Consider the following 57671-nt stretch of genomic DNA (forward strand, 5'->3'; position numbering starts at 1 on the left):
TTCCACGCGTTCCCATACCGAACACGACCGTTAAGCCTTCCAGCGCCGATGGTACTTGGACCGAAGGGTCCCGGGAGAGTAGGACGCCGCCAAGCACAACCAACAAGCGCGTTATCGATATGTCGATAACGCGCTTGTTTTTTTGTATGGTTACACGCATAATCGGAGGTTTGCGATTCCTGCCACGTCAAAAGCGTGTGAATGCTCATAAGGTGCTCGTGGCACGCTCTGGGCACGCGCTGTTGAACGAGGGTGTCTGCCCGCTCGCCCGCTCATAATGGAGCTGCAGGCCGTCATGGAGCCTCCAGGCCACCATTTCGTAGCTGCAGGGGACGACGTATCGAAGACAGGACCGGATTTAGGGCATAGCCTTGTCCGGTCCTGTTTTTTTATTTATTCGGTGAATATCAGCGTATTACATCACTCCAAACGATCAAGGGCATTGCGGGAAACGTGAAAAGGCTTAGAATGAAAGGGTAAACAAAATCAAAATCTGAACCTTTGAAAGAGGAGGGATATAAATGGCATCAGCGGACGAAAATAAAGGGTGGCACACGGCGGAGGATCGCGAGCCGGGGATTCAGGAAGACACATGGCCTGAAGCGAACGATGAAAAGAAGATGAAGCTGCTGCACTACCAGAAGCTCAATCGATTGGCCCTGAAAGGGCAGGTGGTGATGGTGGGCTCATCGCTGATGGAATTTTTCCCGATCAATGAGCTGCAGCAGACGCTGGCACTCCCATATTGCATCTACAATCGCGGGATTGCGGGCTATGTCACTGCGGAATTATTAGCGTCGATGGAAACTTGTGTTTTTGACCTTGAGCCTTCCAACATCTTCATCAACATTGGGACCAATGATATCAGCGCGCCTGATTATAAGCTGGAGCGTCTGCTTGCAAACTATGACGAGATTTTGACCCGCATCGCTACAAGGCTGCCCGATTGTAGGGTATTTGTCATGGCCTACTATCCCGTTAATGCCAAAGACGACTTTCCGTTTGTGTCCAGAGCTTCGATGGAGGAGATTTTTCAGAGAAGAACGAATGAGGCGATTCGGGAAGCAAACGATGCGATCAAGCAGTTGGCGGCCAAGCACGGGTATACCTTTATTGACGTAAATGACGGGTTGACGGATGCCGAGGGCCATTTGTACAAGGAGTATGCCATTGACGGCATTCACATGTTTCCTGACGGATACGCGGTCGTGTTACAAAATTTGAAGAAATATCTTGAACATCTCGACGTCCCGAAGGACGGTTGACGCCCTTGCGGATAACCTTGATTTTCAGGAAGGGGAGTTCTAATGGCGCCTATCCAAATAAAATTAGTACCAAGTCCTAATACTTGGTGTTATAATAGACGTAAATAAAAATGGAGGTGTCATCATGAATCAATCCAAGTCAAAAATAACGGCCATCGGGACGTATGTTCCCGACCGCGTCCTGAGCAATGCGGATTTAGAAAAGATGGTGGATACGAGCGACGAATGGATCGTTCAGCGGACGGGGATGAGAGAGCGCCGCATCGCTGCGGAGGATCAATTTGTATCCGATCTGGCAATCAAGGCCGTGGAAGATATGGTCAATCGATACGGTGTTACCGTGAAGGATGCGGATATGATTCTTGTGGCAACCAGCACGCCGGAGTATTCCTTCCCGAGCACGGCTTCGAGAGTCCAGTCCAAGCTTGGCATCGTCAGTACGGGCGCCCTTGATGTGAATGCGGCATGCGCCGGCTTCGTCTATGCACTGCAGATGGCGGACGGGCTTATATCCGGCGGTGCCTACTCGAAAATTTTGGTCATTGGCGCCGAGACGCTCTCCAAAATTACGGATTACACCGACCGAACGACATGTGTCCTGTTCGGAGACGGGGCCGGCGCGGTGCTGCTGGAAGCGGATGAGAGCCGGCCGGGCATTCTGGCGTCCACGTCCGGCACATTCGGCGAAGGCGGCATTCATCTATATAAAACCGCGCTGTCCGAAAAGATGGACGGCGAGGAGCTAAAGAGCGGCTGTCTCGTGCAGAACGGCCGCGAAATTTATAAATGGGCCGTCCGCAATATTCCGGACGGCGTCCGCGAGCTTCTGGATAAAGGAGGCATGTCGCCGGAAGACATCGACTGGTTCGTCCCGCATAGCGCCAACCTCCGAATGATCGAAGCGATATGCGAACGTGGGCCGATGCCGCTCGACCGGACGCTGACAAGCGTCGAATACCGCGGGAACACATCGGCCGCATCCATCCCGTTGGCGCTGCAGCTGGCTATTGACGAAGGCCGGCTGAAGAGCGGGGACAACGTGCTGCTCTACGGCTTTGGCGGCGGCATGACTTATGCGGGATCCATCATTCGATGGATGATCTAAGGCGATGGCCGACAGTGAACCTTTTTTATTCGAGAAACGCAGAGTTAAATAGCTAGAGCTTTCCATAAATCCGTCAAGAAAATTCAAGTCAGGATGATTCGGTCCTGGCTTGTTTTTTTATTTGCCCAACCTCATGTTTACCTTGGTTTTACATAATTATTACACTGCATTGACCCTTGCGACCCAGCAACAGGCTAGACTGATTTCATATAGGGAAGTTGGGGAAACAGTGTCTTCGGAGCTGTGGAATACAGCACGTTTTTCCGGTCTTGATGCATGGCAGACAAACGACCGGTGGTCCCCGAGAGGAGATTGTTTGATGAAGAAGATTTGGCTGCTCATGATTTCGCTGGTTGTGCTGGTGGCAGCGACAGGCTGCGGAACGAATGGCGGTGCGTTACACGTAGCAGGGGCAGGGGCAGGCCCAAAATCCGAGGGCACGATAACCATCGCCTGGCTTCAAGGCGAATCCGGGGCCGTGGTGAAGGAAGCCCGTGATGAGCTGGGCAAAGTGATCGAGAAAGCGACGGGTAAACAAGTCGAGCATGCCATCTTTACGGAGGATACGGATGCCATCGATGCGATTGTGAACGGACAAGCCGATCTGGCATTCATCGGGACAGAGGGCTATGTCAGAGCGAACGCCGCAAATCCGATGGTCCAGCCGCTGGTCGTCGCAAGCGGGGAAACCGGAACGCTCGAAGACGCTTTCTATTTTAGCTGGGTGAGCGTGCGACAAGGCGAGGAGGGGGCGTATAAACGCGGAAACGGTTATGCTTTGGAGCCTATCGCCGGTAAAAAAATATCATTTGTGTCCGAAACCTCCATGTCCGGGTTTAAGATACCTGCCCATGAAATGATCGGATCTTTGGGCAGGATGGACAAGTATCAGGATTTGACAACGGATGACTTGCTTCAGGGCGGTAAGGATCAGGTTTTTCGTGAAGTGCTGTACGGGGGAACGCATCAGGGCTCGCTTGAGAATTTATTGACAGGTAAAGCTGATGCAGCGGCCTTCTGCGATCGATGCGTGTCTGACGATATCGAGCTGTCATCCGGAACGGCGAATATGCCAGGGGCCGTGTATAAGGTCAAGACAGATGCCGCAGAGCCCCTTCATGCGCTGGCCGGCAAAGCGTTTACGATTATATCGGTCACACCCGTGCTGAATCCTCCCTTTGCGATCAATACGGATACCGTTAGCAGCGAGGATCAGCAAAAGCTGCTGGATGCCTTTACTTCCGATGAAGTCAGCGGGAATCCGCACATTTTCCTGCCGGAAGACGCGGAGGGATCGGGACTGTTCAAGCAAACATCTGGAATGGAGCGATTTCTTCCCGTCGATGATGCATGGTTCCACCCGATTCGGGAGCTAACCGATTAAGGGAGGGTATAGCCGTCCCGATCAGAGCGGGCGGTATTAGCAGTTGAAATAAGAAACCCAATCAAGACGTTATGCCTCTAGAGTGCATAAGGTCTTTTTTGTCGTGGATGAATTTCTTCCGGTTATCGAACTGAATCGTAATAAATTCAACCTGAATTCGGAAGTTTGCCTCCTCAAAATGTCGCCCGTCTCCCATTAGACTAAAAAAGAAAATAAGTTACATGAGAGGGGTAAAAGCATGAGCAGATTCAAAACATGGAGCGCATTGCTCCTGAGCATCATCATGGTCTTCTCACTGGCTGCCTGCGGTGGCGGCAATTCTGCGGAATCGCCAGGAGGCGGTACCAACCAAGAGGGAGGAGGCAGCACGAACGAAGGCGGCTCGAACGAAGGGAACTCGAATGAGGGCAGCTCTACAGAGAAAATCGAGCTTTCCTTCTGGTCGCTGGGTACGACCAACTATGAGGATTTGGCCAAGGAGTATACGAAGGAGCATCCGAACGTCACCGTGAAGTTCCAGAACACGTCCGATCAGACGGCCCATCATAACAATCTGACGACAGCATTGTCCGCCGGCTCGGGCGCGCCTGACATTTTCATGCTTGAAATCGCCTTCATGGAGCGCTTCATTAACAACCAGGACAAGTTCCACAACCTCTATGATCTCGGCGCGAAAGACATTGAAGGCAACTATCTCGAATGGAAATGGAAGCAGGCAACATCCGTGGACGGCTCCTTCCAGCTCGGCCTTCCAACGGATATCGGCCCTACGGTCGTGTATTACCGTACGGACCTGGCTGAGCAAGCGGGGCTGCCGACGGATCCGGAAGCCTTCAGTGCCGCAATCGATACGTGGGATAAGTTTGCAACCGTGGCGAAGCAGTTCAAGGATAAAACGGGCAAGCCGTTTGCCGACCTGACGGATCTGGTTTATAACGGCGTTCGCGACCAGTCGCCGGATCAGATCTATTTCAATAAAGAAGACGGCAGCTTTATCGGCGAGACCAACCCGCAAGTGAAGAAGGCCTATGATTTCACCGTCAAGGGCATCCAGGAAGGCTGGATCGGCAACTGGATTCTGTGGTCTCCGGAATGGCAGAAAGCGATTAATGACGGCGATTTCGGGGTCATGCTCGGCCCGGCTTGGATCGCAGGCACCATTCGCAATGCTGAGGACAGCGCAGGCAAGTGGAAAATCGCCCAATTGCCTGAAGGCGCAGGCAACTGGGGCGGCTCGTTCCTGACGCTGCCGAAGGAAGGGAAGCATCCGAAGGAAGCCTATGAATTCATCTCTTGGATCGTCAGCAAAGAGAACCAGCTGAAATCGTTTAAAGACAGCGGGTTGTTCCCATCGATTCCGGCCGTTTACGACGAACCGACGTTCAAGGAAGACCAGGACGAATTTTTCGGCGGCCAGGTGATTGCGGAAGCCTATGCCCAATCCGCGGAGCGCGTCAAGCCGGTATACTACGGACCGCTGCATGACCAGACGGACACGATTATTAAAAATGCGCTTAAAAACGTGCTCGAGAAGAAGGCTGACCCGCAAAAGGAATGGGAGAGCGCCATGCAGCAAATCAAAACATTGGTTGAGCGCAGCTAGGGCAGCGGGAGGGCTACCCACTCCCAACGCATGACAACCATATGAAACTTAAAGCGTCCGAATTCGAGAGGGGATCTTCTGAAGCATCCTCTCCCGGATTCGGATTTATCACTTACTTCCTGGAGGTGCATCCATGGCGGATACCGCTACAGCCGAACGGCCGCAGCCGCTGCCGCAAAAAAGGCGGTTTTTGACCGAGACCCGGCGCAGCCGTTTTACGGCGTATACATTCATTTCACCATTCTTTATTTTGTTCTCCATCTTTGGATTGTATCCCATCGTGTTTACCATCTATTTGTCATTCTATAAGTGGGACGCGCTGGGTCCGATGAAATATGTCGGCCTCAAAAACTATGAGTTCGTCACCGGGGATCCAACGTTCTGGATCGCATTCGGCAACACGCTCCTTATGGCGCTTATGGGTACCGTACCGCAGCTCATCGTGGCCTTGTTCGTTGCGGTCATGCTGAATTCTGCGCTGAACAAGTTCAAGAATACGTTCCGCGTCCTATATTTCATGCCGAATATTACGTCCATTGTGGCCGTTACGCTTGTCTTCAGCACGATGTTCGGCAACAACGGGATGGTCAACTGGATGCTGAACACGTTCGGCATGGAAAGCGTTCCGTTCAATTCCGGCTGGTGGGGCGTCAAAATCGCCATTTCGACCATGGTCATGTGGCGCTGGATGGGGTATAACGCCATTATTTTCTTGTCCGGGCTGCAGAGCATCCCCACCGACATTTACGAAGCCGCGAAGATCGACGGCGCCAGCCGCCGCCAGCAGTTTATATACATTACCATGCCGCTGCTTCGTCCTTTTATTCTATTCGTCACCCTGGTGTCCACGATCGGCGCGCTGCAGCTGTTCACGGAGCCGTATGTGTTCCTGGGGCAATCGGGTACAGGCTCCACGAGGCAGGAAGGGGTCACGATGGTCACCTATTTATACAATGAGGCGTTCAAGAACGGCTTCTTCGGAACCGCAGCTGCTACGGCCGTCCTTTTGTTTATCGCAACGATTGTGTTCTCCGTCCTGAATATGATGCTGTCGAGCCGGATGGGCGGAGATACGGGGAGGAAAAAAGCATGAGCACACTTTCAGTCACCCGCAAAAAGCCGGATGAACCCGGTATCGTCGCCAAGACGTTATTTTACGTATTCCTGATCCTCGGCGCCCTGGTTTCGATATTTCCGTTCTACTGGATGTTCGTCGTCGCAACCAACGGCAAGGATGCGGCCTTTCAAATTCCGCCGCTGCTTACGCCGGGAACGGCCTTTTTCGATAACTTCGCACGCGTGCTGGAGCGGACCGAGTTCTTCCGGGCGCTGCTCAATTCGGTCGTCGTATCGACGGCGGTTACCCTTTCGGTCGTATTTCTGTGCACGCTGGCCGGCTATGCCTTTGCCAAATATGAGTTTCCGCTGAAAAAAACGCTGTTCGTGTTCGTCATCGCGACCATGCTTGTGCCTGCCCAGCTCGGCGTCCTGCCGCAATATGTCATCATGGCCAAGCTGCAGTGGATCGACAGCTATAAAGCGCTGATCGTGCCCGCCATGGTCAACGCCTTCGGAATCTTCTGGATGCGGCAGTATATCGCCTCGGCCGTCCATACCGAGCTGATCGAGGCGGGCCGGATCGATGGCGGCGGCCATTTCCGCATCTTCTGGAACATAGCCATTCCGGTCGTTACGCCGGCGATGGCAACGCTTGGCATTCTGAACTTCATGAACGTGTGGAACGACTTCTTCTGGCCGCTCGTCGTGCTCAAGAACCGGGAAAACTATACGATCCAGATCGCGCTTCAGCAATTGTTCACGAACAAGGACGGCCTTGATTTTGGGATGATCATGTCCGCGACCTTCACGGCAACGCTGCCGCTGCTGATCGTGTTCCTGCTGTTTAGCCGCTGGGTTATCGCCGGCCTGACATCAGGCGCCATAAAAAGTTAATCGACAAGAGGGCATTCGACAAGGAATGCCGCCCGGCGCGAAGAATAATAGAGATAGAGATTGGGGGGAGAACCGGCCATGAAGCTCCGCCGAAAAATATTGCTGGCTATTATTCTGCTTGTCTTCATCCCCGTCATTGCGCTGGGCGGCGTATCCTATTACAGCTTCTCCGCAGCCATGGAGAAGAAGTCGAACGATTTCTATTCGATATCGCTCTTGGAAACGGACAGCAAGCTGAAATTCGCATTAAGCGAGATTACGACGATTTCCAATTCGGCGATAACCCAGCAGACCGTTCAGCAGATGCTGAAGCAGCCGGATTATCCGATCACATACGAGCGGCGGCAGGAGATCAATAACCTCGTCAATCATCCGATGATTGCGTCGTTTGCGCTGTATTCGAACGAACAGCTTGTCTATCATACAAGCGGAGGCATGCCGCTTGCCGAGCTGAGAGGGCAGGATTGGTATAAGGCGGTCGGGGAGGCGGAAGGGCGCCCGCTGTGGGTCGGGCCCGGCGAGAACGGCTCGGCCGAATCGGGTGCCCCGGTCTTGATCCAGGCCAGGATGATCAAAGACTATTACTCGCTGGAGGATATCGGAACCTTCGTGATTTACGTGAAGCCGGATCTGTTGGATCAGGTGTTCTGGGAAGCGGCAACGCTAAAGCAGGGGGACATCCTGCTGGTTAACAAGCAGGGCCGGATCGTCTTCAACAAGTCCGGGGAGCATATCGGGGAACGGGCGGAGTTTCCTTTTCTGGCCGAAGAGGGCGTGAACGGCAAAGGGCATTACGTCGACCGCTACTTAGGCGAGAAGTCGCTGATCACGTATATGCCTTCCCATAATAAGGACTGGTTTCTGGTCGCGATTACGCCGAGCAAGCTGATCGCCGCCGAATCGGTGTCCATCCGCAACCTTGCGCTGATCCTGGGGCTGATTTCATTGGTATCGGCTTTTTTATTCGACCGTTTTTTTGTCCGGCGCATGGTCCGAAGCATCATCAGCGCGGTGAACGGCATGAAGCGGGTGAAGCAGGGGATTTTCGTCCCGATTCCGCCGCATCACGGGGCGCAAGACGAGACGGGGCTCTTGATCGACGGCTTCAACCGGATGAGCACGCAGATTCAGGAGCTGCTGGCTCAAGTGGAGACCGAGCAGGCACGTAAGAAGGAAGCGGAGCTGCAGGCGCTGGTGGCGCAGATCAATCCGCATTTTATATACAATTCGCTGGAGTCGATTAACTCGATGGCTGTTCTGCAAGGAAACAAAGATATCAGCAAAATGGTGATCTCGCTCGGCAAGCTGCTGCGCATCAGCATCAGCGAGCACCATGAGCTCATTCCGCTCAGCATGGAGCTGGAGCATGTCCGGCATTATATGCGGATCCAGAAGTTCCGGTTTGAGGAAAAATTCGATTACGAGATCGAGCTTTCGGATTCGCTCAGGCACTTTGTCACCCAGAAGCTGATCGTGCAGCCGATTGTCGAGAACGCGCTGTATCACGGCATTGAGCCGATGGAGGAAAGCGGCTATATCAGCATCAAGGTATCCGAGCAGCGGGACGATATCGTCATTGATGTCACGGATAACGGACCGGGCTTCGACCCGGAAACGCTGATCGAGCTGTGGAATAAAGACCAGGGGCAGCTGAAAAAATACCGCGAGAACGGCGTCGGGCTCAAGAATGTCCACGAACGGCTCCGCATTCGGTTCGGAAGCCGATACGGCCTCATGATCTGCTCTTCGGCCGGCTACGGATCGATGATTCGTATTCGGATTCCGAAAATACTCACATGAAGGGGGAGCTCCACTTGAGATGGTTTTGGAATTGGGGCTGGATTGTTGTGTACGCCTCTCTTTTGGCGCTCTCCGTCGTGTGGATTACGCTGCGGCAGCATGAGCCGGCACAGGAAGCCGCACCCGAGAAAATAACGCTGACGTTCCGCCACTTCTGGAACAAGGAGCATGACAAGCCGGTGCTGGATATTTTCGAATCCATCGTGCGCACGTATGAGAAAGCGCATCCAAACGTGAAAATAAACTTCGAGAGCATCGATCAGACGATCCACCGCGAGCAGAAGCTGAAGAGCGAGATGGTGACGGGAACGCCGCCGGATATGTTCGTGCTGTTCGGAGGTGCGGAGATCATCCCTTACGCGAGATCGAACCGGCTGATGGATTTGACGGACTTTTTAAAGGAGAACGGCCTCGCGGATCAATTTAAGGATCTTCATCACTGGACGCTGGAAGGCAGGGTGTACGGTCTGCCGTTTGAAGGCCATGCGGAGCCGATTTATTACAACAGGACGTTGTTTCGGAAGCTGGGGCTTGAGCCTCCGGAGACGATGAGCGACTTGAGCGAGGCGATCCGGGTGCTGAGGGAGAACGGGCTGATTCCGTTTGCGCTAGGGAACGAGGACCGCTGGCCGGCCGGGATATTCGCGCAATATTTCATGGATCGCCATGCGGGTCCCGGGCTGATCGGCAGGCTGGTCGAGGGACAGGATGGGGTGAGCTTTCATAACGAGCCCTATCTTCAGGCGTTCCATGACCTTGAATCGTGGATCGGGCAAGGCGCTTTCAGCGAGGGAGCCAATGATCTTTCCACGGAAGAGGCGATCGCTTTGTTTACCGAAGGTAAGGCGGCGATGTATTTGAACGGCAGCTGGGACATCACGCTGTTTCAGAATGAGGACCGCCCTGAATTTCAGCAGGAGGTCGGCGTCATTCCGTTTCCGTCGCTCCGCCCAGGCGAAGCCCGCTCCTTGGCCGGCGGATATACGATCGGAATCGGTCTGTCCTCTAATATGGATGAGCTGAAGAAGCAGGCAGCGCTGGAGCTGCTGCAGATGTTCTATACGCCGGAGGTCCAGACCCGCCTAGTGTATGAGGGACTGCGCGTCCCTTCGATGAAAATTACGTTTGACGCCAACGAGACGGGGCCGGTCTTCGCCCAGGTGATCGAGCTGATGGAGCAGTCGCCCAGCACCTTCATACCTTATGACAACCAGCTGTCGCCGGAGGTTACGCGGACCTTTCTTAAAGTGGTCGAGGAGATGATCGGCGGACGGATGGATGCTGCGGCGGCGCTGGAGGAAATTCAGGCGTCCTCGGTGCGGTATTGGCAGCTGCGAAGAAATGCGGTAATCGAATAATAGGGGGCAAGGGGGGACGGCTATGGGAGGGTCGGACGGAAAATTCAGAGTGATGCTGGTCGACGATGAACCGATGATACTGCGCAGCCTGAAGGCGGCGATTCCTTGGGATGAGCTCGACCTCGAGGTCGTTGGGGAAGCGAAGAGCGGTGACAGTGCGCTGAAGCTCGCGCGAGAGCTTTCGCCGCATTTGGTCATTAGCGATATCCGCATGCCGGGCATGGACGGGATTACGCTGATGAAAGAGCTGAAGGCCGACCAATCCAGGCGCCTCATTATCTTCATCAGCGGTTACGGCGAGTTCGAATACGCAAGGGAAGCACTCCGTGAGGGCGCCTTCGATTACTTGCTGAAGCCGATCGATCATGAGGAGCTGACCGAGACGATTGCCAGGGCCGCCAAGACGCTGGAGCGGCAAATGGCCGACGACCGGATGCTGCATTCGGTTAAGGTTCTGTCCTTGCTTGCCCGCGAGCGGATGCTGACGGAATTCATCGAGGGCAGCCGAAGCCCGCTCCAGCATATGCAGTGGCTCGAAGACAGCGAGCTCGAGGACGGCTATACAATGGCCGTGATTCAGCTGGATCACTATCCGCGGCTGAACCAGCAGTGGTCGATGGACGAGAAGCGGCTGTGGCTGTTTGCGGTGCGCAATGTGCTGGAGGAATGGTCGGTGATGAATGGAGGCCTAACGGTATTTCCGTTCCGCAGCGGGGAGTGGGTGCTGCTGCTCCCAAGCTTGACCCGCGACCGGCAGGAGACAATCGGGCGGGATCTGGTCGGGCTGATCAAGCGATATACGAAGCTGTCCTGCTCCGTCGGCTTCAGCGGCGGCATGGCCGGTATCGACCGGCTCGGCGTGGCGTACGAAACGGCGGTGAGGGCTTTGTACCGGCGGTTTTATACGGGAGCGGAGGGCGTGTTCCCGGGAGGAGGGGAATCCGAAGCGGAGCAGTCAGGCGGATTGAAATATCCCAAGCAGCTGGAGTCGCTCATGGTGGAAAGCATCCGTACGCTCAACAAGGAGCGTCTGCTTGAGCTCTTGGACGAAACCAAGGCGTATATCGGCGAGCATGCCATCAGCCGCGAAATGGCGGAACGTTTGCTGTTTGAGCTGAGCGTCGTGCTGTATCGGCAATTCGAGCATATGAAGGTGACGTTCGAATGGTCTCTGGAGGAACTGCTGCAGCAGTTCCAATCATCCCAGACGCTGCAGGAGCTGATGGATGTCATGAAATCGCGTTTCGGCCAATGGATGACCGATAGCCGAACCGGCCACTCCCGGGACAACGTCCAGGCTGTCATCGGCAAAGCCAAGGCGTACATTGCCGAGCATTACCAGAAGGATCTCAGCATCGAGGAAGTATCCGAGCTGTCCGATTTGAGCATTGGCCATTTTTGCACGCTGTTCAAGCAGACGACGGGGTATACCTTCCTGGAGTATTTGACGGAGTGCCGGATCGAGAAGGCCAAGAGCATCCTGCGTAATACCAATGTTAAGGTGTATCAGGTTGCGCCGCTTGTCGGCTATCAGGATCCGAGGTATTTTACGCAGGTGTTCAAGAAAATAACGGGCAAGACGCCTTCCGAATACCGTGAGGAGGCCACAACGGCTATGTAAGTCGGGGCTTCAGGCGGCTGTAACGAAGTATGGTGTAACGAAGTATGGTGTAACGAAGTATGGTATGAAGAAGTGCGGTATGAAATAGAATGCGAGGGTGCATTAACAGGTGTGTTTTTCCTAACGATAAGGGAGGGGCACCTGTTTTGATGTTTATGTTGTTAATATGGATGCCTTTTACACCGAATATATCTTTATTTTATAAATCTTAAAATTAAGACTTGACGTTCATTCCTTTTGGGTCTAAACTGATTCCACAAGCACCTCAAAACTCAAATAAGAGCAAGGCGTTGTTTCGAAGGAGCCGGGCGTCAATTTTACAACGGCATCGTTACGAGTCAAGGAGTCGTTCCGTCCCGCGAACCGCAAGGCTGAACGAACAGGAGAACCGCTGAACCTGTCCCGAATTCACGGCAATCAAGATCAAGCCAGATCACCCAAGGAGGTAATCATCATGGAGTTTAAAGGCATTCACCACGTTTCCGCACTGACCGCGTCGGCTTCCAATAATTTTGACTTTTATACTGAAATTATGGGGATGAGACTCGTCAAGAAGACGGTCAATCAGGACGACGTGTCGGTATATCATTTATTTTACGGCGATGAGAAGGGGAATCCCGGAACAGAGCTTACCTTCTTCGAAATTCCGATGGCGGGACGGACGCGTGAGGGAAACAACAGCATTTCCGCCACTTCGCTGCGGGTGCCGAGCGATCAAGCGCTGACCTATTGGGCGGAGCGTCTGGATCAGCACGGCGTTGAGCGCGAGGACGTGAAGGAACGCGCCGGAAGGCTTACCTTGGCGTTCAGGGACTTTGAGGGACAGCGGATCATACTTGTGTCCGATGAGAACAATGAGGGCGTAGCCGGGGGCCGTCCGTGGGCAAAAGGGCCGGTGCCGCCGGAATACGCGATTATCGGCCTGGGTCCCGTTCAGCTGACCGTACCGAACGCGCAGCCAACGGTGCAGGTGCTCACGGAGCTGATGGGCTTCCGGCGCAAAGGCCAGTACGCCTCCCCGGCCCAGGGTCAGCCGGACATTGTCGTATTCGAGACCGGAGAAGGGGGGACCGGTGCCGAGGTTCATGTGGAAGAGCGGACTGACCTCCCTCGGGAGCGCCTCGGACGCGGGGGCGTTCACCACGTAGCCTTCCGGGTAGAGGACGAGGAGGAGCTGAAGGCATGGATTCAGCAGATCGGCGCCGTCGGCTTCCCGAATTCGGGATATGTCGACCGATACTACTTCCGTTCCCTGTATTTCAGGGAGCCGAACGGCATCTTGTTCGAAGTGGCTACCGACGGCCCGGGATTCGATACCGATGAGCATGTCGACCACCTGGGAGAAACCCTCGCCCTGCCGCCGTTCCTCGAAGGGAAGCGTGAAGCGATCGAAGCGAATTTAAAGCCGTTAAACACCAAACGATAAATTCATGCCCTATCATATTCACCCCATAAAATGATCCTCTTAAAACGCCGGCCGCTCTCTGTTCATCGAGAGTCGGCCGGCTTTCGTCTTGCCCATGCCTTTACTCGTACAGCCGGCATATCGCTTTCGCGGCCGAGCTTACATGATCGCGGAGCTCCTGAGGGGCGAGCACTTTAATCTCCGCGCCGCAGCTTAACAGGAAGGCCGAAGCGGATTCCAGCGTTTCAAGCTCCAGATCGGCTTCGATCCAGCCTTCCTGTGCGAGGGGCTCTTGATGGAGGATTTTGACATACCGCTCTCTTTCAAAGCGCTTGATCAGGGACTTCGTCATCTCGACCCGTGCGGTGTAGCTGGGCAAGTTCCGCTTAAAGCTCGCGACCGACTCTTCCCAATAACGACCGAGATCGAAGCCCTCCGGCCGGATGAACGTATCCTCAAGCACCAAGGCATCGGCTATTCTTGAGACGCGGTATGTCCGGAGTCCCTCCTGCGTATCGGCAGCAAGATACCAGGTATTTCGTTTGGCGACAAGGCCGAGCGGATGTACGATGCGCTCCACCCGTTCGTCTCCCTTCATATAATGGATCCGCAGCTTGCGGTTCTCCCACAGCGCCTCCTGAATGACCGTTAAGTATGGATGCGATTGATTGAAGGAGTGCCAGCCAGCGCCATCGATATGGATTTTCTCCCGGATCATCTCGGCGTCCTGCCGAATGGACCGTGGAGAAGACGCCAGCAGCTTCTGATAGGCGGCATCAAATTGCTTGCCGATCTCCAGGTCGCCGATCAGCGGGCTGTGGCTTGATATGAGAAGCGAAATCAGCTCCTCCCGCGTCATCCCCGTCAGATTCGTCCGATAGCTTTCCTCGAGCATCCATCCCCCTGCCTGGCCCCGCTCGGCATATACCGGAATGCCGGCTGCGCTGAGGCTCTCCATATCGCGGATGATGGTCCGCTCCGATACCTCCAGCTGCTCGGCCAGATAACGCGTATTCTTTTTCCCCCCGTTCTGTAGCATCAGCATGATCGACAGCAGACGGTCAGCTCGCATGAAGGCGTCACCTCGATTTCGATAATTTCATTCATTGTAGCATGGATATAAGACAATGGATGTCATATATGAAGGATAAAATAATGGCCGTAAGCATGCGAATTTCGAAATCAAACATGCGGGAGGTATTATCCATGGAAACCTTGGAAACGAAGCCATTGAAGGGGAAGGTTGCGGTCGTAGCAGGCTCAACCCGGGGAGCGGGCCGGGCGATTGCGGTTATGCTCGGAGCAGCGGGAGCGACCGTTTATTGCACCGGCCGCAGCGTCCGAGGACAGAAATCGGACATAAATCGTCCCGAGACCATTGAGGATACGGCGGACATGGTGACGGAGCGCGGCGGTGTCGGCATTCCGGTAAAATGCGACCATACAGTCGAGGCGCAGGTAAAGGCTTTGTTTGAGCGCGTGAGCGAAGAACAAAACGGTCAATTGGACATTCTCGTGAACGATGTATGGGGCGGCGAGCATCTGACGCATTGGAACGTTCCCTTCTGGGAGCAGTTCCTGTCGGACGGCCTGCTTATGCAGGAGCGGGCCGTTACCTCCCATCTCATGACCAGTTATTACGGTGTGCCGCTTATGGTCCAGCAAGGGAGCGGACTTGTCATTGAAATCACGGACGGCTCCACTTATCGTTACCGGGGCAATCTATATTACAGCCTTGCGAAAATATCGGGCATCCACCTGGCGGAAGCAATGGCGGCCGAGCTTAGTCCCTATAACGTGACGGCGTTGTCGGTTACCCCGGGGTTCCTCCGATCCGAGCAAATGCTTGCGCATTTCGGGGTCGGCGAGGATAATTGGCAGGATGCCGTGGCGAAGGATCCGCATTTCATCGAGTCGGAGACGCCCTACTTGATCGGACAGGCGGTGGCGGCGCTTGCCGCAGATCCGAAGGTGTCGGAGAAGAGCGGGAGAGCGCTGACCAGCTGGGATTTATCGGATGAATACGGCTTCTCCGATATCGACGGCCGCAAGCCTCATTGGGGGAACTACGCTAAGAAGCACGGATTGCCCCTCCCCTAAAGGAGTGGACTTCAATCGCAGCAAAACAGGGTGCCAAGCAAGCTGAAGGCTTGCGGCACCCTGTTTCTGCATCTTTTAACGTATACCCAATATTGAAGGGCTGGAGCTATTCATTGGTCCCTTATGTTTGAACGCAAAGGAACGTTCTCCATGCCCGCGCCAATGGGGTTTAACCCGAGGCAAAGATTAGGAACGGTTACGTCTCATCGAGCCCATGATCAGGCTGACGATAAAGACGAGCACCACGGCACCAATCAATGCAGGCACGAGGTAGAAGCCGCCCATCTCAGGGCCCCACTCGCCCAGCAGCAGGCCGCCGAGCCATGCGCCGACAAAGCCGGCGATGATGTTACCGATAATACCGCCAGGGATGTCTCTTCCCATAATCAAGCCCGCGATCCATCCGATAATACCGCCTACGATTAATGACCACAGAAAACTCATGTTTATCACCTCGTATAAGTTATAGTTGTTTGTGCCTTACTATTAACCAAAGAAGTGACTTTTAAACCGGGTAACCCCAAAACTCGAATGTATTACTTTATTCCAGCAGCCTCAACCTTTGGGAGTACTGCTTTGAAAAACGGACGGGAATTGATATCCTTGAAATGTTGCAGCGGGCTTAGGCTAATAAAAGGAGATGGAGTTAAGGCTATGGTAGAGAAATGGACCGAGACGTATACGATTCAATCCGTGGATGCGGATTTCAGGGGAGACTGCCGCTGGTCGTCGCTGCTGAGCATTATGCAAAGAGCGGCGGACAAGCATATCGAGGCGCTGGGAATCGATCGCGAGGAGATGATTGAGCGGGGACTCGGCTGGATGCTCATTACGCTTGAAGCGGATATGACAAGCATTCCACGCGATATGGAAACCATACATGTGGAGACCTGGAGCCGCGGCTCCAAAGGGGTGCTCTGGCACCGGGATTACCGGATTATGAACGATCATGGGGAGCAGGTGGGCGGCGCCCGTTCGGTATGGACGCTGGTGGATATTCAGAAACGGAAAATTTTGCGTCCATCCATGTTTCCGTATGACGTTCCCATCGGGCAGGATTCCGTAGGGGAGCTGCCGAGCAAGGCGGTATTGCCGGAAGGCATCGAGCTCGGGGAAGCCTATACGACCGTGGTCCGATACAGCGGAATCGACGTGAATGGTCATTTGAATAACGCACGCTATGCCGACTTGTGCATGGACGTGCTGGATGAGCCGGAGCTGCAGGGCGATAAGGTCACCGGATTCAAAATTACCTACAACCACGAGGCAAGGCTGAAGGACACGATCATCGTCCGGCGCTCCGGCGAAACCGGAGGGCGGATTTTTGTGCAGGGCGTTTCCCCGGAGGGAACAAACTTTTTCGAAGCCGCGCTCGTTAAAAGGAAACAGTAAAAGACGAAACAGTAAAAGACGAGGTGAAGCGATAATTACGCTTCTGGCCTTGCATGCCATGAGGGGGAAGGATGATGTACAAAATCATGATCGTGGAGGATGATCCGAAGCTGGCGGGTTTGCTTGAATCGCAGATCGCAAGGTACGGAAATGAAGGCATCATCATCCGGGAGTTCGATCATGTGCTTGAGCGGTTCCGGGAAATCAAGCCGCATCTCGTATTGCTGGATGTCAATCTGCCCAGCTATGACGGGTATTTCTGGTGCCGCCAGATCCGGTCGATGTCCACGTGCCCGATTATATTTATTTCCGCAAGAAACGGAACCCCCGACCAGCTGCGGGCGCTGGAGAACGGAGCCGACGATTACATTACGAAGCCGTTCGCGTATGACATCGTCATTGCCAAGATCCACAGCCAGCTGCGGCGGGTATACGGCGACTATGCCCCCGGCTCCGGCGAACGAACGGTGGAGAAGGAAGGGCTGGTCCTTTACCCTGAACGGATGGAGCTCCAGCTGAACGGACAAACGGCGCCGCTTACGAAGAAGGAAACGATCCTGCTGGAGACGCTGCTGGCCCGGAGCCCGCGCCTTGTCACCCGCGAGACGATCCTGGAGAAGCTGTGGGACGATACATTCGTGGATGACAATACGCTCAGCGTAAACATTAACCGGGTACGAAAACGGTTGATGGAGCTGGGCATCGAAGGCGCGTTAGAAACGGTACGGGGCTCCGGGTACAGGCTGCATCCCGTCTGGCAGAGGCCGCAATGAAGAGGCTGTTCTGGCGCGAGCATCTGCCGCTGATCCTGTTTACGGCCGCGGAGCTGTTGGTGGTGCTCCTCGTATTCTGGTACGACGGCTATGATCATCCCGTGACGGCCTCGTACGCGGTGCTGCTGGGGCTTTCCGTGATGGGGGGATATTTGGCATTCCGGTTTTACACCCACCGGGACTTCTATGAGCGTTTATCGCAGCCCCTAATCTCGCTGGAGGAATCCATCAAGCACAACGAATCGGCCCCGCTGCCGACCGCTCTCAGCGAGCTCATGGAGGAGCAATACCGCCAATACCGGAACCAGATGGAGGAATGGGAGCGCCGGCGGCGGGAGCATCTCATATTTATGAACCAATGGGTGCATCAGATGAAAACGCCGCTCTCCGTCATCGAGATGATTACCCAGGAGGACGACAACGACGGCTACAGGAGCATCTCCGAGGAGTCCGACCGCATTCGGCGCGGCCTGGATATGGTGCTGTACATGTCGCGGCTGGAAACCTTCGAACAGGATTTCAGCGTGGAGCCGGTCAAGCTTCACCAGGCTGCGGTGGACGCAGTGCATGAGAACAAGCGCTATTTCATTCACAGCCATGTCTACCCGGAGGTGATCATCGATCCCGCTCTCACTGTTCAGACGGATGCAAAATGGCTCCGCTTCATTCTCATGCAGCTGCTGTCCAATGCCATCAAGTATTCGTCCGGTTCCGGGCTAAAGGTTACGGTCCAGGCGTTCTACTCCAAGGATCGGCGCCAAGTGGTGTTGGAGGTGACGGACCGGGGGATGGGCATTCCGAAATCCGATATCAAGCGGGTATTCGATCCGTTCTATACGGGGGAGAACGGCAGGAAGCTGAAGGAGTCGACCGGGATGGGCCTTTACCTGGTCAGCGAGGTCGTTCGGAAAATGAACCATCGAATCGAGCTGGAATCCGAGCCCGGGCAGGGGACGACCATAAGGCTCCTGTTTCTGCAGTGATTCGGATTATAAGGCGGAAGAAGGATCCAGCCGCGAACCTTATCCCGATGATCATGATGATCCCCCTGCGGACATCTTGAACCCGGCGATAAGGTTTTTTTGTGTCCGCAAGGCGTTCTTGAACGTTGTGCCGGGATGATGCACGGGCACTAAAAACGAATCTTACATCGATGTAAGATTCGTGAAAGACGGATCGATAGGAGCTTAGAGGGGCATGCGCTACACTAGCCTTACGAGCGAAAGCCAATTTTTGAAAGCGAGGTTTATTTCATGGAAATTCTATCCGTGCGCAATCTGGGCAAAGTCTATAAGGCGGCCGTGTCCCACGAAGCGCTGTCGAATATTAATTTAAGCATCGAGGAAGGGGAGTTCGTCGGCATTATGGGGCCGTCTGGCAGCGGGAAAACAACCCTGCTCAACATGATCTCGACGATCGACCGGCCTACCTCCGGAGAGATCCGGATCGGCGGAGAAGATCCGTTCCGGCTGTCGCAGGATCAGCTGGCGATGTTCCGCCGCCGCGAGCTCGGTTTCGTCTTTCAGTCCTTCAATCTGCTCAATACGCTCACGGTGAAGGAGAACATTGTGCTCCCGCTTGCACTTGACGGTATCGAACTTGAGGAAATGAACCGCCGTGTCGAAGTGCTGGCCGATAAGCTCGGCATTACCTCCATCCTGAACAAACGGACCTACGAGATTTCGGGCGGGCAGGCGCAGCGGACGGCCGTCGCCCGCGCGATGATCCACGTGCCGAAGCTGGTGCTCGCGGATGAGCCGACCGGCAACCTGGATTCCAAGTCGGCGCGGGACGTGATGGAGATCATGGACCGCCGAAACAAAGAGGACAAGGTCACGATGCTCCTGGTCACGCATGACCCGGTAGCGGCGAGCTATTGCAATCGGGTCATTTTTATCAAGGACGGCCAGCTGTATAACGAGATAACGAGCGGGGACAATCAGTCCGCCTTTTATCAGAAAATTATTAATGTGCTGTCACTGCTGGGAGGTTCGGGACATGAATTTTCGCCAGTTCGCCATTAATAACGTTCTGCGGAGCAAGCGGACCTATATTGCGCATTTTCTGAGCAGCGCCTTCTCCGTGATGATTTTCTTCACCTACGGCCTGCTAGCGTTTCACCCCGAGCTCAAGGACGGGATCGTTTCCTCCAGCGGCACGATGAGCGAGCTCGGAACGATAGGCATGACGGTGTCGCAATATATCGTATTCATCTTTTCATTCTTCTTCCTGCTGTACTCCGTCGGGGCCTTCATCAAGGTCCGCAAGCGGGAGTTCGGGATTCTGCTGATCCTGGGCATGTCCCGGAAGCAGCTGAACCGGATGCTGTTCATCGAGAACCTCCTGATCGGGGCGGCGGCGATCGTGGCAGGTATTGGAACCGGCGTGCTGTTCTCCAAGCTCATTCTGTTGATTAGCGCCAAGGTGCTGGCGGTGGATAACGGGCTGCCGTTTTATTTTCCGCTAAAGGCGCTCCTGCTGACGGCGGCGGCTTATGCGGTGCTGTTCCTCCTGATCGCCTTGTTCTCCTCGGTCATGCTTCGAAAGGGAACGCTGCTTGCGCTGGTTAAGGCGGAGGAGAGTCCCAAGCCGCAGCCGAAGGCTTCGCCTTGGCTGGCTGTCCTGGCGGTGCTGCTGATCGCTGCAGGATACGGCGTGGTTATGGCGTTTGCCGTACTGCAAATCTTCAACTTCCTGCTCCTGTTCGGTGGGGTAGCGCTGGTCATTCTGGGAACGTATTTCCTCTTCACCCAGTTCAGCGTTTATTTTATGCGGTATCTGCAGAAGAAGGAGAGATTTTTCTTCCGCAAAACCAATCTGCTGACCATTTCCGAGCTGATGTACCGGATCAAGGATAACGCCGTCATGTTCTTCCTCGTGTCGATCATCTCGGCTTCAGCCTTTACGGGAATCGGAACAACGCTGGCGATCGGGGATCCGGGGCTGTCGGCCATGGAAAATCCATATGCTTATACGTATCCCTATTTCGAGGAGGAAGCGAAGCTTGGGAATCAGCATTTGTCGATCATCAGGGAGGAGCTGGAGAAGGGCGGATTCAACTATAACGAAACGTCGGTGCAGCCGATTTTCTCGGCGAACGGCATGAAGCTGGTCAAGCTTAGCGAGTATAATGAGCTGATCCGATCCCTCGGGTACCCGGCGGAGACTTTAGGCGAGCATGAGGCGATTCTGACGCCCAGCACCGTTACGGAAAAAAACAGCTACAGAATCCATGGGCCAGCGTATGAGGAGATCGAGCTTGAGACCGGCAAAGAGGCGGTCACGCTTCAGATAGCCAAAGCGGAAACGTTTATCGCCGTGCCTCAGGGCTATGGCGAGCAGTTTGTCGTATCGGACAGCCTGTACGAGAAGGTGAAAAAAACACAGGAGGAGCAGGGGGAGTACGGCTTCGTCATCTTCCATGCGTTTTACGTTAAAAACTGGAAGGATACCGGGGATGCGACAAGAGCGATGGTGGAGCGGTTCAACGAAAGCGGCGATTACAGCTATTACCTGAACTCCTTGTACATTGATTGGAAAAGCGCCCAGCAGAAAAACGGCATTTTGCTGATGGTCAGCGGCCTGGTCGGCATCGTCTTCTTCACCTTTGCGGCAAGCTTTGTTTATTTCCGTCTGTATGCCGATCTGGCACGGGATGAGCAGCAGTACCAAATGATCGCGAAGGTGGGATTGAGCCGTAAGGAGCTTGGAACCATCGTGACCAGGCAGTTACTGATCATGTTTTTCCTGCCGATGCTTATCGCGCTTATACACAGCGGGGTTGCGTTCGTCGCGCTTCAGCAGCTCGTCGATTTCTCGATTGTGGGCCACAGCCTCAAGATTTTCTTGTTCTTCCTGACCGTCCAGATCGTGTATTTCTTTATAACGCGCTGGCGTTATCTGGAACGATTGAACAAAATCATTCAATAACCGCTCCCTTCTCACGTTGAAATGCGCGAAAACGGGTATGTTATAACCAAGAGCGCATTAACGGAAAAAAGGAGGCGTTAGAAGCATGAACGAACACAGCATGCTGAATACAGGAGCGGTGGATACCGAAGAGGTGCTGCCCGATCTTATCAATCTTCGCACGATGATCGTCAATCTTCAGATGGTCGGTTCGCCCGGCTCGGGCGACTGGGTGCTGGTGGATACCGGCATCGGTAATTTTGAAGGCTCGATTGCCGAGGCGGCGGAGAAGCGGTTTGGGCGGCCGCCTGTAAGTATCGTGCTAACGCATGGCCATTTCGACCATGTTGGCAATGTGAAGGAGCTGGCGGACCGCTGGGGGGTGCCCGTTTATGCCCATGAGCTAGAGCTGCCGTATTTGACAGGGCGCGAAGACTATCCTCCCGGCGATCCGAGCGTAGGCGGCGGCTTGATGGCGCGGTTAGCGCCAATGTATCCGAACCGGGCGATCGATCTCGGCTCGCGGATCCACCCGCTGCCGATGGACGGCACGGTGCCAGGCTTGCCGGAATGGCGCTGGATTCCTACGCCGGGGCACAGCCCGGGGCATATCTCGCTGTTCCGCGAACGGGACCGTACGCTGATTGCGGGAGACGCGATCATTACGGTCCAGCAGGAATCCGCGCTGGCGGTGATCAGCCAGGAGAAGGAGCTTCACGGACCGCCGATGTATTTTACCCCGGATTGGGATGCGGCAAGGGAATCGGTGCGCCGGCTGGAAGCGCTGAATCCTGCACTTGCGGTGACGGGGCATGGGGTGCCGATGTCGGGAGATGAACTGTCGGTATCGCTGAAGCGCCTGGCCCGGGATTTTGACGAGCTGGCTGTGCCGGAGCAAGGGCGTTACGTGGAAGAGAATCAGAAGCAATAGAGGAACCGATAGGACGAAAAATTCTCCTAACCTAACTCTTCATGAGGTTAATCGTTAACGGGCTGGTGTAATATCGGCTAGCCTTGGATGTTATCAGAGCTTGTCCTTGCGATTGCAGGACATGAGGAGTATGGGGTTAGCGAAGTATCGGATAAGTGATATGAGGCCGTTTTGCTGCCGCCTTAAGGTGGAGCCAAAGCGCGCCTCTTTTTTTGTGGAAAATACGGGGAGGAGGTTATAATAGGGATACAGAGGAAGGGGAGAGCTATGAAAGTATTGGTATTGGCGGAGAAGCCGTCCGTGGCTAAGGAAATTGCCCGGGTGATGGGCAGCCGCGAGAAGCATAAGAGCTATTTCGAAGGACCGAAATACGTCGTAACCTGGGCGCTCGGGCATTTGATCGGCCTGGCGGAGCCGGAGGACTATGATAAAAAATATCAGACCTGGGCGCTGGAGGATTTGCCGATTCTGCCGGATTCCATGCGGCTTAAAGTGCTCAGAGAGACCAGCCATCAATACAAGAACGTGCAGCATCTGATGAAACGCCAGGATATCGGCGAGCTGATCATTGCGACGGATGCCGCCCGCGAGGGCGAGCTGCTGGCGCGCTGGATTCTGAAAATGGCGAAGTGGAACAAGCCCTTCAAGCGGCTGTGGATATCATCCCAGACGGATAAGGCGATCAAGGAAGGCTTTGCTTCCCTGAAGCCGGGCCAGCAGTTCGACCGCCTGTACGAGTCGGCGCGGTGCCGGGCGGAGGCGGATTGGATGGTCGGGCTGAACGTGACGCGGGCGCTGACCACGAAATTTAATGCCCAGCTCTCGGCGGGCCGGGTTCAGACGCCGACGCTTGGCATGATTATGGACCGGGAGAAGGAAATCATAAACTTCCGCTCCCAGGAATATGAGACGCTGCAGGTCGATCTCGGCAGCTTCGAGGCTTCCTGGCGGGCAGCCGGGGGAGACGGCCGTCTGTTCGAGAAGGAGCGCGCAGCGAAGCTCAAGCAGAAGCTGGAGGGCGCCTCGGGGAAGATTGTCAGCGTGAAAAAGAGCGAGAAGAACGAGCCGCATCCGTTAGCGTACGATTTGACCGAGCTGCAGCGGGATGCGAACCGCCGGTTCGGCTTCTCGGCCAAGCAGACGTCGAACGTCCTGCAGCGGCTGTACGAGCAGCATAAGCTCGTGACCTATCCGCGTACGGACAGCCGTTATTTGACCTCCGACATGGTCGGAACGCTGAAGGAGCGGCTGTCGAGCATCGCGGTGGGGCCCTATGCGGCGCTGGCCCGTCCGCTGCTCCGCAAGAGCCTGTCGCCGGGCAAGCGGGTCGTAGACGACAGCAAGGTAACGGATCACCATGCGATTATCCCGACGGAGCAGACGGTGCTGCTGAACCAGCTCACGGCGGATGAGCGTAAGCTGTACGACCTTATCGTCCGCCGCTTCATCAGCCTGTTCTATCCGCCGGCACGGTACGATCAAGTCGCCGTCACCGTTCAGATCGAAGGCGAGACGTTTCATGCGAAAGGGACGACGGTCAAAGACAGCGGGTGGCGCGAGGTGTACGGCGGCGATTATGACGATGACGCTGATGGCGAGGATGACGACGCACAAGGTTCGGCTCCGGGAGGCAAGCTGCTGCCCGAGCTGAAGGAAGGCCAGCCGGTGAAGGTTGCCCGCTGCATCCTGAAGCCGGGGCGCACCCAGCCGCCGAAGCGCTACACGGAGGCGGCGCTCCTGTCGCAGATGGAGAAGCACGGCCTCGGCACGCCGGCGACGCGGGCGGACATCATCGAGAAGCTGGTCAGCTCGGATACGATCGAGCGCCAGGGCTCGTCCCTGCATCCGACCGGGAAGGGCAAGCAGCTCATCGAGCTGGTGGCGCCGGAGCTGCGGACGCCGGAGCTGACCGCCCGCTGGGAAGCCGAGCTGGAGCGGATCGCGAAGGGGCAGGGCAAGCCCGAGCCGTTCCTGCGGGGCATCCGGGATATGACGAAGAAGCTGGTAACCGAGGTCAAGGGAAGCGATGTGGAATACAAGCCGCATAACGTCTCGAACAGCCACTGCCCGGACTGCGGCACGCGTCTGCTCGAGAAGAAGACGAAGCGCGGCAAGCTGCTCGTCTGCCCGAGCGAGGACTGCGGCTACAAGCGCTCCGGCGAGAAGCGGCTGTCGAACCGGCGCTGCCCGCAGTGCCATAAGAAGATGGAGCTGAAGGAAGGCAAGGCCGGCATGTATGTCCAGTGCCTTGGCTGCGGCATTACCGAAACGCTCAAAAAGGACGCGAAGCATGTGAACAAGCGCGAGGAACGGAAGCTGCTCCAGCAATACAGCAAGCCGGAGTCGATCGGCTCGAACCTCGGCGAACTGCTGAAGGCTGCGCTTGAGCAGAAGGGGAAGGAATAGGTACGGAGCGCAAGGCACGGCAAAACGTATTTCGTTAATCTTTGCTCCTGTCCGCATAACCTCCGGGACAATAGCCCATTCTACGGACAGGAGGTGAAGGGCATGCCGAACCATAAAGCAAGAAAAACGGAGAACCAGCAAAACAAGGCAAGCATTCTCGAAGAGAGCAAAACCTTGAAACCGAAGAAGGCTGCGGACTATGTTCCGAGCCTGAATGAGATTCCGAAGGGTGAATCGTAAGCTTTGGGACGGGACAGACCCTTTAATCATTCTTTTTTTGCCGTCTTATAAGAAGGCCCGGCGCTTTATTCGGCCGGCGTCGCTCTTATGGGCGGCTTCTTACGCTTTTCGTCTGCATATCCCGCCAAGGAATTATGCGATCGCTGCGACGGCATGGATCTTCAACACATGCGATCGTGTCACAACGTCACACACGCTATCCCTCACTCACCAAGGAGGGGAGTTTTCCGGTGTACTTCTATATCATGCAGATTTATAATATGGTGAGAACGTTAGTATACAGGCCGGGGTCGTGCGTAAAAGACCGATTGAACCGGCTGGTCATGGGGGGCGGGAGCATTCGTGAGAACCGCGTTGATTGTATGGTTTATATTCATTAATGCGGTTGCCTATCTGGTGATGTCCGAGGACAAGCGGCGTGCCAGGCTGGGACGGGACCGCGTTCCGGAACGGACGCTGTTTCTGCTGGCTGCGGTCGGCGGCGCTTTAGGCGCATGGATAGCGATGTATCGGAAGCGTCATAAAACAAGGCATTTATCGTTCAAGATCGGCATACCGCTGCTGTTGTTTTTGAACGCGGTGCTGTACGGGTATTTCTGGAGGTAATCTTAGTCGGTTCCTACATACGAGATTACACTTAAAGCAAGTTAGACGGCTCGGTTCAAACAGAGGCATTATGGGTAAATAAATAATATTACAGTAGGTCTTCAGTCTTATCACATAGGAAAGAGGTGGCCTGTATGCTGTTTACGAACATTCTACTGGCTTACGACGGCTCCAAAGCGGCAAATAAAGCACTCGGACGCGCGGTCGAGCTGACCCAGGCGAATCCGGACGCTACGCTGCATGTGGTTCATGCTTATGATTTTCCGCGTTTTTTTGTCGGGGAAGGACTGGCTCCGATTCCGGCTTCACTGAATAAAGACGTTTACGATATTGCGGTGCAGACGACAGAAGAAATCAAGGAGCGCATCGAGCATTCGGGTGTGAACGGCCAGGTCAACATGATACAGGGAGCCCCTGCCGAAGTGATTCTGGAATATGCCAAACAGAACGACATCGATCTTATCGTGATCGGCAGCCGCGGCTTAGGCGGCATTCGCGAGTTCGTGCTCGGGAGCGTAAGCCACAATGTTGTCCAGCATGCAACCATCCCGGTGCTTGTTGTGAAATAGAGGCTGGTTCAATCAAATGTGAGACATACAATAATAGAGGCACTCTAGCAGATCATGGATCTTGCGAGAGTGCCTTCTTTTTTTCATTTGAGATGCGAAGTGTTGTTATGTGGGCGTTCCTCCCGATGGCTTGTGGTCGGTATGCATGGTTCAATCCCCGCGCAGGGATTCTGTTTACATGTTAACGCAGCCATGATGATATGTTTGGTTAAATACGAACATTATATTTTCAATATTTGAGAATGTTCGGGTTTAGGTTGACATGGGGTGTTAGAGATTGATAAACTGAGGATGTTGAGGTTCAAAAGAACTTATTTAGTGTGATTAATGATTGAGCAAGATTAATGAAATTGTGGGTTTTACAAAAATTCTAGAATTAAATATTTCTCGTATAAAGCCGGGGATATGGCCCGGAAGTCTCTACCCGGAAACCGTAAATTTTCGGACTACGAGGGAGTACACACGGTGCGGCAGGATGAGCGGGCCAGGGCTTCAAAGCTTGATGACCGCTTCTTGGGCGGGTCAGCTTGATCGTTAAGCTCGTTTTCCCACCATGTCTTTTTTGACATCGGGCGGCAGCGTCGTATTCCTTGATTGTCCGAGACCTGCACAGCTTTGTGTTTACGGGATCGGACTTTTTTCATCTGTATCGAATGCGCGTGACTGGCTTCCCGCAAAGATTTTCGAGGAAACAGCGGTTAGCGCCGGAGGCTTTGCAGGGAATTTCAATGTTACCGAGATTAATCATGAGAAAGCGGGGGTACTCATGGCAGCACAAGTTGGAGTCATTATGGGCAGCAAGTCGGATTGGGCGACGATGTCCGAGGCATGCAAGGTGTTAGATGAATTGGAAATTCCGTATGAGAAAAAGGTCGTATCCGCGCATCGCACGCCGGACCTGATGTTCCGGTACGCCGAAGAGGCGGAGGGCCGGGGAATTCGCGTCATTATCGCCGGCGCCGGCGGCGCGGCGCATCTTCCGGGAATGGTGGCCTCGAAGACGGTGCTGCCGGTCATCGGCGTGCCGGTGCAATCCAAATCGCTGAACGGACTGGATTCGCTCCTGTCGATCGTGCAGATGCCTGGTGGCATTCCCGTCGCTACCGTCGCGATCGGTACGGCGGGTGCCGTCAACGCAGGGCTGCTCGCCGCGCAAATATTGGGCGCTTCGGATGCGGATATCCGTGCCAGAGTGCAGGCACGCCGGGATCGGATTCGCGACGAAGTACTGGAAAGCGGCGATAGCCTATGACGGAGCGTCAGACATTGCAGCAGACGGCTGCCGGGAGACGGCTTCTGCCGGGCTCGGTGATCGGCGTCCTCGGCGGCGGCCAGCTGGGCCGCATGATGGCGCTGGACGGAGTCAAAATGGGGTATTCGTTCGTCACCCTCGACCCGACTCCAAATTCGCCGCTCGGACAGATTTCCGAGCAGATTACGGCAGGCTATGACGATGTGGAAGCCGCACGCAAACTAGCGGAGCAGGCGGATGTCATTACGTACGAATTCGAGAATGTGGATGCGGGCGTGGCCAAGCTGCTGGAGGAGCAGTCTTACGTGCCCCAGGGCAGCAAGCTTCTGTATACGACGCAGCATCGGCTGCGCGAGAAGGCGGCGATTGAAGCGGCAGGCGTGCCGGTCGCCCCGTATCGTGAGATCAACAGTTTGGAAGATTTACAATCCGCAGCAGCCGAGCTTGGACTTCCATGCGTGCTAAAGACGGCTACCGGAGGTTATGATGGTAAGGGGCAAGCCGTTCTTCGCAGCGAGGAGCAATTGCAGCCGGCGTACGAGACGCTGGCGGTCGGCGGGGCTGAGCTTGTGCTGGAGAAGTTCGTGAAGTTCGCCTGCGAGATTTCCGTTATCGCGGCGCGCACGCCAAGCGGCAGCGTCAAGAGCTTCCCGCCGGCGGAGAACGTGCATGTCAACAATATACTGCATCTATCCATCGTCCCTGCGAGAGTGCCAAGCGATATTCAGCTCAGGGCCCGCCAGCTTGCCGAACGCGTGGCAGAGGGCTTGAACGCGGTAGGGCTCCTGGCCGTGGAGATGTTCGTGACGGAGGAAGGGGAGCTGTACGTGAACGAGCTTGCGCCCCGTCCGCACAACTCCGGCCACTATACGATGGAGGCCTCTGCAACGTCGCAATTCGAGCAGCATGTCAGAGCGATCTGCGATCTGCCGCTAGGTGATACGACATTGCTGAGCCCTGTGGTCATGGTGAACGTGCTGGGTCAGCATTTGGAAGCAGCGGTGCAGCGCTTCGGCGAACATGACGAGCTCGCCGAGTCGCTTGGCGTCGTGCCGAAGCTTCATCTGTACGGCAAGAGCGAGGCAAAGGCCAATCGCAAGATGGGACACATCAACCTGTTATGCGGGGATGTCAGGGACGCCTTGGAGTGGGTAGAGAAAACTAATATTTGGAGGCAGGATTAAACGATGATTGAACGTTACAGCAGACCGGAAATGCGGGCGATCTGGACCGAGGAGAACAAATTCAGAGCATGGCTGGAGGTTGAGCTTTGCGCATGCGAGGCTTGGGCCGAGCTCGGGGTAATCCCGAAGGAAGATACGGTGAAGCTTCGCCAGAATGCATCCTTTGATATCGAACGGATCTATGAAATCGAGCAGGAAACGCGGCATGACGTGATCGCCTTTACCCGCGCCGTATCGGAGACTCTTGGCGACGAGCGGAAATGGGTTCATTACGGGCTGACCTCCACGGACGTGGTGGATACCGCGATGGGTTATCTGCTGAAGCAGGCAAATGAAATTCTGGAGCAGGACATTCTTCGGTTTATCGGTATTTTGAAGGAGAAAGCCATTGCCTACAAATACACGCCGATGATGGGCAGAACGCATGGCGTTCACGCAGAGCCGACCACGTTCGGTCTGAAAATGGCGCTGTGGCACGAGGAAATGATCCGCAACCTGGAGCGCTTCCGCCATGCTGCCGACGGCGTGCAGTACGGCAAAATTTCCGGAGCGGTCGGCACCTATGCCAACATCGACCCGTACGTTGAGGAATTCGTCTGCCGCAAGCTGGGCACAAAGCCTGCGCCGATCTCCACGCAGACGCTGCAGCGTGACCGCCATGCGGAATATATGGCGACGCTGGCGCTGATCGCGACATCGCTGGAGAAGTTTGCAACCGAAGTGCGCGCGCTGCAGAAGAGCGAGGTGCGTGAGGTGGAGGAAGCTTTTGCAAAAGGGCAAAAGGGCTCCTCGGCTATGCCGCATAAGCGCAACCCGATCGGCTCGGAGAACATCTCCGGTCTGGCTCGCGTGATCCGGGGCCACATGGTATCCGCTTACGAGAATGTGTCGCTGTGGCACGAGCGGGATATTTCCCACTCCTCCGTGGAACGCATCATCCTGCCGGACGCCACGATGCTGCTGAACTATATGCTGAACCGTTTCGGCAATATCGTGAAGAACCTGACGGTCTTCCCTGAGAACATGAAGCGCAACATGGCCCGTACGTACGGCGTGCCATTCTCCGGCCGCCTTCTGACGAAGCTGATCGACAAGGGCTTCAGCCGCGAGCAGGCGTACGATACCGTACAGCCGCGTGCCATGCAGGCATGGGAGGAGCAGCGTCAATTCCGCGAAATCGTAGAGGCGACTCCCGCTATTACGGAAGTGCTCAGTCCCGAGGAAATCGAGGATGCCTTTAATCCAAGCTGGCATCTGAAGCATGTCGATACGATTTTTGCCAAGCTCGGCCTGGAATAGTTTAAGGCGCGGATTTATCCGCTTTTTACAATAAGCATGGAGAAGATCGATTTCTGCAAATCAGAATGATTTAGAAGTGCAGCAGTCTCCTGAATAAAAGCCTTCCAAACGGAATGCTGGCATTGCAAGCATAGGCCGTCCCCGGATTTCAACGAGCAATTGCGGGAATCCGGGGACTGTGCCCCGAAGCGCTGGAAACGAATTTTGCAAGATCGTGTAATAAACAGGCAGACAATCTGTAGTCTAATGGGAGGATCCTATGACATTACCGGCATTATCGACCGCCGCCCACCTGATCAACGCACCGCTGCTTTATAAGGGCAAGGTCCGTGAGCTTTATGATTTGGGTGAGCATGTACTCATCGTAGTAACCGACCGCATTTCCGCTTTTGACTATGTCCTGGAGCCGCCCGTACCGGCTAAGGGAACCGTGCTGAATAAGCTGAGCGCCTTCTGGTTTGAACAGACGAAGGACCTGATCGCCAACCATATGGTGCATACCGACGTGAACCGGCTCGGGGATGCCGTGAAGGACAAAACGCTGCTGGACGGACGGATCATGGTATGCCGCAAGGCCGAGCGCATTGATATCGAATGCGTAGTCCGGGGATATATTACCGGCGGTGGCTGGCGGCAATATCAGTCCACGGGCGAGGTTAACGGCATTAAGCTGCCGGAGGGCCTGCGCAAGAACGAGGCGTTTCCGGAGCCGATCTTCACGCCGGCTGCGAAGAACGATGTCGGTCACGACGAAGACATCTCGCTCGGCCGGATGAAGGAGCTTGTGGGTGAGGAGCTGGCTCTGCAGCTGCAGGACAAAAGCTTGATGCTCTACACATTCGCCCGCGACTACTGCCGGAAGCACGGCATCATTCTTGCCGATTGCAAGTTCGAGTTCGGATTGATCGACGGCGAGATCGTCCTGATCGACGAAATTTTCACGCCGGATTCCTCCCGTTTCTGGGATGAAGCGAACTATGCGCTGGACATTGAGATCGACAGCATGGACAAGGAGCCTGTACGCACGTACCTCGCTTCTTCCGATTGGGACAAGAACAGCGAGCCGGATCCGCTTCCGCTGCATGTGGTGGAGGAGACGATACGCCGTTATACCGATATTTACCGCCGGCTGACGGCAGCAAGCTTGTAATACGAGCAGTCCTTTATACCATTTATTATTTCGAGGAGGAGCAGGAGAACATGTTGAAAGCTAAGGTCTACGTCACGATTAAACAGAGCGTTTTGGATCCGCAAGGGGTCGCGGTGCAGGGGGCGCTTCATTCGATCGGCTACAAGGAAGTGGAGAGCCTGCGGATCGGTAAGTATATGGAGCTTGAGCTGAATACGGATAACCGTGAAGAGGCTGAGCAGCGCGTCAAGGAAATGTGCGAGAAGCTTCTGGCGAATACGGTGGTCGAGAACTACCGTTATGAATTGGAGGGCTAAAACCATGAGATTTGCAGTGCTGGTCTTTCCTGGCTCCAATTGTGATATTGACTGTTACAAAGCGGTGGAAGAGACAATCGGGCAGCCGGTGGATTATGTATGGCATACGGCAACGGATTTATCCGCGTACGATTGCATCTTGGTGCCCGGCGGGTTCTCCTATGGGGATTACCTGCGGTGTGGTGCGATTTCCCGGTTCGCCCCGGTTATGAACGAGGTGGCGAAGGCGGCAGAAGAGGGCAAATATATTCTTGGCATCTGCAACGGATTTCAGATTTTAACGGAGGCGGGGCTCCTTCCGGGGGCGCTGCGCCGCAACGAAACGATGAAATTCCGCTGCCATGACAGTGTCCTGAAAGTGGTCAACAACTCAACGCCGTTCACGCGCGAGTATGCGGAAGGTCAGGAGATCGTCATTCCGATCGCGCACGGCGAGGGCAACTATTACTGTGATGAAGAAACGCTGAAAAAGCTTCGGGACAACCGGCAAATCGTATTTACGTATCAAGATAATCCGAACGGCTCCGTCGCGGATATCGCAGGCATCTGCAACGAACGCGGCAACGTGATCGGCATGATGCCGCATCCGGAGCGGGCGGTAAGCAGCCTGCTCGGTTCGGAGGACGGCAAGGCAATGTTCACATCCATATTACAGGCATGGAGGGATACTCATGGCGCAGCAAACGTCCGTTAAGGAACCGACGGCAGAACAGATTGCAGAGCATCAGATTTACAAACAGATGGGAGTTTCGGACAGCGAGTACGAGTTGATCTGTTCCTTCATGGGACGCAAGCCAAACTATACCGAGATCGGCGTGTTCAGCGTCATGTGGTCCGAGCACTGCGCATACAAAAACTCCAAGCCGCTGCTGCGCCGCTTCCCGACCAGCGGACCACGCGTTCTGATGGGACCCGGCGAAGGCGCGGGCATCGTCGATATCGGCGACAACCAGGCGGTTGTATTCAAAATCGAGAGCCATAACCACCCTTCGGCCGTTGAGCCATACCAAGGCGCTGCTACTGGCGTGGGCGGCATTATCCGCGATATTTTCTCCATGGGTGCAAGACCTGTTGCGATCCTGAACTCCCTTCGCTTCGGCAAGCTGGAGAGCGATCGCGTGAAGTACTTGTTTGAGCATGTTGTATCCGGGATTGCCGGCTACGGCAACTGCATCGGAATTCCGACGGTCGGAGGCGAGGTTGTCTTCGACGAGAGCTATGAAGGCAATCCGCTGGTCAACGCGATGTGCGTCGGCATTATCGATCATGACAAAATCCAGCGCGGTGTAGCTAAAGGGGTCGGCAATCCGGTCTTCTACGTCGGACCGCCGACCGGACGCGACGGCATTCACGGGGCAACGTTCGCTTCCGTCGAATTGACGGAGGAGTCCGAAGCGAACCGCACGGCCGTTCAGGTTGGCGATCCGTTCATGGAGAAGCTCGTCATGGAAGCCTGCCTTGAGCTGATCGACTCCGGCATCGTGCTCGGCATTCAAGATATGGGCGCGGCAGGCCTGACCTGCTCCAGCGCGGAAATGGCAAGCAAAGCGGGTAACGGGCTTGAGCTGTATCTGGATCAAGTTCCGCAGCGCGAGGAAGGCATGACGCCTTACGAAATGATGCTGTCGGAATCGCAGGAGCGGATGCTGTTCGTTGTCGAGCCTCAGCATGAAGCGCAGGCGCGTGAAATTTTTGAACGCTGGGGCGTGATTTGCGCCAAGGTCGGAAAGGTGACCGATGACGGCCGTCTGAAGCTGTTCCACCACGGCGAAGTCGTCGGCGACATGCCGGTTACGGCTCTCGTCGACGAGTGCCCTGTATATAATAAACCGTCCGAGGTGCCTGCTTATTACAAAGAGCAAGCCTCGGTCGACACGCTCCGATATGACGAAGTGAAGGATCTGGGAGGAGCGCTGAAGCAAGTGCTCGGCTCGCCAAGCCTTGCAAGCAAAGCATGGGTGTATAACCAATACGATTATATGGTCCGTACCAGCACCGCCGTTCGTCCGGGCTCGGATGCGGCCGTCGTGACCGTTCACGGCACGCGCAAGGCGCTGGCGATGACAACAGACTGCAACGGACGTTATGTATATCTTGACCCAGAGCTCGGCGGCAAGATCGCCGTCAGCGAAGCGGCGCGCAATATCGTATGCTCCGGCGCCGAGCCGCTGGCGATCACGGACAACTTGAACTTCGGAAGTCCGGAGAAGCCGGATATTTTCTGGCAGATGGAGAAGGCCGTGGACGGCATGGCGGAAGCCTGCCGCGAGCTGGGGACGCCGGTGATCGGCGGCAACGTTAGCTTGTATAACGAGAACGCCAAAGGCGCGATTTACCCGACGCCGGTTGTCGGCATGGTCGGCCTGATCCACGACACGGATCATATTACGACGCAAGGCTTCAAGAACGAAGGCGACCTGATTTATGTACTCGGCGAAACCTATGCCGAGCTTGGCGGCAGCGAGTTCCAGGCCGTGGTGCATGGCGTGTCCGAGGGACGGCCGCCGCAGCTCGATTTGGAGAAAGAAAAGAAGCTGCTTAGCGGCGTGCTGAAAGCGATCCAAGCCGGCCTCGTTCAATCGGCGCATGACGTGTCGGAAGGCGGACTTGCCGCAGCGCTTGCGGAGAGCTGCATCAGCGGCAATGTCGGCGCGACGATCGAATGGTCGACCGACCTTCGCAGCGATATCGCTCTCTTCAGCGAAAGCCAATCCCGGATCGTATTGTCCGTATCCCCGGACCATAAAAATGCGCTGGAGAACCTCCTTCAAGAGTCCGGCGTTCCATTCCACGCGCTTGGCGTTGTTGGCGGAAGCAAGCTCAGCATGAACATTAACGGTGCTTCTGCGCTGAATGAATCCGTGGAGGCTTTGAAATCCGTCTGGGAGGATGCCATTCCATGTCTCATGAACTGATACCCGAAGGATTATGGACAGGGGATTACTACAATGAGGGAACAGGTAAGAGCGATATATTCGATACACTAAAAGAAGAGTGCGGCGTATTCGGAGTGTTTGGTCATCCCGATGCCGCCTCCCTATCCTATTACGGGCTGCATGCCCTGCAGCACCGGGGAGAGGAAAGCGCAGGCATCTGCGTGGCCGACGGGGACAGTTTCAATTATCACCGCGACATGGGCCTCGTGAAGGAAGTATTCGACAAGGATAAGCTGGAATCGCTCAAGGGAAACATGTCGATCGGGCATGTACGTTATTCCACCAGCGGAGACAGCCGGATTACCAACGCACAGCCCCTTGTCTTCAAATACCGGGAAGGCAATCTGGCGATTGCCACGAACGGCAATATCGTGAATGAGCCGATGCTCCGGCGCGAATTGGAGAAGGCAGGCTCGATCTTCCAGACGACGAGCGATACCGAAGTCATTGCGCACTTGATCGCGCGTTCGCCGAAGGATTTCGTCGAAGCGGCGAAGGACGCGCTGCAGCGTCTAGTCGGCGGCTTTGCATTCCTGCTGATGACCAATGACAAGCTGCTGGTTGCCTCCGATCCAAACGGACTGCGTCCGCTGACGATGGGACGCCTCGGCGACGCGTATATTTTCACATCCGAGACGTGTGCTCTCGAAGTGATCGGCGCGGAGACGATTCGCGATGTCGCTCCGGGGGAACTGCTCATTCTTGACCGCGAAGGCTTGCGTGAGGAGCGTTATACGGCGCCGGGCCGCAAAGCGCTGTGCGCGATGGAATACATTTATTTCTCCCGCCCGGACAGCGACCTGAACGGCTCGAATCTGCATTCGGCCCGCAAGCGGATGGGAAGCCGGATGGCATTGGAGTCTTTTATCGACGCGGACGTCGTGACAGGCGTTCCCGATTCCAGCATATCGGCAGCCATCGGCTACGCCGAGCAGACCGGCATTCCTTATGAGCTGGGTCTGATCAAGAATAAATACACGGGCCGGACGTTCATCCAGCCGAGCCAGGAGCTGCGGGAGCAGGGCGTGAAGATGAAGCTTAGCGCCGTGCGCCGCGTGGTCGAAGGCAAACGGGTCGTCATGATTGACGATTCGATCGTGCGGGGAACCACCTCCCGCCGGATCGTCAACCTGCTTCGCGAAGCGGGGGCAACCGAGGTGCATGTCCGGATTACTTCGCCGCCGTTCAAAAATCCCTGCTTCTACGGCATCGACACGCCGGACCGCAGGGAGCTGATCGCTTCTTCCAAGAGCATCGAGGAAATTTGCCAGGAGATCAATGCCGACTCCTTGTCGTTCCTTAGTGTGGAGGGGCTGATCTCGGCCATCGGCGGTTACGACGAGCAGAGCTATAAAGGCGGTTTATGCCTTGCTTGCTTCGACAATGATTACCCGACACCAATTGATTTTGACGGGGAAGAGAAGATGGGCTGCAGCTGTTAAGGGTTAGCTGCTAAGTACTAAGTGCTGAGTTAAGTGCTATGAGCTAGAGTGCTGTGAGCTCAGTGCTCAGTGCTCAGTGCTCAGTCTTGGGCCAAGTGCTATGAGCTATGAGCTATGAGCTATGAGCTATGAGCTAAGTGTTCAGACTGCGGTTGCTAAGGGGGGCGTCACTAGCCTTCATGGCCAACGATAACAATCCTATCTTCCTCCTGTCTTTTCTTTCTTAGTGGCGTTCTCGGGAAGCGGGACCTCATGAGCCGACTTTTCGTACAAAACCATGGAGATACCTGGTATGAGGCCCAAGATACGTCACGTCATTCCTATTGAGTATCGACGCAGGGACTTGAGACCAAGGGGAATGGCGAACAGGACTTATCTCCGTATTTGGCTGTTGTGTTGCACCGTTTAGCGGATGATTGATTAAGGCCATAAATGATTAGTGCACTGATTCTTTCTTTTAAATGAAAAGGAGTGTTAGACGCGTGTCGGATACTTACAAACAAGCAGGCGTAGATATCGCAGCAGGCAACGAAGCGGTAGAGCGGATGAAAAAGCATGTCAAAACGACATTCAGACCTGAAGTCATGACGGATCTCGGCGGTTTCGGCGCCCTGTTCAAGCTGAATAAAGAACAATATGAAGAGCCGGTACTCGTCTCGGGCACCGATGGCGTTGGCACGAAGCTGAAGCTTGCATTCGCGATGGACCAGCATGACACCATCGGAATCGATGCGGTAGCCATGTGCGTGAACGACATTGTGGTGCAAGGCGCGGAACCGCTCTTTTTTCTCGACTATTTGGCCTGCGATAAGGTGATTCCTGCCAAAATCGAATCGATCGTCAAAGGCATTGCCGATGGCTGCAACCAAGCCGGCTGCTCCCTGATCGGCGGGGAGACGGCGGAAATGCCGGGCATGTACAGCGAGGGGGAGTATGACATTGCCGGCTTCACGGTGGGCATTGTCGACAAGCCCAAAATGATTAACGGCTCGAATATCGCGGCGGGCGATACCGTGATCGGCCTGGCTTCCAGCGGGGTGCACAGCAATGGGTTCTCGCTCGTGCGGAAGCTGCTTCTGGAGGATTCCGGGTACTCGCTGCAGCAGGAGATTCCCGAATTGGGGGGACGCCTTGGCGACGTGCTGCTGGCACCGACCAAAATCTACGTCAAACCGCTGCTGGGCTTGCTGAAAGAGATCGAAGTGAAGGGCATGGCACATATTACGGGCGGCGGATTCATCGAGAACATTCCGCGTATGCTGCCGGATGGCGTCAATGTCGACATTGAGTACGGAACCTGGCCGATTCTGCCGATCTTCAAGCTGATGCAGGAGAAGGGCAGCATCTCCAATAAAGACATGTTTACGACATTCAATATGGGGATCGGCATGGTTCTTGTCGTGAACGAGAGCGATGCGGATCAAGCGCTGGCGTATCTCCGCTCGGCGGGTGAAGAGCCTTACGTGATCGGCCGCGTTACGGAAGGCGAGCGTGTCGTCACCTTTACGGGGGCTAAAGTGTAATGAAGGCCAATCGGATTGCGGTATTCGCTTCCGGGAGAGGCAGTAATTTTCAGGCTTTGGTGGAGGCTCAGCGAAAGGGCTTGCTGGGAGCGGAAATCCGGCTGCTAGTCTGCGACAAGCCGGAGGCTCCCGTCGTAGAGCTGGCGAAGGCAGCGGATGTTGACGTGTTTGTTTTTCAACCGAAAGCTTATGCCTCGAAGGAAGCGTATGAGCGCGAAATTGTGACGGAGCTGGACCGCCGGGACGTGGATTTGCTCGTGCTTGCCGGATACATGCGGCTGCTCAGTCCATCGTTTGTCGAAACGTACAGCGGGCGAATCGTCAATATCCATCCGTCCCTGCTGCCGGCTTTCCCTGGCAAGGATGCCATCGGCCAGGCAATCGAGTACGGCGTGAAGATGACGGGGGTAACCGTGCATTTTGTAGACGGAGGCATGGATACAGGTCCCGTCATTGCCCAGCGGGCTGTCGAAGTACGGGAAGGCGATGACGCGGCTGCGCTGGCGGAACGGATCCATGAGGTCGAACAGAAGCTGTATTATGAAGTCGTATCGTGGTTCGCCGAGGGCCGGGTTTCGCTGAACGGGCGGCATGTGACTATAGCTGATAAAGTACAGGAAGTCGAACATTAGGTTGCGTAAAATCTAACTTAGGGCTAGTAAATCTAGTATGTTGGTATTCTGGCAGGTTCGCTGTAGGCTCGCTACAGGTTCGTGCAGGTTCGATGCCGATGATTTGTTCCTTTAACGCGAGTGCTGACGGATATGGATGGATTATTTCCGGGCGGTTTTCTTCTAAAAGAGGACAAGCTTGCACAGCCAATCGACATGTTCGATATTTCTCGGGAAATAATTTGGAATTATCGTGTATCGACAGCATCTTCGGATTCAAGACAGGCCGTTTTTGCAGAACGAGGCGACAGAAAACGTTGTGTTGAGTAGGACAGGCATTTCTCGGACCGCGCAGCGGGGCGAGGTGAAGAGTAGCCGCCAACAAGACCCTTTTAAGTACTTGTTGGGCCGAAAAGGAGCCGAAAGCCGCCAACAAGTCCCTTTTAGGCACTTGTTGAGTCGAAAAGGCACCGAAAACCGCACACAAGACCCTTTTAAGTATTTGTTGAGCCGAAGTCGCAGTGCGGCTAGGATGCGACGGACGATCCCTTTTTCAAGGGGAAAAAGGGATTGAGCAGTTTCTCGCAAGATGGCGGATGTCGTAAGGTAAGAGTTTTTTTCATTCAAATGAGGGGGTATGGACGTGGGTATCAAAAGAGCATTGGTCAGCGTTTCGGATAAAACCGGCATCGTGGAATTTTGCCGTGAGTTGTCTTCATTGGGTGTAGAGATTATTTCGACAGGAGGAACCAAGAGTCTGCTCGCCAAAGAAGGCGTTCCTGTCATCGGCATTTCGGATGTGACAGGCTTCCCTGAAATTTTAGACGGCCGCGTAAAGACGCTCCATCCTGCGGTGCACAGCGGGCTGCTCGCGATTCGCGACAGTGAAGATCATCAGCGTCAGATGAAGGAGCTGGGCCTGGATTACATTGACCTCGTGGTCGTGAATCTGTATCCGTTCCAGGAGACGATTGCCAAGCCGGATGTCGAGTATGAGGATGCCATCGAGAATATCGACATTGGCGGACCGACGATGCTGCGCTCGGCTGCGAAAAACCATGCATTCGTAAGCGTTGTTGTCGACGCAGCGGACTACGGCCAGGTGATCGAGGAGGTCCGTGCAGGCGGAGATACGACATTGGAAACACGCAAACGGCTTGCAGCCAAGGTGTTCCGCCACACGGCCGCTTACGACACATTAATCTCCGAATATTTGTCGAACGTAACCGGCGATCCGCTCCCTGAACGCTTCAGCGTCACTTATGAAAAAATCCAGGATCTTCGTTACGGCGAAAATCCCCATCAAAAGGCGGCATTTTACCGCAAGCCGCTGGCACCTGCCGGTACGCTTACGACAGCCGAGCAGCTGCACGGCAAGGAGCTGTCCTACAATAACATCAATGACGCGAACGCCGCGCTGCAGATCGTTAAGGAATTCGACGAGCCTGCGGTCGTTGCCGTGAAGCACATGAATCCGTGCGGCGTCGGAATTGGCGCAAATGTATTGGAAGCTTACAAAAAAGCGTACGACGCGGACCCAACCTCCATCTTCGGCGGGATCGTAGCCGCGAACCGGACGATCGATGCGCCTACGGCCGAGCTGCTTAAGGAAATTTTCCTTGAAATTATCCTGGCCCCGGATTTTACGCCGGAAGCGCTCGAAATTCTGACGAAGAAGAAAAACATCCGCCTGCTGAAAATGGGCGAGTTCGGTTCGGCGAAGGAGCGTCAAAGCACGCTCGCCGTTACGACGATTGAAGGCGGCATGATCGTTCAGGAGAGCGACGTGCATTCCCTGGATCCGGTTGACCTGAAGGTTGTGACCGACCGCGAGCCGACCGAAGCGGAGCTGAAGCAGCTGCTCTTCGGATGGAAGGTCGTAAAGCACGTGAAGTCCAACGCCATCGTATTGGCGGCAGACGATATGACCGTGGGCGTCGGCGCAGGACAAATGAACCGCGTAGGCTCGGCGCGCATTGCGGTTGAGCAGGCAGGCGAGAAAGCAAAGGGCGCTGTCCTGGCATCGGATGCGTTCTTCCCGATGGGAGATACGGTTGAACTGGCCGCGAAAGCAGGAATTACCGCCATCATTCAGCCGGGCGGCTCCATTAAGGATGAGGAGTCCATCAAGGCTGCAAACGAGCATGGCATCGCGATGGTATTCACCGGCGTAAGACACTTCAAACATTAATAACACCAGGAGCCCGGGCCCATCGCTGCTCGGGTTCTCACATCATTTGTGGGATAAACGATTTACGGAGTGAAATGATACGAACTTGTGTGGGATAACGATACCGTAGTAGATGATACGGACTCGTGCGGAGTAGACGATTTACCCAGTGAACCGATAGGGGCTTTTCCAAAATGGATAGGAATATGAGGAGGGGTAGCATGGATATTCTGGTCATCGGCGGCGGCGGCAGGGAGCATGCCATCGTATGGGCACTGGCGAAGAGCCCGAAGGCAGGCAAGATTTATTGCGCGCCCGGCAATGCAGGAATCGGCCAGTTGGCCGAGTGCGTGCCGATCGCTGTTTCGGAGTTTGACAAGCTGACGGCTTTTGCGGTGGAGAAGCAGGTGGGTCTCGTTGTGGTAGGACCGGACGACCCGCTGGCGGACGGCATCGTGGATGCGTTTGACAGCACGGGCATCCCGGTATTCGGTCCGCGCAAAAACGCCGCTGAAATCGAGGGCAGCAAGACGTTCATGAAGGATCTGCTTCATAAGTACGGCATTCCGACGGCAGCTTATGCGAAATTCGACGACTACGAGGAGGCGCTGGTCTACCTGCGCCGCCAAGGGGCGCCGATTGTGGTGAAAGCCGACGGGCTCGCAGCCGGCAAAGGCGTAACCGTGGCACGGACGCTGGAAGAAGCGGAGAAGGCGCTCAGCGACATTATGCAATCCAAGGTGTTCGGGGAAGCTGGCAGCCGGGTCGTGATCGAGGAGTTTCTTGAGGGCCAGGAGATGTCGATTTTGGCTTTTGTCGACGGGGAAACCGTCAAACCGATGTCTGCCGCCCAAGATCATAAGCCGGTATATGACGGCGACCAAGGACCGAATACCGGGGGCATGGGGACCTATTCCCCGCTGCCGCATATCGATCCTTCCATCATCGAGGAAGCGGTCGAAACGATCATCAAGCCGACGGCGAAAGCGATGGTAGCCGAGGGTCGTCCGTTCCGCGGCGTATTGTTTGCCGGCTTGATGATTACGCCGGACGGCAAGCCGAAAACGATCGAGTTCAATGCAAGATTCGGCGATCCGGAGACCCAGGTCGTGCTGCCTCGCCTCCAAACGGATTTGCTCGAGGTGTTCCTTGCAACCGTGAACGGAAAGCTTGCGGATCTGGAGCTCGAATGGAGCAAAGACGCAGCGGTATGCGTCATCCTGGCTTCCGGCGGATATCCTGCATCCTATCCGAAAGGCATTGCAATCTCCGGCCTGGAGGATGAGCAGGAAGCGACGATTGTATTTCACGCAGGAACCTCCCGCGATGCCGATGGAACCTGGAGAACGAATGGCGGGCGTGTGCTCGGCGTGGTCGGTCTTGGAGCGGATATCGCTGCCGCTCGGGCGAAGGCTTATGCTCGGGCGGAGTCGATTGCGTTCGAGGGGAAGCATAACCGGACGGATATCGCGCTGAAGGCGTTGGTCTAAGATTCTAAGATCTTTTTAAGGCTTATAAAAAATACAGGGTTACAAACAAGGGAGTCTTCATCGCGAAGGCTCCTTTTGTATGTAGGCGGTACTGATTTATGCGTCGTTAGAGGGGATCGCGTGACGAGGCTGCGATGGAATAATCAAGCATCATTTACCCTTTGTTCAGCCTTTGTTTACCTAAAGTTAATTTTATATCGATAGGATGAGAGGGGGCGGTCAGATGGATGTTAGGAGAATAGCAGAGAAATGCTAGAAGAATGGGAGAGGGATCATAGTGAGATCCCGGAGGAAACAAAGCCGGACCGTATAGTGATCATAGAGAGTTCATGATGGAATATCGTGGATCGTAGAATGATGAGCACAGGGGCGCTAGAGGGATGGAAGAGGTGATAGAAGAGTGATTGTAGGGATTCGGGGCGTTGGCGACGAGGCTGTTATATAATACAGATAACAGTTTGTGGAAATTTCAAATCACATGGAGACTAATGCGATGGATAACATTTCTGTTCTGCTTGTAGACGATGAGCAAGGGTTATGCGATATGTTGACTGCCGTGCTCAAGAAGGAAGGCTTTCGGTTTGTCAGGAGTGCCGGGACTGGCGAGGAAGCCATGCGCTTGCTAAAGGAGCTTGATCCGGATGTGATCATACTGGATGTTATGCTCCCGGATGAAGACGGATTCGAGGTGTGCCGAAAAATCCGCAAAATTACCGAAGCGCCGATTCTTTTTCTTACCGCCAGGGATACCGATTTGGATAAGCTGATGGGGTTTGGCATCGGGGGAGACGATTATATGACGAAGCCGTTCAATCCGCTCGAGGTCGTTGCCCGCATCAAAGCCCGCCTGAAATATAAATTAAAACAGGAGCGGTCTGCCCAGTCACGGATAACCCAACTCGATTTTGGATATTTTCGTTTGGATCTTGAGGCAGGGGAGCTGATCGTAAATGGCAAGGAAGTGGAGTGCCCGGCACGCGAATGGGAACTGCTTGTATTCCTGTGCCGTCATCCCAACCGGATCTTCAGTACGCGCCAATTATACGAATCGGTGTGGAACGAGCCCTACCTTGGGGATGAGAAAACTGTGGTCATCCATATTTTCCGGCTGCGTAAAAGGATGGAACCCGATCCCGGAAACCCCCGGTTTCTTGTTAATGTCCGGGGACTTGGCTACAAAATGCTGGCCCCGAGGAAGGAACAAGAATGAATCCGATGGTGAGAATGGCTATTCGCTTTATCAAGGTAACCCTCATGTTGGTGATAATGTCTATCTTAAGTTTTATTTTATGCGCAGTGATATATATATATCTTCTGGATTGGATGAATCCCCAGGGCGCGATTTCAATGAAAACTTTTTTAGTTGTTACAGGATTTACGCTGACGGTTATTTTTTTCATTGCTTTCGGTTGGTGCGTGGGCAAACCGCTCACCTATTTAATCCGCTGGATCAACCGATTATCTGAGGGGAACTACAGCCTACCGCTGGAACACTTCCGCCAGCCGAAGGGTGATCGCGGCTTGGATGGCACAGATAGCCACGATGGCCCCGATGTCTCCGGAGGCACCGATTACACCAAGGGTTCTGACGGCTCCGTTGGCTACGATATTTACGATAGCCACGATGGCTTCAATGGCTCCGATGGCTCGCTACAACATAACCATTATCGTTATCCTTATGTCCTATATAAAGAATTATTTGATCGAATGCATTTATTATCGAACCAACTGCAGCGCAGCGAGACCGAACGACTGAATTTGGAGGCCAAGAAGCAGGAATGGATCGCGGCTATTAGCCATGATCTTAAGACGCCATTGTCCTATATCGAAGGCTATGCTCATATGCTCACGGCTGACGATTATGTATGGTCCGATAAAGAAAAGCAGAATTTTAGCAGGCAGATCAGCGGCAAAACAGCGGAAATGAAGCAGCTCATCCATGACTTGAACCAGGCGGGCCGGTGGTCTGTCGAACAGTTCCCTATGAATAAAAAGATAGATGATGTGGTCGATTTTCTGCGCGAGTTGATGATCGATATCGCTAACTATCCGTTAGCCGAGCAAACCTCCTTTACGTTTCATACTGAAAAGAATGGGTGCAGCATGGATTTTGACAGCAGACTGTTAGGCAGAGCTCTTCAAAATGTAATCATGAACGCGGTGATCCATAATCCCCCCGGCACCGAGGTTCAATGCAATATTTCCGTAAAGAAAAACTATTGTTGCATTATGATCGAGGACGATGGCATCGGAATCGAAGAAACGAAATTAAGACACATTCTAAATCATTCGGGTAAAGGAATAGCGATAGCAAAAGCTTTTGTCGAAGCTCATTCTGGTCGAATGAACATTCTATCGGCTGAAGGCAAGGGTACGCGCGTGGAAATTTTAATACCGATCAGTCTCTGAATTATCCTATCGTTCATTTTATGTTTACCTGCTGTTTATTCCCCGTTGCTAAACTCGAATTGTTAGCGATGCCAAGCAGGAGGAATTAATATGAACGAATATGCAATCGATACACATCAGTTGACTCGGCGATTCGGGGAGAGGGAACCGGTCAAGCAGATCAATTTGAAGGTCCCCAAGCGGGAGATCTATGGATTTTTGGGTCCCAATGGGGCCGGTAAGACAACCACGATTCGGATGCTCTTGGGGCTGATCCGCTCGACATCCGGGACAATTCGTATCCTTGATAAGGATCTGAAGGAAAACCGCATGGACATTTTAAAAGATGTCGGTTCTCTCGTAGAATCTCCGTCCTACTATGCCATCTATCTGGATACAAAAATTTAAAGATTATGGCCCTAATCCACGGCATACAGGAATCCAGGATTCAAGAGGTGCTTGAATGGGTGAGGCTTAGTCAGGCAGCTCATCAACCGGTCCGAAGTTATTCACTTGGCATGAAACAGCGGCTCGGGATTGCGATGGCGCTGATTGCTAACCCCAAAGTATTGATTCTAGATGAACCGACGAACGGGCTCGATCCATCAGGCATTCAGGAAGTTCGGGAGCTCATTACAAGACTTCCTCGCGAATTTGACATAACAGTGTTGCTCTCTAGCCATTTATTAAGCGAAATTGAGCAGGTCGCAACCTGGGTGGGAATTATTAACCAGGGGGAATTGATTTTTCAAGGACCGCTTCAGGAATTAACGGCTCGAAGTAAGCCTTATGTATGGATTGAGACGGATCGTCCACTGGAAGCTGCAGCGGTTCTACATGACCATGGATGGGATGCGGAGCCGGAAATCGCAGCAGGCCAGATCCGAACCTCTATGACCAACCGGTCGCAATCGGCGGAGATGATTCGCTTCCTTGTTAACCGGCAATTTGATGTCTATCGGGTAATGGAGAAGAAGAAGACCCTTGAGGAAATCTTTCTGGAATTAACCGGTCAGGAGAACAGCTTATGATGCTGGAGCTGATGCGTGCTGAGGGATTAAAGCTGAAGCGATTGTGCCGATGGATACCTGGTATCCAAGGCATGATTCTGATTAGTATGACGGCCCTGGAGTGGTATCTTTATTTCCGACAAGGCCCCGGGGGCATCTACGCCGGCTTTGCAGTCATGTACATGTTTTTATCGTTTGTTTTTCTACTAGGCATAACGCTTTTAGCCAGTATTATGGCTGGTACCGAGCACGAAACCAAGGCATGGAAGCAGCTTCTCGCGATGCCTGTTCCGAAAGGTTCTGTATATCTTGCAAAACTGGCATGGATCTTCATTTTGCAATTATGTGCCGTAATCATCACGATCATTGGGATGTGCGTGGTCTGGATACTCTACTCCAATGAGCCCATACCGTGGGGAATGATGATATTGCAGCCGCTATTCGCATGGTTGTCGACACTGCCGATGATGGCTATTCAGCTCTGGCTGTCCACCTTGTTTTCCAATCAGGCGTTACCACTGGCTCTAGGAATATTCGGTTCCATTTCCAGTTTGTTTTTAGCACGAAGTGATTCCTTCATGATTAAAATCCTTCCCTGGTCGTATCCGGCATTATCCAGCCCGCTTATCCCGGGTCATATGCAGTGGATTGCAATCTCAATTGGAATAGGAATGATGGTATCGGTGTTGGGTGCTCTTCTGTTTGCCAGAAGAGAATATGGATAGGGGGCTGCCGGATCATGAGAATGCTGATACGAACCGAAGGAATGAAGCTCCAATGGAGGGTCATAGGGTTGCTCATCGTCTTGGATACGCTGATCAACTCCGCGATGGGGGCGATGCAGCTTCAAAGCCTGAAAGATTTTTTTTCGCCAAGCTGGTCCACGCTCTATATACACAGCGTCAATTTGCACTCTATGTTTTTCTATCCTTTGTATAGCGGGATTGTGGCCTCCTTATTGTGCGTTTACGAGCATAGGGATGGAGGCTGGAAGATAACGATGAGTTTGCCGGTCCCTCGGGGCAAGATTTTTATGGCGAAATTTATGTTGTTGCTCGGAATTCTTGGTATGGTGCAAATTGTATTTATGCTCGGTTATTTTTCAGCGGGTTATTTTGTTAAAGCCCCGGGAGAGCCTCCGTGGGATACCTTGCTGTATTCGGGCATCGGAGGATGGATCAGCGTGTTCCCGCTCGCTGCATTACAGCTTATGGTCGCAATCAGGGTTCGCAATTTTGGAGCTGCGCTGGCCATGTCATTAGGTTATGTCGTACCGAATATCGTGCTGACCGGTTTTCATTCTGCAATAGGGGCCTGGCTTCCGTTCACCATCCCCTACTATGTCATGATGCCGCAAGATGCGATTTACGCGCCAAGAGTTGAGCTTTATAGCTTATGGACTATTGTGTTATTAACAGGTATCGTGTATCTGTTATCTGGGAAGCGGGTTGTTGAAAAAAGAGATTGGTTGTAGCCTTGTCCCATTCCTGCTTTTAGTTTTTGATTAGTATAAAAAGCTTCCGAAACCCGAGTGCACCCGCACCCGGGTTAGTTGTTTCAGGACCTCGCAATTGCATCGGCAATTCGCTGTCCTATCGACAGCATGCAGGCAGTGAGTGAAAGGCCAGCATCTATGGTGTTTAGGGTTGATTCTATCAGTGAAAGAGAAGGCAGAACTTTATGTGCAAACGTTTGTACAACAATGAAGCATTTTCCGGGCGAACTTGTCCGATTTGGAGAGCAAAATGACTGAATTGCACAGGATCTTGCGCACATATTTTTACGATAACCTACGATATAGGGTGAATAAGCGAGATAATATAGGATTTTGGCCGAAAATCGGGGATAAACGATCTGTGCAAACGTTTTTGCAATCAATCCGAAATGTTGTATGATGTCTACAGTGGATGAAGCGCTTTCTCACCGGAATTTTTCCTTGGTTTCTCGCCAAACGTTACATAGAAAAAGAGAGGCTGAAAATTTTCTGAAATCGTTTGCGCAGATTTCCAACATTTCTGATCATTATTGAGAGGGGTAATCATGGAATGAAGATGAAGAAAATTCTGACGCTGGCTGCAACCTTCACGCTGGCATTCTCCATTACGGCATGCGGAGGAAACTCGGGTACTCCGGCTGCGGAAGCGCCTGCAGAGAACCCGCCTGCGACAGAGACGCCGGCTGAAAATACAGAAACCGTAGAACTGAAGCCCGAAGAAGGCGCGAAGCTGATCGTATGGGAGAGCCGTGACGAAAGAGCCTATACGGATGAGATTGCCAAGGAATTTACCGAGAAGTACGGCGTAGAAGTTACGATCGAAGAATTGTCCCCAACCGACCAAGTAACCAAGCTTGCGCAGGACGGACCATCCGGACTGGCTGCGGACATCGTATTGTTCCCGCACGACAACCTGGGTAAAGCCGTTACGACGAACCTGGTTCTGCCAAACGACGTATTCGAGGAAAAAACAAAGAGCAGCAACACGGAAGCAGCGATCCAAGGTGTCAGCTACGACGGCGTGCTGTACGGATACCCGCGTGCGGCTGAAACTTACCTGATGTACTATAACAAGGATCTGGTGAAGGAAGTTCCTACAACGATGGAAGAAGTCATCGAGTTCAGCAAAACCTTCACAGACAAGAACAAGAATAAATACGGCTTCATGTTTGAAACCGGTAACTTGTACTTTGCTTATCCATTCCTCGCATCCAACGGCGGTTACATCTTTGGAAGCGGTGGCACGGACGTCAATGACATCGGTCTGAACAACGAGGGTGCCATAAAGAGTATGGAAGTCTATGCTAGCCTGAAAGAAATCCTTCCGGTTAAATCCGGCGACATCACGCCTGATATCAAGCGCGGATTGTTCACTTCCGGCGATCTGGCAATGGATATCAACGGACCATGGGAGCTTGGCGGATATAAAGAAGCGCTCGGCGACAAGCTCGGCGTAGCTCCAATCCCGGCCATCGGCGGACAGCCTGCCGTATCGTTCTCCGGTATCAAAGCTTGGTATGTAAGCTCGTTCACGAAATATCCGCAAGCTGCAAGATTGTTCGCTGATTTTGCAACGACGAAAGAAGCTCAGCTGAAACTGAGCGCCCTGGTAGGCTCGGTTCCAACGAACATCGAAGCGCAAGAAGATGACCAAATCAAGAATGACGAGTACGTATCGGCATTCACGGAGCAGTTCAAGTCTTCCCAGCCAATGCCTTCCGTACCGGAAATGGCTAACGTATGGTCTCCTGTAGGCGCTGCCCTGTCTGAAATTTGGGATAACGATAAAGACATTAAAGAAACGCTTGATAAAGCCGTAAACCAAGTTAAGGACCTGAACAGCGGCGGAGGCGGCGAGTAAGGGACATACAGCTTCATAACACGAAAAAGATGAAGAAGTTCACCCGCCGATGGTCGGCGGGTGATTCCTCGATTATACGGTAGAGGAGATTGGAGGGAGCATGCGTCAACATCGTACGATAGCGGCTGTACTGTCAGCTATATGCATGGGTCTGGGTCAGCTTTACAATCGTCAATGGATTAAAGGCATTCTTTTGCTTATCGTAGGCGTATTCAGCTTGTATTACTTTATCAATAACCTCGGAGACGCAATCTGGGGCATGGCAACGCTGGGGGACCAGGGAAGCCATTTAGCGAAGGTTAACGGATTAACCCAAATGGTAGCAGGCGACCACTCCATCAATCTGTTGATTGAAGGTCTAATTACAGTCATGATGCTGGCCGTATTCCTTGTTGGATACTATGCCAATATCAAGAACGCATATAACGCTGGAAAACAAAGGGACATGGGGATCGCACCCAATAACTTTAAACAAACCCTTAACTATATTTTTGAAATCAAATTTGCGCAGTCGTTTCTGACCTTGCCGGCTATCGGTATCATGTTCTTTACGATCATGCCGATCATATTCATGATTTTGCTGGCATTCACGAACTATTCCGCACCGAACAATCTGCCGCCTGCCAATCTGGTAGACTGGGTAGGCTTTAAAACCTTTACGAATCTCGTTGCCTTAAAAACGTGGAGCCACACCTTCTTCGGAGTACTGACCTGGACGATCATTTGGGCGGTGCTTGCCACGGTGACCACGTATTTCGGCGGGGTGCTGGTAGCGCTGCTTATTCAGCAAAAAGGCATTCGCTTCAAAGGCCTGTGGCGCGTCATCCTGATCATTCCGTATGCGATTCCGCAGCTGATCTCCTTGCTCGTGATGCGCAACATGTTCAACGGCCAATTCGGACCGATTAACCAGTATTTAAGATATTTCGGTATGGACGGCCTTCCATGGCTGACCGATCCGTTCTGGGCGAAGGTAACCGTCATCATCGTTAACATGTGGGTCGGCATTCCGGTATCCATGCTGCTGGTTATGAGCGTGCTGACAACGATTCCGAAGGACCTGTACGAGGCGGCTGACGTTGACGGGGCATCCGGCTTCCAGAAATTCAAAATTATCACGCTGCCGATGATTCTGTTCTCGACGGCACCGGTGCTCATTACGCAGTTCGCCGGTAATATCAACAACTTCAACCTGATTTTCCTCCTCACCAACGGGAACCCGGTGGTGGGCGACTATCAATATGCGGGAGCAACGGACCTCTTGGTAACCTGGCTCTACAAGCTGACACTGGATCAGCAGCGATATAATATGGCGTCGGCGATCGGGATCATTATCTTCCTGATTATCGCGACCTTCTCGATTTACAACTATCGCCGAACCAGATCATTTAAAGAGGAGGATATGATCCAATAATGGGAATTAAAATGAGAAACGCGATCCGGTTAACGGCTAGCTACATTTTGCTGGTTATTATCGCGATCTGCTGTATTTACCCGGCGCTCTGGATTGTTCTGTCCTCTTTCCGTCCCGGAAAGTCGCTCTATAGCAAGTCCCTGATTCCTGAAAGATTTACGCTGGATCATTACAAAGAGCTGTTCACGTCCCAGAGCTTCCTGTTCGAAACCTGGTATATGAATACGCTCAAAATCGCACTCTTCTCGATGGTGATCGGTACGATCCTCGTACTGCTTACGAGTTATGCGGTTTCCCGTTTCCGGTTCAAAGGCCGTAAGAACGCGCTGTCCACGATTCTCGTGCTAGGCATGTTCCCGGGCTTCATGAGTATGATTGCAATCTACATCCTGCTCAACTCCTTGAACCTGCTGAATACGCATGCGGCGATGATTATCGTGTATGCGGCCGGGGCGCCGCTGGGAGGAACGCTTATCATGAAAGGCTTCCTCGATACGATTCCGCGCAGCTTGGATGAGGCGGCCAAAATCGACGGTGCGACCAACTTCCAGATTTTTCGCAAAATCATTCTGCCGCTGTCGAAGCCGATGATTACGTACATGAGCTTGACGCTATTCGTTGGACCATGGGTAGATTTCATCTTTGCCCGTCTCGTACTGCGGACGAAAGAGAACTGGACGCTGGCTGTCGGTCTATGGGATTTGGTCAACTCCACCCAGGACAGTAACTTTACGCTGTTCGCGGCGGCTTCGGTTCTGATTGCATTGCCGATTACGATCCTGTTTATCTTCCTGCAGCGATTGCTGGTTGACGGCATGACGGCAGGCGCGAGCAAAGGTTAAGCTGGATCCAAAGCTAAAGAGCCAGATGATAAGCGTTACATCCATTCGTGCTTTAGATAGAGAAAAGCAAACTTTAGAGGGATCACAGCGAAGAGACACAGCCGGTTAACGCTTGCTGTGTCTCTTTTTCATTTCTGGGATGCTGCAAAAATCGATTCCGTCGCTTCCGGTTGTATTCGATGGGCGAGCAAAATCGACGCTCCATATATTACAGAATGGGAGTTGCTCTTTGGATTTTTGCAAAATTCTCATTTGCATGAATTTGGGTGCAGGGGGTACATAACGATGAATGTTAAAATGCGCTTTCAATTTAAAGCGGTTGGCATGAAGCTGTTCGTCATTTTTTTTACAACCGTCGTTGCGCTGTCCGCAGGGCTTGGTCTGCTGTCGTATTCCATAGCAAAGGATACGGTCATGGATCAGGTGTCCGAGGCGACGTCGGGACAAATGGTGCAGGCGGCGGACAAGCTTGATTTCCTGTTGGCCCAATATGAAGGGGTATCCCGGCAATGGGCGCTGGATACGGTGCTTCGCCAAGATCTGGTTACGGTCAGCACGCCGGACGTCGGCATCCGGGCCAAAACCGAGGCGGAGAATCGGATTCGGGAGAAGCTGAACGGCTTCGCTTCGTCGGACAGCCGGCTTGTCGGCATGCGATTGATTTCGCCGGCTATGACCGTGCAGAGCTCTTATAATTCCACGGGGATTTCCGGCTTATCGTCGGCCGATACGGTAAAAACCAAGATTGACCGCATCCTTCAAGCAGACGGTGAACCCGTCTGGTTCCCGGCAGAGGCGAAAGGGTTCATGGGAAATGAGAAGCTGGCCTCAATGACGATGGGGCGGCTTCTCAAAAATCTCCAGCAGCCTCATGCCCAGTACGTGCTGCTGATAGATATTAAGGAGCAGGCGATCGGCGAGGTGCTGTCCAACCTGAGGATCGGGGAACATGGGCGGATGCGAATGGTCGCGGCGGATAACCGAATCGTGTATGACGCGGATCTCTCACAGCTCATGCAGCATTCAACCATAACGGTTCCCCAAGGGGCGGAAGCAAGCGGGACCTATTATACCGGCGATGCGCAGATGGTCGTGTACACGCCGTTAAAAACGGCTCCTTGGTATATGGTGGGATTCGCGCCGGTCAGCGATTTCGTAAAGGCTACGGACAAGCTGCTCAGCATCACGCTTGGGGTCATCGCAGCAGCGATCGTCATTGCGGTGCTGATTGGCTATTATATGATGCGTACGGTCGGACGTCCTCTAAATCAGCTGTGCAGTCTAATGGAGGAAGGAGAGAAGGGGAACCTGATGGTCCGCACCGACTTTCAGCGGGCCGATGAGATCGGCCGCCTGGGCGACGGCTTCAACCGCATGATGGGGCAAATCTCGGCTCTCGTCGAACAGACCCATGTCTCCGCGCGTGAAGTGCTGGCGACAGCCGGGGAGCTGGCCGAGGCGTCCAGAGGAACCTCGATCACCGCCGGCGAAATTGCCGCAGCGATGGAGCAAATTGCTCAGGGCAGCGGACACCTCGCCGCGGAGGCGGAGCGTGAAAATCAGCTGGCCGAGCATATTGGCATGCAGATGAATAGGGTGTCGGAATCGAATCGGATCATCAAGTCGGCGGCTGACCGCGTCCTTGATGTAACGGGAGACGGTGCTCTCCATATGGATAGCCTCGTGGGACAGTCGGAGAGAATCCACCAGGTAAATCGGAGCATCGTGCACAATGCGGAGAAACTCCAGACCAATACCGCATCCATTCATAAAATATTGGAGCTGATGTCGGACATCACGCATCAGACCAATATCCTGTCCATCAATGCAACGATCGAGGCGGCCCGGGCCGGCGCCGCGGGCAGCGGATTCATGGTCGTTGCCAATGAAGTTCGAAGCTTGGCGGACCGGTCGAAGGAATCCATTCAGACGGTCGGCAAGATGATCCTGGAAATCCAGGCAGAGGTCCAGCGCTCAGTGGATGCGCTAAGGTCCGCATCGCCTCTGTTTGACGAGCAGCTGCACTCCGTGCAGCAAGCGCAAGAGGTATTCGCTAATGTGCGCCGGGAGATGGATGTGCTGCTTGCGGAGATTGCTGGCTCCGCCTCGGCCGTGGAGCAGCTGATGGATTCTCAGCATACGCTGACCGGTTCCATTACAGAGGCGAGTGCTATCGTGCAAGAGACGAGCGCGGCTACCGAAGAGGTCGCCTCGATGTCATCGGAGCAGTTTAAGGTGAGCGAGAAGCTGGTCGCCCTGTCCGGAAGGCTGGAGGAGCTGTCTGAGCGGCTGCGTCAGTCGTTGGTGCAATTCAAAACGTGAGTCTTGCGCACGGTTGAAGTTTCGCTCTGCGAGCAGACGACTCTGGGTGTGTAAAGTGCTTCCTTTGGGGGATCTTGCGCACGAAAAGGCGTTCCGAGTCCATATCGTTCCTCCAATCGCTGTTGTCCCCGATATTCTTGAAATATAACTCGCAAGGGTGGAATATCGGAGACAAAGGCGACCGCTCCGCTTTTCCGGAACCGATTTGTCCTCTCCACTACATCGTGCGCTTGGCCAGGTACAGGGAAGCACTTATGTCTGCAGCAAGGTTCCGTCTGCTTCTGTTGAAGCTGGACTTCACCGGCTCAAGCTGGGGAGGGATAATAGACAAGCTCCGCGATATCATCCTGCGGAGCTTGTTTTCGTGTGCAGTTCCCTAAGAAGTCCAGCGGAGCTTGTTTTGGTGTACGTTCCGAGTACATATGGTTCCTCCAATCGCTGTTGTCCCCGATATTCCTGAATATAATTTGCTAACGGTGGAATATCGGAGACAAAGGCGACCGCTCCGCTTTTCCGGAATCGATTTGTCGTCCTCTCCACTACATCGTGCGCTTGGCCAGGTACAGGGAAGCGCTTATGTCTGCAGCAGGGTTCCGTTTGCTTCTGTCGAAGCTGGACTTCACCGGCTCAAGGCTGCTCAAAGTAGAAACAAGCTAAAAGCAAAGCGGCTCCGGAAAATCTCCAGAGCCGCTTGCTGTTGCTTTATTTTGTATAAATTCAATCCCTTACGGCTGCCAATTCACATTAATGGTTGCCGTGCCGCTGGTTGGTGCGGTAAAGGTATGGTTGCTTCCGCCTTCCCAAGTGACGGTGGAGCCTGATTTTTTCAGGAACTTGAATTCAATGGTCTTTCCTGCCGGTACGCTGACATCATAGTACCAGTTCGGGTACTGGTAAACGACCTGATTGTACATCGGGCCGATCGCTTTGGCCGGATCCCAGTTGCCCAGCTCGCTGACATTGCCTGTCAGGAACACATTTTGCCCCAGGGAGGTTGTCGCATTGTTAACGACAAAGCGGACGCTAACCTGATCGCCGGACAGCACTTCGAAATTGTCGTAGACATTACTCGACACTCCGGCGGCGTTCGCGATTTTAATATTGTAGATGCCGCCTGCAACCGCAGGGATTTTTACTTGAATCTGCGTATCTTCCCAGGACGTAATGTTTGCTCCCGTTACCGGCGTCGTTCCGAAGTAGACGGTGCCTTTGCTGGCACCGAAGCCGCGTCCGTCGATGGTGATCAATGCGCCCGGCTTGGCCATCATCGGACCGACATGCCCGATGGTTGGGGTCGTCGTGGCCGTTGTATATTGCCATACGGCTGTGCCGCCGGCGGCGAGCGTGAAGTTCGAAGCGGCTCCGCCGGAGCCCACGGTTAAGGTGTTGCCGTTCAGAAGGCCGCCCAGCACATCGGTGTAGCTGCCCTGCGGCAGGGAAGTGACCAGGCCGGAGATGGAAGCCGGCGTGCTCAGATTGCGGTTGATGGCAATGACCGCAACATTATTGCCGAATTTGCGCTCATAAATCAGCACGTCATTGTTAATCCAGCGCTCCTGCGTCGATCCGTAGGCGATCGCCGGATTGGATTTGCGCAGCGGAGCAAGCTTTTGGATCACCTGATAGGCGGTGGTTGTCGTAGAGAAGGAAGGGATCCGTGCCCGGTTGTCCGGGTCGTTCCCGCCTGACATATACTGCTCGGTGCCGTAATAGATGGCAGGGACGCCGCGGGAGGTCAGGGTAAATGCCAGCGCCTGCTCCAGCTTCCGGCGGTTTGCATTGCTGCTGTGGAACCGCTCCATGTCATGGTTATCGATGAACGTCACTTGATCATCCACCTGGGCATAATCGGCTGCGGAGCCCTCCAGCATCGATTTCAAGCCGTACATATTGTCGGTGTTATCCCGGAACACCTGGCGAACCTTTTGAGCAAACCGGAAATCCAGCAGGCTCATGCCGGATTCGTTGGCGAACTTGTGATTTTCCGGGCTGACTTCGTTGACGCCGAGGAACCACTCGCCGAAGGTGAAGACCGGCTTGTAGTTGTTGACGGTGGCCATAAAGCTCTTCTGCCAGCCGAACGGCATATGCTTGACCGCATCCATGCGGATGCCGTCGATGCCGAGATCCAGCCACATTTTGATGGCATCCTTCAAATAGACGTCTACCGTGCTGTTGTTATGGTTCAGGTCGGCGAGATCGTAAAGATTTTTGTAAATCCCGTTCTCGGTCGTGGAAAAATCGGTGCCGCCGTTATGGTGGAACAGATTTTGGGTATCGTTCGTGTATCCCCCAAGCAGCGTTCCGTTATTGTACAGCTTCCCGTTCTCCGCGAAGGATGGCTGATCGGAAGAGGCCGGAGACGTATGGTTCGGGGCGAAGTCGATAATCACTTTAATGTTCTTGGCATGTGCAGCGGCAATCAGGTTTTTGAAATCAGCAATCGTGCCGTATGCCGGATTCGTCTTCTTGAAGTCCCGCGCCCAGTAGCCATGATAGGCCGTATTGTTGACGCCGGAATAATTGATGACGCTGTAAATATTCTCAACCGGCTGGGAAATCCAGATGGCCGTAACGCCCATTCCGGTCAGGTAGCCGTCATTGATTTTGTTGATGATCCCCTGCCAGTCGCCTCCGCAGTACAATCGGAGATTCGTGCAGGTCCCGTCAAACGCCTCGCCGGTCGGATTGTTCGCTGGATTGCCGTCCGAGAACCGGTCGGTAAAAATTTGATAGATGACGTCGGTGCTAAAGTTCTGCTTATTGGATACCGAGGTATCCGGCGCTGCATGGGCAGGGGTAAACATTCCCAGCGTCAGGGATAACGCGAGGGACAGCGCGGCTGTCATTTTCATCAATTTCTTCATACTCTACCTCCTATGTAATCGTTAGAAGTGGTACGGCTTGTCCGCAGTTATTTGCATCACCTCCTTATGAAATCCGGCGACAAAAAACCCCGGCTTCTCGAATTGAGATACCGGGGTTGTTCCATACCGGGTGTACGGTTAAGGAATGCATGGCCCTTATTTTGTGCGAGCGTTATATTCACCCATATTTTAATGAAAGCGAATTCAACTGTCAATATATAACAAACCTTTCTGATGAAAAAAATATCATTTTTATGAAAATCGATGATTGCCACGAAATAAAATTTTATATTGTATATATTTTGTTGATACAAAATTTCACAAGTCATATAATGGATTTGTAAAGCGTTTACAACAGCTGGAGTAGGGGCTCGAATTACAAAGGTCGGGAGCATGGTTCAAAAAAAAGAGCATATTGACGGAAAGGAGTGGTTGCGTTGTGAATCGAAACGAGGGCGCGGAGCGTTTGGGGCTGGACATGAACGGTCTTCAGGCCGCTTGCGCGGCCGTAAACCGGGCCATTGATGCAGGAATTATGCCCGGCGCTGTACTGGGCGTGCTGCATCGCGGAGAGACGTGGTTTTATGCGGCTGGGTTTGCCGATCCGGATCCGAAGCAAGGCGAGCCAGCAGCTGTCCACAAGGACACGTTATATGACTGCGCCTCCATCACGAAGGTTGCGGTCACGCTTCCGCTGATTCTCCAGCTGGTGGATGAGGGAAGGATTACGCTTAGCACGAAAGCGGCTGATATTGTTCCGGCATTCGGAGCCTCCGGTAAGATGGCGATTACGGTAGGCGAGCTGCTGACGCATACCTCGGGCCTTGCGGCGGATATGAATCTTCATTCCCACGGCTGGAGCCGGGAGCAGATGTGGGACGCGGTGCTGACTTCCTCGCTCTCAAGCGAACCAGGCAAGAGCGTTGTATACAGTGATTTGGGATACCTGACGCTCGGACGCATCGCCGAGGAGCTGCTGCAGATGCCGCTGGACCAGGCGGTAAGACAGCGGGTATTTGAACCGCTCGGCATGCTTGATTCCACCTTAACGCCATCCCTGGAGCAGCTCGGCCGGTACGCGGCGACCGAGTATGACGAGGAATTCCAGGGCCATTTATGCGGTGTGGTGCATGATGAGAAGGCGAGAGCGCTGGGCGGCGTATGCGGTCATACCGGACTATTCGCGACGGCGGGGGATTTGCTGCGATATGTCCATATGTGGCTGCTTGAGGGGGCGGTTCCTGCACCAAGTGGCCAGACTGATGAAGGTGCAGCTGCCGCAGGAGCATCGTCATCGGCACGCATCCAGTCGCCTGCCGCAAGAGCATCGTCGCCTGCACGCATCCTGTCACTTGCTGCGGCGCGAACGGCAATCAAGCCGCATACGGCAGCGATTCCGGGTGCGAACCGCGGACTTGGCTGGGTCCTCAAGGGAGACCGCATGGATGCCTCCGGCGATTGGATGAGCGAACGCGCCTATGGCCATACCGGCTTCACCGGTACAAGCCTGTGGATCGACCCCGCGTATGATCTTGCCGTCGTGCTGCTGACCAACCGGGTGTACGGCGGACGGAGCAGCAGCGTCAAAGAGCTGCGGGTCCAAGTGCATAACGCCATCACCGGCGCAGTTCGCGATCCGAATTAGCCTCGTATGCTGGCTCAACGAATACACCAAGCGGGATTGTGCTTAGGTCGGCAT

45 protein-coding genes, 1 rRNA gene, 1 pseudogene and 1 riboswitch are annotated in these 57671 nt (G+C 54.0%); of the genes and pseudogenes, 44 read left to right on the forward strand and 3 right to left on the reverse strand.

Going from position 1 to position 57671, the window contains the following annotated elements; all coding sequences use genetic code 11:
* The 11 genes from rrf to J2Z18_RS26635 form a co-directional block, all read left to right on the forward strand.
* Positions 1-95: ribosomal RNA gene (gene rrf / locus J2Z18_RS26585) — 5S ribosomal RNA — on the forward strand; the annotation flags it as partial.
* 426 nt (positions 96-521) lie between these two features.
* The gene (locus J2Z18_RS26590; RefSeq protein ID WP_007132758.1) at positions 522-1265 is read left to right on the forward strand and encodes a GDSL-type esterase/lipase family protein; all 744 of its coding nucleotides are present in this window, start codon (positions 522-524) and stop codon (positions 1263-1265) included.
* A gap of 124 nt (positions 1266-1389) precedes the next feature.
* Positions 1390-2370 carry a ketoacyl-ACP synthase III gene (locus J2Z18_RS26595; RefSeq protein WP_007132757.1) on the forward strand — a complete coding sequence of 327 codons (981 nt, stop codon included), beginning with the start codon at positions 1390-1392 and terminating at the stop codon, positions 2368-2370.
* Positions 2371-2689: 319 nt separating this feature from the next.
* Positions 2690-3754: a PhnD/SsuA/transferrin family substrate-binding protein gene (locus tag J2Z18_RS26600; RefSeq protein ID WP_007132756.1), complete on the forward strand. Its 1065-nt coding sequence runs from the start codon at positions 2690-2692 to the stop codon at positions 3752-3754.
* 238 nt (positions 3755-3992) lie between these two features.
* A complete protein-coding gene (locus J2Z18_RS26605) occupies positions 3993-5357 on the forward strand; it encodes an ABC transporter substrate-binding protein (RefSeq protein ID WP_210095579.1) in 1365 nt (454 codons plus the stop codon).
* Positions 5358-5490: 133 nt separating this feature from the next.
* Entirely contained in the window at positions 5491-6450 is a 960-nt protein-coding gene (locus J2Z18_RS26610) for a carbohydrate ABC transporter permease (protein WP_007132754.1), read from the forward strand.
* On the forward strand, positions 6447-7310 hold the full coding sequence (locus tag J2Z18_RS26615; RefSeq protein WP_007132753.1) for a carbohydrate ABC transporter permease: 864 nt from the start codon (positions 6447-6449) through the stop codon (positions 7308-7310). The genes J2Z18_RS26610 and J2Z18_RS26615 overlap by 4 nt, the downstream gene beginning before the upstream one ends.
* Positions 7311-7388: 78 nt before the next feature.
* The gene (locus J2Z18_RS26620) at positions 7389-9110 is read left to right on the forward strand and encodes a cache domain-containing sensor histidine kinase (RefSeq protein ID WP_007132752.1); all 1722 of its coding nucleotides are present in this window, start codon (positions 7389-7391) and stop codon (positions 9108-9110) included.
* Positions 9111-9124: 14 nt separating this feature from the next.
* Entirely contained in the window at positions 9125-10468 is a 1344-nt protein-coding gene (locus J2Z18_RS26625; RefSeq protein WP_028406391.1) for an extracellular solute-binding protein, read from the forward strand.
* 22 nt (positions 10469-10490) lie between these two features.
* Positions 10491-12089 (forward strand): response regulator transcription factor, encoded by a 1599-nt coding sequence (locus J2Z18_RS26630; protein ID WP_007132750.1) that lies wholly within the window; start codon positions 10491-10493, stop codon positions 12087-12089.
* A gap of 454 nt (positions 12090-12543) precedes the next feature.
* The gene (locus J2Z18_RS26635; protein ID WP_007132749.1) at positions 12544-13515 is read left to right on the forward strand and encodes a ring-cleaving dioxygenase; all 972 of its coding nucleotides are present in this window, start codon (positions 12544-12546) and stop codon (positions 13513-13515) included.
* A 100-nt stretch (positions 13516-13615) separates the two neighbouring features.
* On the opposite strand, the gene J2Z18_RS26640 is transcribed toward J2Z18_RS26635, so the two are convergent.
* Positions 13616-14566 (reverse strand): helix-turn-helix transcriptional regulator, encoded by a 951-nt coding sequence (locus tag J2Z18_RS26640; RefSeq protein ID WP_028406390.1) that lies wholly within the window; start codon positions 14564-14566, stop codon positions 13616-13618.
* A 134-nt stretch (positions 14567-14700) separates the two neighbouring features.
* Here J2Z18_RS26640 and J2Z18_RS26645 point away from each other — a divergent pair, with 134 nt between their 5' ends.
* Positions 14701-15594: an SDR family oxidoreductase gene (locus J2Z18_RS26645; RefSeq protein WP_007132747.1), complete on the forward strand. Its 894-nt coding sequence runs from the start codon at positions 14701-14703 to the stop codon at positions 15592-15594.
* Between the two features lie 186 nt (positions 15595-15780).
* Here J2Z18_RS26645 and J2Z18_RS26650 read toward each other — a convergent pair whose 3' ends face one another.
* Entirely contained in the window at positions 15781-16038 is a 258-nt protein-coding gene (locus tag J2Z18_RS26650; RefSeq protein ID WP_007132746.1) for a GlsB/YeaQ/YmgE family stress response membrane protein, read from the reverse strand.
* A 210-nt stretch (positions 16039-16248) separates the two neighbouring features.
* On the opposite strand from J2Z18_RS26650, the gene J2Z18_RS26655 reads away from it, so the two are divergent.
* The 31 genes and pseudogenes from J2Z18_RS26655 (at position 16249) to J2Z18_RS26805 (ending at position 53105) form a co-directional block, all read left to right on the forward strand.
* A complete protein-coding gene (locus J2Z18_RS26655; protein WP_028406389.1) occupies positions 16249-16986 on the forward strand; it encodes an acyl-[acyl-carrier-protein] thioesterase in 738 nt (245 codons plus the stop codon).
* 74 nt (positions 16987-17060) lie between these two features.
* Positions 17061-17759, forward strand: a complete 699-nt coding sequence (locus J2Z18_RS26660) for a response regulator transcription factor (RefSeq protein WP_028406388.1) — start codon at positions 17061-17063, stop codon at positions 17757-17759.
* Positions 17756-18742: a sensor histidine kinase gene (locus J2Z18_RS26665; protein ID WP_028406387.1), complete on the forward strand. Its 987-nt coding sequence runs from the start codon at positions 17756-17758 to the stop codon at positions 18740-18742. The genes J2Z18_RS26660 and J2Z18_RS26665 overlap by 4 nt, the downstream gene beginning before the upstream one ends.
* 270 nt (positions 18743-19012) lie before the next feature.
* Positions 19013-19783, forward strand: a complete 771-nt coding sequence (locus J2Z18_RS26670; protein ID WP_007132742.1) for an ABC transporter ATP-binding protein — start codon at positions 19013-19015, stop codon at positions 19781-19783.
* Positions 19758-21689, forward strand: a complete 1932-nt coding sequence (locus tag J2Z18_RS26675; RefSeq protein WP_210095580.1) for an FtsX-like permease family protein — start codon at positions 19758-19760, stop codon at positions 21687-21689. The genes J2Z18_RS26670 and J2Z18_RS26675 overlap by 26 nt, the downstream gene beginning before the upstream one ends.
* Positions 21690-21774: 85 nt before the next feature.
* A complete protein-coding gene (locus J2Z18_RS26680; RefSeq protein ID WP_210095581.1) occupies positions 21775-22599 on the forward strand; it encodes an MBL fold metallo-hydrolase in 825 nt (274 codons plus the stop codon).
* 267 nt (positions 22600-22866) lie between these two features.
* Entirely contained in the window at positions 22867-25005 is a 2139-nt protein-coding gene (locus J2Z18_RS26685; RefSeq protein WP_007132739.1) for a DNA topoisomerase III, read from the forward strand.
* Between the two features lie 102 nt (positions 25006-25107).
* The gene (locus tag J2Z18_RS26690; RefSeq protein ID WP_007132738.1) at positions 25108-25245 is read left to right on the forward strand and encodes a hypothetical protein; all 138 of its coding nucleotides are present in this window, start codon (positions 25108-25110) and stop codon (positions 25243-25245) included.
* 342 nt (positions 25246-25587) lie between these two features.
* Positions 25588-25851, forward strand: coding sequence for a DUF1294 domain-containing protein (locus tag J2Z18_RS26695; RefSeq protein WP_007132736.1), 264 nt, complete (start codon positions 25588-25590; stop codon positions 25849-25851).
* Between the two features lie 134 nt (positions 25852-25985).
* Positions 25986-26420, forward strand: a complete 435-nt coding sequence (locus J2Z18_RS26700) for a universal stress protein (RefSeq protein ID WP_007132735.1) — start codon at positions 25986-25988, stop codon at positions 26418-26420.
* Between the two features lie 367 nt (positions 26421-26787).
* A riboswitch (purine riboswitch) is annotated at positions 26788-26889 on the forward strand.
* A 297-nt stretch (positions 26890-27186) separates the two neighbouring features.
* Positions 27187-27672, forward strand: coding sequence for a 5-(carboxyamino)imidazole ribonucleotide mutase (gene purE / locus J2Z18_RS26705; protein ID WP_007132734.1), 486 nt, complete (start codon positions 27187-27189; stop codon positions 27670-27672).
* Positions 27669-28856 carry a 5-(carboxyamino)imidazole ribonucleotide synthase gene (gene purK, locus J2Z18_RS26710; RefSeq protein ID WP_007132733.1) on the forward strand — a complete coding sequence of 396 codons (1188 nt, stop codon included), beginning with the start codon at positions 27669-27671 and terminating at the stop codon, positions 28854-28856. The genes purE and purK overlap by 4 nt, the downstream gene beginning before the upstream one ends.
* A gap of 3 nt (positions 28857-28859) precedes the next feature.
* Positions 28860-30155 carry an adenylosuccinate lyase gene (gene purB / locus J2Z18_RS26715; protein ID WP_007132732.1) on the forward strand — a complete coding sequence of 432 codons (1296 nt, stop codon included), beginning with the start codon at positions 28860-28862 and terminating at the stop codon, positions 30153-30155.
* Positions 30156-30414: 259 nt separating this feature from the next.
* Positions 30415-31305: a phosphoribosylaminoimidazolesuccinocarboxamide synthase gene (locus tag J2Z18_RS26720; protein WP_007132731.1), complete on the forward strand. Its 891-nt coding sequence runs from the start codon at positions 30415-30417 to the stop codon at positions 31303-31305.
* Between the two features lie 50 nt (positions 31306-31355).
* Positions 31356-31601, forward strand: coding sequence for a phosphoribosylformylglycinamidine synthase subunit PurS (gene purS / locus J2Z18_RS26725; protein ID WP_007132730.1), 246 nt, complete (start codon positions 31356-31358; stop codon positions 31599-31601).
* 4 nt (positions 31602-31605) lie between these two features.
* Complete coding sequence (gene purQ / locus J2Z18_RS26730; protein ID WP_007132729.1) at positions 31606-32295, forward strand: phosphoribosylformylglycinamidine synthase subunit PurQ; 690 nt, start codon at positions 31606-31608, stop codon at positions 32293-32295.
* Positions 32273-34516 (forward strand): phosphoribosylformylglycinamidine synthase subunit PurL, encoded by a 2244-nt coding sequence (gene purL, locus J2Z18_RS26735; RefSeq protein ID WP_007132728.1) that lies wholly within the window; start codon positions 32273-32275, stop codon positions 34514-34516. The genes purQ and purL overlap by 23 nt, the downstream gene beginning before the upstream one ends.
* Positions 34501-35979, forward strand: a complete 1479-nt coding sequence (gene purF, locus J2Z18_RS26740; protein ID WP_007132727.1) for an amidophosphoribosyltransferase — start codon at positions 34501-34503, stop codon at positions 35977-35979. Before purL ends, purF begins: the two co-directional genes overlap by 16 nt.
* Before the next feature lie 482 nt (positions 35980-36461).
* Positions 36462-37502 carry a phosphoribosylformylglycinamidine cyclo-ligase gene (gene purM, locus J2Z18_RS26745; RefSeq protein ID WP_007132726.1) on the forward strand — a complete coding sequence of 347 codons (1041 nt, stop codon included), beginning with the start codon at positions 36462-36464 and terminating at the stop codon, positions 37500-37502.
* Positions 37502-38134, forward strand: a complete 633-nt coding sequence (purN, locus tag J2Z18_RS26750) for a phosphoribosylglycinamide formyltransferase (RefSeq protein WP_007132725.1) — start codon at positions 37502-37504, stop codon at positions 38132-38134. Before purM ends, purN begins: the two co-directional genes overlap by 1 nt.
* Positions 38135-38756: 622 nt before the next feature.
* Positions 38757-40304 (forward strand): bifunctional phosphoribosylaminoimidazolecarboxamide formyltransferase/IMP cyclohydrolase, encoded by a 1548-nt coding sequence (gene purH / locus J2Z18_RS26755; protein ID WP_007132724.1) that lies wholly within the window; start codon positions 38757-38759, stop codon positions 40302-40304.
* Positions 40305-40504: 200 nt separating this feature from the next.
* Entirely contained in the window at positions 40505-41773 is a 1269-nt protein-coding gene (purD, locus tag J2Z18_RS26760) for a phosphoribosylamine--glycine ligase (RefSeq protein ID WP_007132723.1), read from the forward strand.
* A gap of 493 nt (positions 41774-42266) precedes the next feature.
* Positions 42267-42983 carry a response regulator transcription factor gene (locus J2Z18_RS26765; RefSeq protein ID WP_007132722.1) on the forward strand — a complete coding sequence of 239 codons (717 nt, stop codon included), beginning with the start codon at positions 42267-42269 and terminating at the stop codon, positions 42981-42983.
* Positions 42980-44182: a sensor histidine kinase gene (locus tag J2Z18_RS26770; RefSeq protein WP_007132721.1), complete on the forward strand. Its 1203-nt coding sequence runs from the start codon at positions 42980-42982 to the stop codon at positions 44180-44182. The genes J2Z18_RS26765 and J2Z18_RS26770 overlap by 4 nt, the downstream gene beginning before the upstream one ends.
* Before the next feature lie 90 nt (positions 44183-44272).
* Positions 44273-45192 (forward strand): annotated as a pseudogene (locus J2Z18_RS26775) (ABC transporter ATP-binding protein).
* Entirely contained in the window at positions 45189-45896 is a 708-nt protein-coding gene (locus tag J2Z18_RS26780; protein ID WP_007132719.1) for an ABC transporter permease, read from the forward strand. Before J2Z18_RS26775 ends, J2Z18_RS26780 begins: the two are co-directional and overlap by 4 nt.
* 14 nt (positions 45897-45910) lie before the next feature.
* Complete coding sequence (locus J2Z18_RS26785; RefSeq protein ID WP_210095582.1) at positions 45911-46645, forward strand: ABC transporter permease; 735 nt, start codon at positions 45911-45913, stop codon at positions 46643-46645.
* Positions 46646-47216: 571 nt separating this feature from the next.
* Complete coding sequence (locus tag J2Z18_RS26790; RefSeq protein WP_007132717.1) at positions 47217-48527, forward strand: sugar ABC transporter substrate-binding protein; 1311 nt, start codon at positions 47217-47219, stop codon at positions 48525-48527.
* Between the two features lie 100 nt (positions 48528-48627).
* The gene (locus J2Z18_RS26795) at positions 48628-49941 is read left to right on the forward strand and encodes a sugar ABC transporter permease (protein WP_007132716.1); all 1314 of its coding nucleotides are present in this window, start codon (positions 48628-48630) and stop codon (positions 49939-49941) included.
* Positions 49941-50783 (forward strand): sugar ABC transporter permease, encoded by an 843-nt coding sequence (locus J2Z18_RS26800; RefSeq protein WP_007132715.1) that lies wholly within the window; start codon positions 49941-49943, stop codon positions 50781-50783. The genes J2Z18_RS26795 and J2Z18_RS26800 overlap by 1 nt, the downstream gene beginning before the upstream one ends.
* A gap of 285 nt (positions 50784-51068) precedes the next feature.
* Entirely contained in the window at positions 51069-53105 is a 2037-nt protein-coding gene (locus J2Z18_RS26805) for a methyl-accepting chemotaxis protein (RefSeq protein WP_007132714.1), read from the forward strand.
* Between the two features lie 725 nt (positions 53106-53830).
* Here the strand turns inward: J2Z18_RS26805 and J2Z18_RS26810 are convergent.
* Positions 53831-55972, reverse strand: coding sequence for an alpha-amylase family glycosyl hydrolase (locus tag J2Z18_RS26810; RefSeq protein ID WP_210095583.1), 2142 nt, complete (start codon positions 55970-55972; stop codon positions 53831-53833).
* 439 nt (positions 55973-56411) lie between these two features.
* On the opposite strand from J2Z18_RS26810, the gene J2Z18_RS26815 reads away from it, so the two are divergent.
* Positions 56412-57617 (forward strand): serine hydrolase domain-containing protein, encoded by a 1206-nt coding sequence (locus J2Z18_RS26815; RefSeq protein ID WP_210095584.1) that lies wholly within the window; start codon positions 56412-56414, stop codon positions 57615-57617.
* Positions 57618-57671 lie beyond the last annotated feature (54 nt).

This window comes from Paenibacillus lactis (assembly GCF_017873605.1).
Lineage (GTDB): Bacteria > Bacillota > Bacilli > Paenibacillales > Paenibacillaceae > Paenibacillus_AQ > Paenibacillus_AQ lactis.

Excerpts from the sequence above, each read along its gene's own strand:
- J2Z18_RS26590 (WP_007132758.1), top strand. The coding sequence starts at position 522 with ATGGCATCAGCGGACGAAAATAAAGGGTGGCACACGGCGGAGGATCGC.
- J2Z18_RS26595 (WP_007132757.1), top strand. The coding sequence starts at position 1,390 with ATGAATCAATCCAAGTCAAAAATAACGGCCATCGGGACGTATGTTCCC.
- J2Z18_RS26600 (WP_007132756.1), top strand. The coding sequence starts at position 2,690 with ATGAAGAAGATTTGGCTGCTCATGATTTCGCTGGTTGTGCTGGTGGCA.
- J2Z18_RS26605 (WP_210095579.1), top strand. The coding sequence starts at position 3,993 with ATGAGCAGATTCAAAACATGGAGCGCATTGCTCCTGAGCATCATCATG.
- J2Z18_RS26610 (WP_007132754.1), top strand. The coding sequence starts at position 5,491 with ATGGCGGATACCGCTACAGCCGAACGGCCGCAGCCGCTGCCGCAAAAA.
- J2Z18_RS26615 (WP_007132753.1), top strand. The coding sequence starts at position 6,447 with ATGAGCACACTTTCAGTCACCCGCAAAAAGCCGGATGAACCCGGTATC.
- J2Z18_RS26620 (WP_007132752.1), top strand. The coding sequence starts at position 7,389 with ATGAAGCTCCGCCGAAAAATATTGCTGGCTATTATTCTGCTTGTCTTC.
- J2Z18_RS26630 (WP_007132750.1), top strand. The coding sequence starts at position 10,491 with ATGGGAGGGTCGGACGGAAAATTCAGAGTGATGCTGGTCGACGATGAA.
- J2Z18_RS26635 (WP_007132749.1), top strand. The coding sequence starts at position 12,544 with ATGGAGTTTAAAGGCATTCACCACGTTTCCGCACTGACCGCGTCGGCT.
- J2Z18_RS26640 (WP_028406390.1), bottom strand. The coding sequence starts at position 14,566 with ATGCGAGCTGACCGTCTGCTGTCGATCATGCTGATGCTACAGAACGGG.
- J2Z18_RS26645 (WP_007132747.1), top strand. The coding sequence starts at position 14,701 with ATGGAAACCTTGGAAACGAAGCCATTGAAGGGGAAGGTTGCGGTCGTA.
- J2Z18_RS26650 (WP_007132746.1), bottom strand. The coding sequence starts at position 16,038 with ATGAGTTTTCTGTGGTCATTAATCGTAGGCGGTATTATCGGATGGATC.
- J2Z18_RS26655 (WP_028406389.1), top strand. The coding sequence starts at position 16,249 with ATGGTAGAGAAATGGACCGAGACGTATACGATTCAATCCGTGGATGCG.
- J2Z18_RS26660 (WP_028406388.1), top strand. The coding sequence starts at position 17,061 with ATGTACAAAATCATGATCGTGGAGGATGATCCGAAGCTGGCGGGTTTG.
- J2Z18_RS26665 (WP_028406387.1), top strand. The coding sequence starts at position 17,756 with ATGAAGAGGCTGTTCTGGCGCGAGCATCTGCCGCTGATCCTGTTTACG.
- J2Z18_RS26670 (WP_007132742.1), top strand. The coding sequence starts at position 19,013 with ATGGAAATTCTATCCGTGCGCAATCTGGGCAAAGTCTATAAGGCGGCC.
- J2Z18_RS26675 (WP_210095580.1), top strand. The coding sequence starts at position 19,758 with ATGAATTTTCGCCAGTTCGCCATTAATAACGTTCTGCGGAGCAAGCGG.
- J2Z18_RS26680 (WP_210095581.1), top strand. The coding sequence starts at position 21,775 with ATGAACGAACACAGCATGCTGAATACAGGAGCGGTGGATACCGAAGAG.
- J2Z18_RS26685 (WP_007132739.1), top strand. The coding sequence starts at position 22,867 with ATGAAAGTATTGGTATTGGCGGAGAAGCCGTCCGTGGCTAAGGAAATT.
- J2Z18_RS26690 (WP_007132738.1), top strand. The coding sequence starts at position 25,108 with ATGCCGAACCATAAAGCAAGAAAAACGGAGAACCAGCAAAACAAGGCA.
- J2Z18_RS26700 (WP_007132735.1), top strand. The coding sequence starts at position 25,986 with ATGCTGTTTACGAACATTCTACTGGCTTACGACGGCTCCAAAGCGGCA.
- purE (WP_007132734.1), top strand. The coding sequence starts at position 27,187 with ATGGCAGCACAAGTTGGAGTCATTATGGGCAGCAAGTCGGATTGGGCG.
- purK (WP_007132733.1), top strand. The coding sequence starts at position 27,669 with ATGACGGAGCGTCAGACATTGCAGCAGACGGCTGCCGGGAGACGGCTT.
- purB (WP_007132732.1), top strand. The coding sequence starts at position 28,860 with ATGATTGAACGTTACAGCAGACCGGAAATGCGGGCGATCTGGACCGAG.
- J2Z18_RS26720 (WP_007132731.1), top strand. The coding sequence starts at position 30,415 with ATGACATTACCGGCATTATCGACCGCCGCCCACCTGATCAACGCACCG.
- purS (WP_007132730.1), top strand. The coding sequence starts at position 31,356 with ATGTTGAAAGCTAAGGTCTACGTCACGATTAAACAGAGCGTTTTGGAT.
- purQ (WP_007132729.1), top strand. The coding sequence starts at position 31,606 with ATGAGATTTGCAGTGCTGGTCTTTCCTGGCTCCAATTGTGATATTGAC.
- purL (WP_007132728.1), top strand. The coding sequence starts at position 32,273 with ATGGCGCAGCAAACGTCCGTTAAGGAACCGACGGCAGAACAGATTGCA.
- purF (WP_007132727.1), top strand. The coding sequence starts at position 34,501 with ATGTCTCATGAACTGATACCCGAAGGATTATGGACAGGGGATTACTAC.
- purN (WP_007132725.1), top strand. The coding sequence starts at position 37,502 with ATGAAGGCCAATCGGATTGCGGTATTCGCTTCCGGGAGAGGCAGTAAT.
- purD (WP_007132723.1), top strand. The coding sequence starts at position 40,505 with ATGGATATTCTGGTCATCGGCGGCGGCGGCAGGGAGCATGCCATCGTA.
- J2Z18_RS26765 (WP_007132722.1), top strand. The coding sequence starts at position 42,267 with ATGGATAACATTTCTGTTCTGCTTGTAGACGATGAGCAAGGGTTATGC.
- J2Z18_RS26770 (WP_007132721.1), top strand. The coding sequence starts at position 42,980 with ATGAATCCGATGGTGAGAATGGCTATTCGCTTTATCAAGGTAACCCTC.
- J2Z18_RS26780 (WP_007132719.1), top strand. The coding sequence starts at position 45,189 with ATGATGCTGGAGCTGATGCGTGCTGAGGGATTAAAGCTGAAGCGATTG.
- J2Z18_RS26785 (WP_210095582.1), top strand. The coding sequence starts at position 45,911 with ATGAGAATGCTGATACGAACCGAAGGAATGAAGCTCCAATGGAGGGTC.
- J2Z18_RS26790 (WP_007132717.1), top strand. The coding sequence starts at position 47,217 with ATGAAGATGAAGAAAATTCTGACGCTGGCTGCAACCTTCACGCTGGCA.
- J2Z18_RS26795 (WP_007132716.1), top strand. The coding sequence starts at position 48,628 with ATGCGTCAACATCGTACGATAGCGGCTGTACTGTCAGCTATATGCATG.
- J2Z18_RS26800 (WP_007132715.1), top strand. The coding sequence starts at position 49,941 with ATGGGAATTAAAATGAGAAACGCGATCCGGTTAACGGCTAGCTACATT.
- J2Z18_RS26805 (WP_007132714.1), top strand. The coding sequence starts at position 51,069 with ATGAATGTTAAAATGCGCTTTCAATTTAAAGCGGTTGGCATGAAGCTG.
- J2Z18_RS26810 (WP_210095583.1), bottom strand. The coding sequence starts at position 55,972 with ATGAAGAAATTGATGAAAATGACAGCCGCGCTGTCCCTCGCGTTATCC.